We start from the raw sequence: 57,671 nt of genomic DNA on the forward strand, positions 1-57,671 counted from the left end.
CGGGCGTCGGATCGGCCAGCCGGAACGCCTCCGGCGGGGCGTACGCGGGCGTCAACGCCTCCCGGGTGACCGACAGTTCCTGGCCCGCCCGGGGCATCGCGGCCAGCCCGAAGTCGGCGAGGCCGACGTTTCCGTACCGGTCGATCATGATGTTGCCCGGCTTGATGTCGCGGTGCAGCACCCCGGCGGCGTGGGCCGCGGCCAGTGCGTCGGCGATGCGCACCCCGATGTCCCGCGCCTCGGCGGCCGGGAACGGACCCTGCCGGTGGAGCCGGTCGCCGAGCGAACCGCCGGGGCACAACTCCAGGACCATGTACGGGCGGCCGTTGTCGAGCACCCCGGCGTCGTACACCGCCACCACATGCGGATGGCCCGACAGCTGACCGGCGGCCGTGACCTCGCGCAGGAACCGCTGCCGGTCGCGGTCGGTGGCCAGAACCCGGCTGTCCATCTTGAGGGCGACCTCGCGGCCCACGGCCAGTTGGTGCGCCCGGTAGACAGTGGCGAACCCGCCCTGGCCGAGAACCTCGACGACCTCGTAACCGGGCACGCCCGTACGTTCGAACTGCATGCTGCCGTGTCCCCCAGCGAAACCGTCTGCCCCCGGTGTTGAGAGCGCCGACAGTAGTCCACGCCACCGACAGCGGCCGGAGAGCCCGCCCCCGTCGGCGTCCGTGGCCGGAAACTGCCGGGCGGGGCCGACCCGGTCGGTGACATGCTGGCAAGGTGAGCAGACCGGAGATCGTGATCAGTTTCGCCCCTGACCTGCGCCTTTTCGTCGCCGCCGAGCGACGCGCGGGGCGCACGACCGTGGTCACCGACGGTTCGTCCTCGCTCGGGCACGTGGTGGAGTCGCTGGGCGTACCGCTCACCGAGGCCGGACGGCTGCTGGTCGACGGCCAGGAGGTACCGGTGTCCCATGTGCCGCGCGCCGGCGAGACGGTGGAGGTCGCCGCCGTCGTCAGACCCCAACCGGTGCCTGGGGCACCCCTGCGGTTCCTCCTCGACGTCCACCTGGGCACGCTCGCCCGCCGACTCCGGCTGCTGGGCATCGACGCCGCGTACGAGAACGAGGACATCGGCGACCCGGCCCTCGCCGCGTTGTCGGCGGCGGAACAGCGGGTCCTGCTCTCCCGGGACCGTGGCCTGCTACGACGCCGGGAACTGTGGGCCGGCGCGTACATCTACAGCGACCGCCCGGACGACCAACTCCGCGACGTCCTGGACCGGTTCGCGCCCGCCCTCGCCCCCTGGACACGGTGCACCGCCTGCAACGGCCGGCTGGCGGAGGCCGACAAGGAGACAGTCGGGGCGAAACTGGAGGACGGCACCCGGCGTACGTACGACGTCTTCGCCCAGTGCGCCGTCTGCGAACGCCTGTACTGGCGGGGCGCCCACCACGCACGCCTGGAGGCGATCGTCGAGGGCGCGGTGCGCGAGTTCGGCGGGGCGGCGGGTCTGTCGGTGTGATCACGCCCCCGTGCCGCCGCTCCTGGACGCCACCAGTGTGATCCGGCTCACGATTGAGGCATCGACCGGTGGTGGCGGGGGGAGACTCCGTAAATAAAGATGCAGGCATCATTTGTGTCACCCGTCCGCCCTCACCCCTTCTGTTCCTGGACACCACCCCGTCACACGGACTGGGAACGCTCCTGCTGTCCCGCTTGCCTCGCTCTTCACATCCCCCCGTTCGCCCCGTTCCGCGTGGGCGCCACGCGGAAGGACGACGCGCGCTGTGTCCTCGTTGCCCGTAGTTCCCATAGCCCCACCCGCTCCGATGGTCCCGGTCCCTCTCCAGGGCGCCGCGGACTGCTCCTCTCAGGTTTCCCGCTTCCGGCGGTTCCCCGGTGCCCGGCACGCTCGCCGGGTGCTCTGTCTGCTGCCGCTCCTGCTCATCGGGGTGTGGGCGGCGGACAACTGGCGGGTGCTGCACGACGGGGCCCGGCGGCTCACCACCGCCGATCCCGGGTGGCTGGCGATCGGGGCCGCGTTCACGCTCCTGTGCTGGGTGTCCGCCGCCTTCGCCCGGCAGGGGGCGATCCCCGAGCGGCTGCCGCCCGGGCTGCTGCTTGCCTCGCAGTTCGCCGCCGGCGCCGCCAACAACGTCCTTCCGGCCGGACTCGGCGCCCACGCCGTCACCCTGCGCTTCCTGACCGGCCGGGGTATCCCGCTGGCCCGGGCGACCGCGTCCCTCGCCCTGTACTCGCTGGTCAAACCGGTCGCGAAGCTCCTGGTGATCCTCGTGCTCCTGGCCACCTTCCCGACCTCCCTGGGTACCGCCGACCTCCTCCCGGACGAGGGAACACTGCTGCCCGTCGCCGGGGCCGTGGCCGGCGTCGGGGTCGCCGTGACCCTGGTGCTGGCCCTCGTACGCCCGTTGCGGCGCCCGCTGATCGACGGTCTGCGCACCGCCCTGACCGACGCACGGCTGCTGCACACCCGGCCCGCCCGGGTCGTCGCGCTCTGGGGCGGTGCCGCGGGCTTCTCGCTCTGCCAGGCGGCGGTGCTGGCCTGCGTCGGGGCCTCGCTCGGCCTGCCGGTGCCGTGGCCGGACGTGCTCTTCGCGTATCTCGCGGCGAGCGCCGCGGTCGGCGCCGTACCCGCGCCGGCCGGGATCGGCCCGGTGGACGCGGCCCTGGTGTTCACGCTGGCCGCGATGGGCGCCCCGCTGCCCCTGGCCGCCGCGACCGTCGTCGGCTTCCGCGTCCTGACGGTCTGGCTGCCGCTGCTGCCGGGCGCCCTCGTCCTGTCGGCGCTGGTGCGCGCCAAGGTGTTGTAGCGCGCTTCGGGCTCAGTCCCGCCGCGCCACCAGGCGGTACGCGTTGGAGACGCCCAGGCGGTGCGAGACCGGCCGGACGGCGAAGCGGTCCAGCAGTGTGCCCAGGATGAGGGCCGGGACGCCGGCCAGCAGCAGGGCTCCGCGCAAGGTGCGGCGCAGGGCGTTCGGTGGGTGCGGGAGCCACGGGAGGTTGTCGCGCGGGGCGGTGTTGTCGAGGGCCAGCCAGGTGGCGGCGAGCAGGTCGACGGGGTCGTGCGGCTCGGCGTGCTGCTCCAGGACGACGGTGAAACCGAGGTCGGTGAGCCGTTGCCGCAGGTTGGCGACGGGGACGAAGTGCAGGTGCTGGGGCTGGAGCCAGGGCAGCCACCAGCGGCCGAGCAGCCGGGCGTAGCGGCTGTCCGGGTCGGGGACCTCGATGACGAGGTGTCCGCCGGGGCGGATGGCCTGCCGCGCGGCCTCCAGTTCGAGCGGGGGCTCGGTGCTGTGCTCCAGGTAGTGGAACATGCTGACGACGTCGTAACGGGCGGCTAGTTCGGGGGCCAGCTCGGTGAAGCTGCCCCGGTAGCCGCGCTCGACCCGCCCGGCCCGCTCGGCGAGTTCGGCGCCGTCGGTGAAGTCCAGCCCGTCGAAGGTCGTACCGGAGTGGACACCCCGGGCGGCCTCGCAGAAGTGACCGTGCCCGGTGCCGACGTCGAGCCAGGTCTTCGGCGCGTCGTCGAAGGGGAGCAGGGCACGGGCGCGCTGCTCGTACATTTTCGTCCGGCTCGCGAAGGTGTTGCCGAGCTGCTTCTCGCCGAGTCCGTCGTAGAAGTCACGGTAGTAGAACTCCAGGCCCGCGCCGTTGAGCCGGGGGTTCTGGAAGGTGTGCCGGCAGTCCTGGCAGCGGTCGAGCACGAACCGTCCCGGCTTGTGCTGGAGCAGGTCGGTGGTCCGCAGCCGCGTCTCCAACCGGACCGAGCCGCACCAGGGACAACTGGTGCGCGGGGGTTCGAAGAACCGGTCGAGTCCGTCGGCGAGATCGTCCTGGTAGGCGGGGCGGAGGGCGGCGACCTGCTCGGTACGGCTCGGAGCCTGTTCGGCTTCGACCTCGACCTCAGGCTTCACTTGCGGTTGCACTTGTGGCTGCGGCTGTGGCTCGTGCTCGTCGTCACTCATGCGGTCTCCTCGGCAGGCGTAGCGATGGCCAGTTGCTCAAGATGGGTTGCCGCCGCTGAGGCACCCCCCGCGGCCCGGAACGCGGTACGGATGCGGCCCGCCGCGACCCGGTAGCCCGGCTCGTGCAGTACGGCGTCGATCGCGGCGCCCAGTTTCGGCGCGGTGACCCGCCCGAACCGCACCCGGATGCCCGCCCCCGCCTCGGCCACCTGCCCGGCGACCACGGGCTGATCGTCCCGGATCGGCGCGACGACCAGCGGAACCCCGTGCCAGAGCGCCTCACACACGGTGTTGTGCCCGGCATGGCAGACGACGGCGTCGACCCGTTCCAGGAGCGGGAGTTGGGGGACGAAGGGCACGATCAGTACGTCCTTGTCCTCACCCTCTGCAGCACCCTCTGCAGCGCTTCCGAGTACGCCCGCCGGATCGACGATCACCGTCTGCATCCGGTCCGCTCGCTCCACCGCGGCAACCTGACACCCCGTCAGAAATCGTGCGCCGACGTCGGTGTTGGCGGTGCCGAGGGTGACCAGGACGGTGGCGCGGGCGGGGTCGAGCCAGGCCCAGGGGAAGCCGGGCGGGGCGGGGCGGTCGGCGATCGACGGGCCGACGTAGCGGATCTGGTCGCCCGTCCGGGCGTCCGCGCCGACGAACTCCGGTGTGCTGAAAGCGAGTACGAGGTGCGGGGAGAACCGCGGATCGGCGCGACGGGCGGGATCCCCGATTTTCCCCCGCAGCCCGCCGAGCAGCTCGTCCAGCCACTCCGCCACCTTGGGCATGCCGGACAGTACGTCGGTGAACTCGGCCGAGGTGGTGGCCGAGGTGGCCCAGGGCACGCCCAGCCGCTCGGCGACGAGGCCTCCGGCGAGGGCCTGTTGGTCGGCGACGACGACGTCCGGCGCGAACTCCCCCACAGCGGCGGCGACTCCGGGTGCCATCTCCTCGGCGAGCGGGGCCAGGAACCCTTCCCAGAGGAACTTCAGCGCCTCGGGTCCCCGCATGTCCGGCGGCCGTACGCCGTCACCGGAGCCGGGGACGGGCCCCGCGCACGGGAAGACGGTGGCGTCCTCTCCCGCGAGCCGCCGAACGAGCCCCGGGTCGGCGCACGCCCAGGCCGACTCGTGTCCGCGCACGGCGAGTTCGGCGGCGACACCGACGGCCGGGTTGATGTGCCCGACGAGCGGCGGCACGACGAACAGGAACCGGCTCACCGCGCTTCCGCCGCCCCCGCCAGCTGAACCGGGACACCGGCACCGGCACTGTGAATGAGCGACAGGATGTGCCCGCCCACCGTCCCCGACGCCTCAACCAGCACGGAGTGTTCGTGACCCGGCACGACGACGGTCCGGCAGTCGGGCAGCACCGACTCCAGCCAGGGCACCAGTTCGGCGAGGTCCGAGTCACCGCCGTACACGCCAAGGACCGGGCAGCGTACGGAACTTATGTCGTCCTCGGTCAGTACACGGCTGGCGGGGATGTCCTGGGCGAGGGTGGTCTCGCGGGCCAGCCGGGCGGCTCCCTTGGCGAGGCGGGCGGTGTTCTGGCTGCGGTTGGCGGTGATCCAGGCGATGGCGTCGGCCTCGTTGTGGGCGAGTTCGTGCATGACGCGGCCGAGGATGCCGTCAAGCTTGCCCGCCCAGGCGGCAGTTGCCGGTTCCGACTCGATGAGGGAGACGCTCGCCGCCCGCTCGGGGTGGCGGGCGGCGTATCCGAACGCGACTGTCCCGCCGTACGAGTTGCCGACGAGATGGACCGGGCCGGTCACCTCAAGGCGGTCGAGGAGGGCCTCCAGGTCGTCGATGTTGTCGTCGAGGGTGTAGCCGGTGGCGGGGCGGGTGGAGCGGCCGTGGCCGCGCAGGTCGTACATGACGACGTCGATGCCTGAGGCGGCGAACGCCGGTGCCACGGTGAAGTAGTAGCTGGCCAGGCTGTCGGTGAGCAGACCGTGGACCAGTACGGCGGTGGCGGTGACGGGCCGGTCGCCGCGCGGGCCGATGCGCTGGGCGTGCAGTCTGAGGCCGCCACCGATGTCGACGATCGCCATGGTCAGCCCGCCTCCGCCGCTTTGAGACTGGCGACGACGTGCTCGACGAGCCGCCCGACGGTGAGTTCGATGATCTCGTCGAACTCCATCCCGGCCAGGAACTCGGCGAAGTTGACCCGGTTGCCGTACTTCTCCTCCAGCAGCCCGGCCAGCGTCACCAGGTCGATGCTCTCCAGCTCCAGGTCGCGGTTGAAGGTGGTGTCCATACGGATCTCGACGTCGTCGAGGCCGTACTCGTCGAGGAGGGCCGCGAGCATGCCCGCGATGTCGGCGAGCACCGCCTCCTCGCCGACCGTTCCGGTCCTTTGCCCGTTGAGGCTCATCGCTCCAACTCCCTTTTACTTGTTGCTGCGACTTCTACGGCTTCCACGGCCGATCCGGTCGTCCAGGCCACGACGTACTCCCTGTCCGGCAGTCCGGGGGGATTGCCGGTCCGTTCGCAGTGCACGGTGTAGGCCGGTGCGAGTCGGCCGGCGACCAGCAACCTGTCGGGCGCCAGTACCTCCCGCACCGCGAAGTCCCTTGGCCTGCCCGCGAATCCGGTGCCCTCCGCCTTCGCGACGGCTTCCTTGGCGGCCCAGAAGCGGGTGAACCAGAGCGCCTCCTCGGACTCGCCATCAGCGGTGGACTGGGCACGCAGCAGGGCGAGTTCGGCCAGGCCGAGGGCGGTGGCCAGGGTCGAGGCGGGCCGCTCGACGACTTCCTCGATGTCGATGCCGGGACCTGTGCCGGGGGCGGAACCGGGCCGGTGCGGCCGGACGATCGCCACCCCCGCCTCGGCCGAATGGGCGAGCGAGATGTCCAGCGGGGGGAGGATCCGACCGTGCACTCCGGTGACGTACGGCCGCCCAAAGTCGTCGTTGTGCACCTGGAGCTCCGCCGGGAACACGTCCCCCTCGCCCTCCTGCTCCCAGAGCCACCGCCGTACGGCGTCCTTGGCGGCGATCCGGCCGAGCAGCCACTGCCGACGACCGCGCGGCGCGTGCCGCTCGTACTGCGAACGCTCGTTCCCGCCAAGGGAGTTGCGCATGATGAGGTCGCGCGAGGCGAGGTCGGGCCAGCGTTCGTGGAGGAGCGCCCAGCCGCCCGGGCGGGCCTCGGAGAGGGTGTTGCGCTCGGGGAAGCGTTCGACAGGCTTGGTCTGCGGGTCGTTGTCGAAGCGCCGGTCCTGCCAGCCGCTCAGCACGGCCCAGACCTGGCCGTCGACGGTGAGTTGGACGTCGGCTTCGAGGACAGTGTCGGTGAGTGAGGTGATCCGGACGAAGCAGTCGACGTCGGTTCCGGGGGCGGGATGCGGCCCGTAGAACCTCATCTCCCGCATTCCCACCGGAAACACGACCGTCCGCTCGGTGCGCGTCGCCATGATCCAGTAGCCGAGGATCTGTCCGACGTTGTCGAGGAGCGAGCCGGGCGCGGGCGGGGTCGTGATGACTCCCCGTACGTGCGCCTCGCCGATCGCGGTGAGTTCGGTGACCCCCTGGAACGCCGGGCCGTGGAACATCCAGCGCTCGGCATAGAGCTGGGCGGCGGTGTGGTCGGGGGTGCGTTCGGTGGTGGGGTCGGTGGGCCAGGGGGTGGGGCGGGCCGCCGACTCCGGGTAGGCGGGGGCGAGTTCGACCGTGGCTCGGGCTCGGGGGCCGAAGGAGACGGCGCGGTGGGTGGGGGTCGCGGGGACGGGGGTGACGGTCACGTCCACGTCGACCGGTGGGGTGGCGGTGAGCCACTGGTCGAAGCGGGCCGCGTGGACGGCTACGGGCAGTTGCTCGGACTCAGGTCGGGCCGACTGCTGGGCCGCTTCCATGATGAGCTGCACGATCGTCGTCGCCGGGACCACCGGCCACCGGTCGGCCACGTCCGGCCAGCCGGGGCGCTGCGGGAAGAAGCAGTGGTCGAGGAGGTACGGCATGGTGTCCGGGGATACGTGGACCGTGGTGCGCCAGGGGGGTGGGGCGTCCTGGGCCGCCGGGGGCGATGGCGGTGCCGGGGGGATCGGTCGACCGCCGTGGGTGGGGAAGCCCGGGGCGTGGTGAGGTACGGCGGTCGGTGGGGTGGGGGGCGCCGCGGCTACTCCGGTGGGCGTGACAAGGGCCTGCGGAGAAGCCCCGGCCGGCGTCACGGAGGCCCGCCGGGAAACCCCGGTGAGTGCGGTGCCGACCGGGCCGGCCAGACCGGTACCCCCGGCGGGCCCGCCCGAGCCCGGAACGGAGCCGTCGGCGTGGGCCGCGGCGGAACCCGGACGGCGACGGCTCGCGCCGATCAGCTCAGCGGCGGTGTCCGCCGTCTCCCGCAGCAGCGCGCCGAGTTCGGCGGCGGCGGGGAACCGGCCCGCGAGCGCGTCCAGCGACGATATCGGCCCGGCGGTGCCGATCGGCGACCTCGCGGTAGCCGATGACTCCGAGGCACCCAAAACCCCAGCAGTACGGGCCCGTTGGGCCACCTCCGACCCCGGCACCCGAGGGTTCGCCGGAGCGGGACCGACGCCCGGCAGCGCGCCGGCGGCCGAAGCCGAGACCGCGCTCTGAGGCCGCCCAGCGGACAGCTCCGCGCGCAGTCGCGTGAGCGTCTCTTCGTCGAAGGAGACCAGGGCGCCGCCCAGGTCGAGCCGAACGGGCGGACGGGTGGACGGCCGGTTCCCCCGCACGGAGGCCGTTGCGTGGGCCGGATCCGTGGAGCGGTCGGGGGAACCGGCAGTGTGGGGTGCGGAGTTGCTCAGGGCGCCGCCGAGGACGGGACGAGGCAGTGCCGGTACCGTCTCCCGCCCCGCGACCCACAACGCCGTAGCCACACGCCGGAGTTGGGCCAGGCCGTCGCGGTGCGGGGAGTTGGCGGGGACGACCAGATGATCGCGGCCCGCCAGCGTGTCGCCGATGAGGGAGCCGAGCTGCCCCGTGCCGACCTGGAGGAAGGTGCGGTGTCCGGCCGCGTACAGGGCCTCGACGAGCTGCCGGAAACGCACCGGTTCCAGCAGGTGCCGTACGAACAGCTCACGTACCGCCACCTCGCCCGCCGGGAAGGGCGCCGCCGTCGTCCCCGACCAGACCGGAACCGTCGGCGGGTGGATCCGGAAGCGGTGCGCGGCCTCCTGGATGGGGGCGAGGTAGGGCGCCAACATGGGGGTGTGGAAGCCGGATTGGAAGGGCAGCACCTGGCTGAGCACACCCCGGGCACGGAACGCCCGTACGAACTCGTCGACGGCTGTGTCGGGGCCGCACACCATTGACTGGCCCGGCGCGTTGTCGTGCGAGAGCACGATGCCGGCGTCCGCCCAGCCCTCCTCGGCGAGCGCCGTGAGTACCCGTTCGGCGGGCGCGCCGATCACCCCGAACGCCAGCCCCGGGACGGTGACCGAGTCGGGGTCGAAGGTCGCCATGAAGGCGCCGACCTCGTCGCCGTCGTACAGCCCGGCGGCCGTCATGGCGGTCCATTCGCCGACGCTGTGCCCGGCCACGGCGTCCGGGACGACGCCCATGCGGCGCAGCGCCCGGTCGAGCAGCAGCCCGACCCCGACGACCCCGAAGCCGTGCCGGCCCACGTCGCCGACCTCGGCCCGTTCACCGGTCGGGAGTACGTCGGACAGGCCGAAGTGGGCGGCGATGTCGTCGACGCGGGGCTCGAAGTCCCCTTCGAGGCCGGGGAAGACGAAGGCCAGCCTGCCCAACTCGCCGTTTTCGCCAGCGAGTAGCGACTCGGGCCGGAACCAGACGTCGCTACGGCCGTGCCACGCCCGTCCCTTGGCGACCGCCCGGCGTGCGAGCGTGAGCCGCTTCGCGGTCGGGTCGACGATGCCGAGCCGGGCGCGTCCGGCCTGCGGATGTGTACGGGTGGGGTCGAGACCGGCGGCGAGTACGGTCGTGTCGTCCGCGTCCAGGAGGGCGGCGAGGCCCTCGGGGTCGTCGGCGGCGAGCCGCAGTACACGCTCGGGCTCGACGACGGTCACGGTCGCGATCACGGCCGCCGGTGACCCGGGGGCAGCCACCCGCCTGGCCCGTGCCCCCGGCGCCTCCTCCAACACCACATGTGCGTTGATCCCGCCGAACCCGAACGCGTTGACCGCCGCCCGCCGTACCGGCTGTTCGGCCGTCGTCTCCCAGGGTGCCGCCTTGTCCAGCGGGCGGAAGCGGGTGGCCGCGAGGGCGGGGTTCGGGTCGTCGCAGTGGAGGGTGGGGAGGAGCATGCCGTGGTGGACGGCGAGGGCCGCCTTGACGAGACCCGCGACCCCGGCGGCGGGCATGGTGTGCCCGATCATCGACTTCACGGAGCCGATCACCGCCGTGCCCTCGCCGCTCTCGCTTTCCGGCGACCCGAACACCTCGGCCAGCGTGGCCAGTTCGGCCGCGTCGCCGGCGGGGGTCGCCGTGCCGTGGGCCTCCAGGAGGCCGAGGGAGCCGGGCCGGGCGGGGTCGAGTCCGGCGGCCTGCCAGGCCTGGCGTACGGCGTGGGTCTGGCCGCCGGGGTCGGGGTTGACGAGCCCGGCGGCGCGGCCGTCGCTGGCCACGCCGGTGCCCCGGATGACGGCGTAGATCCTGTCTCCGTCGCGCTCGGCGTCCGCGAGGCGCTTGAGGACGACGACGCCGGTGCCCTCACCGATCAGGATGCCGTCGGCGCCCCGGTGGAAGGGGCGGATGCGCTGGCTGGGCGAGAGCGCGCGGAGTTGCGAGAAGACGCTCCACAGGGTGATGTCGTGGCAGTGGTGGACCCCGCCGGCCAGCATCAAGTCGCAGCGTCCGGACGCCAGTTCGCTCACCGCCTGGTCCACGGCCACCAGCGAGGAGGCACAGGCCGCGTCCACGGTGTACGCCGGTCCGCGCAGGTCGAGCCGGTTGGCGACCCGGGACGCGGCGAGGTTGGGCACCAGTCCGATCGCCGACTCGGGGCTGTCGGGACCGAGCCGGTCCGTGAACGCGGCGTGGATGCTGTCGAGTTGGGCGGGGTCCAGGTCGGGCAGCAACTCCCCGAGTGTGCGGACGAGTTGACCTGCCGTACGGACCCGCTGGTCGAGCCGGACAAGGCCAGGGGTGAGGTAGCCGCCCCGGCCGAGGACGACGCCGATGCGGTGCCGGTCGGGCAGCCAGCCGTCCAAGTCGCCATGCCCGCCCCTGCCCCTGCCCCCGCCTTCCGCGTCGGCGAGGGCGGCGGCGGCCACGTTCAGCGCGATGAGCTGGTCGGGCTCGGTACCGGCAACGGAGTTCGGCATGATCCCGAACCGGGTGACCTCCACCTCCGCCAGCCCGTCCACGAACCCACCGCGCCGGCAGTACACCTGATCGGCGACGGCACGGCCACCGGCGGAGTCCGGCCGGTAGTAGGCGTCGGAGTCCCAACGTCCCTCGGGTACCTCGGTGATGGCGTCCGTACCAGCGAGCAGGTTCCGCCAGTAGGCGTCGAGGTCGGCGGCGCCGGGAAGCAGCACCGACATGCCCACGATGGCCACCGATACTTGTGCATGACGGTCCGTCATGTCCGCTACCAGCCCGACGAGGTGTAGACGACGGCGTCGGCCGACTCCTCGCCCCAGGCCAGTTCGCGGAGGAGCGCGGCTGTGCCCTCCTCAGGATCGATGAGCTTGACCCCGCGCCGTGCGTACTCGCGCCCGAGTTCGGGGGTCACCATGCCGGTGTGGCCGCCGGTCGGCGCCCATGGCCCCCAGTGCACGGTCAGGGCCCGCTGTCCGCTCCGGGCGGCCCAGGCGGCACCGAGGCTCTGGAGGGCGTCGTTGGCGGCGGCGTAGTCGACCTGGCCCCGGTTGCCGAGGACGGCCGAGATACTGCCGAACAGGACGGCGAAGGAAGGGCTGTTGGGGAGTTGGTCCAGCGCCGCGAGCAGGGTCTCGGCGCCGCTGGTCTTGGTGCCGTACACGCGCCGGAACGACTCGGCGGTCTTCTCGGCGATGAGCCGGTCCTCGATCACCCCGGCCGCGTAGACGACCCCGTCGAGGCGGCCGTGTTCGGCGTGGATCTCCTTGACCGCCTGGAGCGCGGCGTCCTGTTCCCGGAAGTCGACGGAGTGATAGCGGGCCGGGCTGCCGAGGGCCTGGAGTTCGTCGAGGGTGGCCCTGATCTCCCGCTGGGCGAGAAGGAGTTCAGCCTCGCGGTTGATCTCGGCGGGCTTCAGTCCGCCCCGGGCGGCGAGGGCGGCGCGCAGTTCGGCCTGTGTACGGGCGCCTGCCGTGGCCGCGTCCTCCGTCCCCTCCGGTGCGGGTGTCCGGCCGAGGAGTTCGATCCGGCACCGGGAGGCGGAGGCCAGCGCGGCAGCGAACTTCGCGGTGATGCCCCGCGCCCCACCGACCAGCAGCACGACGCTGTCGCGGTCCAGTCCGACGGCGGCGGCCTCTGCGGCGCCGTCCCCGGCGGGCCCGGCGCCGGTGGTGCCGAGGGCGCCCAGCGGGGTTTCGACCAGCTCAAGTCCGTGCCGCCCGGCGGCCGTTCGCAGGACGACCGGGGTCCCGTCGGAGGCGAGCAGTTCGGCCAGCAGGGCGTCGGCGACGGCACCGGCGCCCGTCTCACCGGACCCGAGGTCGATGATCCGCGCGTCCGTCTCCGGGTACTCGCGGGCGATCGTCCGGAAGAGCCCGTGGAGCCCGGCCGACCTCAACTCGCCCTCGTCCAGGGCGCCTTCCTTGGCCACCCGGACGGCGAACAGCCGGCGCGGGCCGAGCCCCAGAGCCGCCTTCAACACGGGGAACGCCTCGGGCAGTACCGGCGGCCGGGACGCGGCCAGCGCGTCGAGATACAGCACCCCGTCGAGCGGTCCGTCGGCCCCGGTCAGCAGATACTCGGCCCCGAGGACCACCGCCTCGGCGCCGTGCCCGGCGAGCCGCGCCGCGACCTCGCGGGCCACCGCGCCGCCGTCGTCGTCACCGAGCAGCGCGAACCGTTTTCCGGCCAGCACGGAGGCGGGGTCGGCGGTCCCGTTCCCGTCCTGCTGCTCCAGGAGCACGGGCCGCAACTGGAACCGCTTCGGCGCCTCACCGGTGACGTCCGGGGATGCGTCGGCTGCCTGGGGCCGCAGGGGCTGCGACTCGGCCGGCTGTTCCTCGGCCTCGGCCGGCCCGGTGAGCCGCGCCGCGAGCCATCCGGTGACCGAGGCGGCCGTACGGGCCTTGGCGAGATCCTCCAACTCGGCGTCGTCGAGCGCGGTGATATCCGCCCCGGCACCCCCGACCCCGAGCCGCTGTGCCAACTCACCGGCGATCTCGGCCCGCTTGATCGAGTCGATACTCAGGTCGGCCTCCAGATCGAGGTCGGGCTCGATCATGTCCACCGGATAGCCGGTACGTTCGCTGATGATCTCCAGCACCACGGCGAGCACATCCGCCTCGCTGAACCCCTCGGCGACCGGCGCGGGAACGGCGGCAAGTGCGGGCGGGGACACAGACGTCGTCAGCCGCGCCGCCAGCCACCCCGTCACCGCAGCTGCTGTACGAGCCTTGGCGAGATCCTCCAACTCGGCATCCCCGAACGCGGTGATATCCGCCCCGGCACCCCCGACCCCGAGCCGCTGCGCCAACTCACCGGCAATCTCAGCCCGCTTGATCGAGTCGATACTCAGATCCGCCTCCAGATCGAGATCCGGCTCGATCATGTCCACCGGATAACCCGTCCGCTCGCTGATGATCTCCAGCACCACCGCCAGCACATCCGCCTCGCTGAACCCCTCGGCGACCGGCCCGGGAACGGCATAGAGCGCGGGCGGCGAAGCGGCCACCGGCACGTGTGCCGCCGCCTGCTGGATCTGGGCCACCTGCGTCAGCTCAGGAGCGGCCGGTCCGGGAATCCACTGGCCCGGCGTCGCGCCGAAGTACGTGAGGAGTACGTCCCGTTGGGCGGCGACCATCTCCCGGCTGGTGCGCAGGAACTCGGAGATCAGCGCGTCCCGGCCACCGGCCCCGGGGGCACCGTCCTGGTGATTCGCGGTCACTGCCGTCGTCTCCACTATGCGTCGGGCCGGTGCGAGGGCACCGGGGAGGAGTTCGCCGGCGGCGGTGCGGACGAGGTGGCCGTCGACCGTCCAGCCGGGCCGCCTGGGCGCCTCGGTCCGGGTCGCGTCGACGGCGTCGCGCCCGTGGAACAGCCAGTCGGTGCGCACCGGCAGCCCCGCGACGGCCAGTTGGGCCAGGGCGTCCAGCCAGCCGTGCAGTCCGCTGTCGGGACGCGGTTCGCAGGCGACTATGCGATGCGGGCGGTCGCCGAGGATCTGTCCGACCAACCGGGTCAGTACGGATCCGGGGCCTGCCTCGACGAAGATCCGGGCGCCCGCCTCGTACATGGCCTCGATCTGGGCGACGAAACCGACCGGGGCGCCGATCTGGGCGGCGAGTTCGGCACGCACCGCGTCGGCGCCGGCGCCGTACGGGGCGGCCGTGCGGTTGGACCACACCGGGAACTCAGGTGTGCGTACCGGCTGTTGGGCCAGCGCCGCCGCGAACCGCTTCCCCGCCCCGGCGACCAGCGGACTGTGGAAGCCACAGGCGACGGGGATGCGCTTCGCGCCGAGCCCGGCGGCGCGCAGCAGCCGTACGGCCTCGTCGACCGCCGCCGCGGGGCCTGAAATGACCGTCTGCTGGGGCGAGTTGTGGTTGGCGACGACGACCGAGGCGGGCGCGTCGGCGGTGCGCAGGGCCGCCGTGACGTCCTCGGCGCCGGCCGACACCGCTGCCATGGTGCCGGGGTCGTCGCCGTTGGCTTCGTCGGCGGCCGAGAGGATCGCGTCGGCGCGTGCGGCGCTGAGGGTGAGGAGGGCCTCCGGGTCGAGGGCGCCGGCCGCGCTGAGGGCGACGAGTTCGCCGTAGCTGTGCCCGGCGGCCATGTCCGGGTGTACGCCTGCCGTGGTGAGCAGGGCGTGGGCGGCGAGGCCGGCGATGCCCAGGGCCGGCTGGGCGACGCGGGTGTCGGTGAGCGCGGCCTTCTGGCGGTCGCGGGTGGCGTCGTCGAACGCGGTGGGCGGGTAGAGGAGGTCGGCGTGGTCGCGGCCGAGTTCCAGGTAGTACTGGAGTTCGGGCAGCGCGACGAACACCTCGGCGAGCATCCCGGTCCGCTGGCTGCCCTGCCCGGGGAAGAGGAAGGCGACCTGACCCGTTTCCTCCCCGGCGCCCTGCGCGAGGTGGATACCGGCGCGCGGATCGTGCTCCCCCGCCAGCGCCCGCCGCAACTGCCCGACCAGCCCGGCGGGTCCGGCGGCAGCCGTCGCCACGACGGCCACCTGTACGGGCTCGTGCCGGGCGTCGGAACGGCGCGAGGCGCCGAGCGCGAGATCCCGCAGCCGCCAGGAAGCCCCCTCGGCACCGGCGCCCGCCCCGCCCGCCACCCCCGTCTCTGCCGCCTTCAACAGATCCTCGATGGCCCGCCGGGCCCCCGCGAGGTCCGCCCCCCGGAACGTGAACAGCTCGGCCGGCCAGGCGTCCAGACCCTGCACGGGCTCAGCCGCGTCGGCGTAGGCCTCCAGCACCACATGGAAGTTGGTGCCGCCGAACCCGAACGCGCTGAGCCCTGCGACGCGTTCGGCCGCCGGAGCCGCCCAGGGCCGCGCCCGGTCGTGGAAGACGAACGGGTTGCTGCCCTCCTCCCAGGCGGAGTTGGGCTTGCTGACGTGCAGCGTGGGCGGCTTGACCCCGGTGTGCAGGGCGAGCACGGTCTTGATGAGGCCGGCCAGTCCGGCGGCGCATTTGGTGTGTCCGATCTGCGACTTGATCGAACCGAGGGCGACGGCGCCCGACTTGGCTCCGGCCTCGCTGAACACCTCGCTCAGGATGGTGAGTTCGGTACGGTCGCCGACCACGGTCCCGGTGCCGTGCGCCTCGACGAGCCCGACCTCGGCGGGCGAGACCCCGGCGTTGCGGTACGCCCGTTGCAGCGCCGCCCGCTGCCCCTCGGGCCGGGGAGCGGTCAGGCCGAGCGACCGCCCGTCGCTCGAACTGCCGACCCCCTTGATGACCCCGTAGATGCGGTCGCCGTCGCGCTCCGCGTCCGCCAGTCGCTTCAGCACGACACACGCGACGCCCTCCCCCAAGGCGATGCCGTCCGCCGAGCTGTCGAAGGCGCGCGAACGTCCGGTCGGGGACAGGGCGTGCACGGAGGAGAAGAGCACGTAGTCGTTGATGCCGTTGTGCAGGTCGGCGCCGCCGCACAGCACGACGTCGCTGGTCCCACCCACCAGTTCCTTGCAGGCCACGTCGACGGCGGCCAAAGACGAGGCGCACGCGGCGTCGACCGTGTAATTGGCGCCGCCGAGGTCGAGGCGGTTGGCGATCCGCCCGGAGATGACGTTGGAGAGCATCCCGGGGAAGGAGTCCTCAGTCAGCTTGGGCAGCTGATCCGCGAGCCCGTCCGGCACCTTGCCGTAGTAGGAAGGCAGTACGGCTCTCAGCGTGCCCGCGTTGGACAGGTCGCTGCCCGCCTCCGCGCCGAAGACGACCGAGGTGCGCGAGCGGTCGAACTCCCGCCCCCGCTCGCCGTATCCGGCGTGCGCCAGGGCCCGCCGGGCGGCTTCCAGCGCCAGCAACTGCACGGGCTCGATGCTGCCGAGCGAGGTGGGCGGAATGCCGTAGGACAGCGGGTCGAAGGGAATCCGGGGCAGGAAGCCGCCCCACTTGGACGTGGTGACGCCACCGTCCCCGTCCGCCTCCGCATAGTGCACGGCGGGGTCCCAGCGGTCGGCCGGCACCTCCCCCACCGCGTCGTGACCGCCGAGGATGTTCGCCCAGAAGGCGGCGAGGTCGGGGGCGTCCGGGAACATGCAGGCCATGCCGACGACGGCGACGTCGAGGGGCGCGGGAGCCGGGGCTTCCTCGGTCTCCTCCCCCGCCCACACACCGAGCCGTTCCCGCAGCTGTGCCGCCCGGCCGGTGAGGAAGTCGGCGGCGCCGCCCGCCACGGAGTGGTGCAGCGCGCCGATGGTCGTGGTCGCCGAGCGCAGTACGGCCACTTCCCCGGCCATGAACATGCCCTCGGTAAGCTGCCGTTGCTCGTCCACGGTCGCCAACTCGCCGTCGGTGTCCCGCTCGATGCCCTTGCTGGCGATGCGCAGCCGGCCGACGTTGAGCCGCTCCAGTTCCTCCCAGATCCGCCGGTCGGGTACCCCGCTCGCCCTCAACTCGGCTTCGATCTCACGGTAGTTGTCGCTGAACGGGCTGGGGACGCACCGGGTGGCGTGACCGGGTGCCGTCTCCAGCAACGCGGTGCCGGTGGCGTCGATGACCTGTTGCTGGAAGAGCGGCTGGACCGCTCCGCAGGCCACGGCCTCCTCGGTGAACAGGTAGGCGGTGCCCATCAGTACACCGACGGCGGCGCCGCGTGCGGTCAGCGGAGCGGCGAGGGCGGCGACCATCGCGGCGGACCGCTCGTCGTGGACGCCGCCCGCGAAGAACACCTCGATCCGCTCGGCGGCCCCCTCTCCGTTCGAGTCCGACCAGTCCTCGATGACGGCGAGTTGGGCCTCCCAGAGCGGAAAGCTGCCGCGCGGTCCGACATGCCCGCCGCACTCGGACCCCTCGAACACGAACCGGCGGGCCCCGGCCTCCAGGAACTGCTTCAGCAGCCCCGGCGAGGGCACGTGCAGGAAGGTGGCGATCCCGGCCCGCTCCAGCGCCTCGGCCTGGGCGGGCCGGCCGCCCGCGATGATCGCGTGCGTGGGCCGCAGTTCCCGTACGGCTTCGAGCTGGGCGTTGCGCAACTCCTCGGGCGCGAACCCGAGGACGCCGACGCCCCAGGGACGGTCGTCGCCGACGGCTTCCCGGGTCTCCGCGAGCATGGTCCGGGTCTGTTCGCCACTGGCGAGGGCGAGCGCGACGAAGGGCAGGCCGCCGCCCCCGGCGACGGCGGCGGCGAACCGCGCCTGGTCGCTCACGCGGGTCATCGGCCCCTGGGCGACGGGGAGTTGGGTGCCGAGGGCCCGGCTCATCGGGGAACCGGCGCGCAACGCACGTACGGGGTCGTCACCTCGTACGGCATCGTGCACCGCATCCGTGAGGGCGCGGACCGTGCGGCCGGTGTCGCCCCAGCGGGCGGCGAAGCGGGCGGCGAGGAAGCCGTCCTGGCCGACCGGGAGGAGCTGGGTGCGGAGGTCCTGGGCGCCGAGCATCGCCGCGACCGCCGCCGGATCGCCGGCCGGTACGGGCGGGGCGTCGGGACCGCGCCGGTGCAGTACCCGGTGGCCGGCCACGACGACCGTCTCCGAGCCGTCCATCGAGCGCAGCGCGGCGGCCGTGGCCTCCGGCAGCGAGGACTCGGCGAGCAGGGCGAGTTGGCTGTCGAGGACGACACCCGCCGCTCCCCCGGCGACGGCGGCGGCAGCCGTACGGGGGCCGATGCCGCCGCGGGCCCAGACGGGGAGGTCGATGCCGGGGTCGGCGAGGAACCGTTGCAGCAGGACGAAGGTGCTCAGCTCGCCGATCCGGCCGCCGCCGTCGCTGCCCCGGGCGATCAGCCCGTGCGCACCGGCGCGGACGGCGGCGAGGGCCTCGTCCGGGTCGGTGACCTCGACGAGGACGCGGTGGTGGGCGGCGACATCACGGACCGGCCAGAGCCCGGCGGGTGCGTCGGAGGCGAGGATCACGGTGTCGGGGCCGCCGTCACCCGCGAGTTCGGCCGGGGTGAGCCGGCAGTGGGGGCCGACCCGGACGCCGTAGCGGGAGCCGGGGGTGGTGAGGCGTCGTATCCGCGCCAGGGCGTCTCTGGCTCTCCGGTCGCCGAGGCCCAGGTCGAGTACGCCCAGGCCACCGGCCCGGCTGACCGCGGCGGCGAGCCGGGCGTCGGACTCTCCGAAGGGGGTGACTCCGATGATCAGTTCAACGGCGCGCACGGCAGACGTCATGATTCTCCGAAATAATCGGTGAAACTGCACGGTGGGGGGTTTTGAGCGGCGCGGAAGCACTTCACTTCAGGGGGGAATCCAACGGGAAGCTAGCGCCGCCATTACTCGCGAGTCAACATGGCGTGGAACTTTCCGTATGCGGCCGATTCCATTCGGCCAGCCCCGCCCGGGCATCGCAAGAGCCGAAAACCCGCCCAATTCCAATCAGTTACGACGTCACCGCAGACCGGGCGATACACCCCTTGGCGTCAGGGAAGTGTCAGACGCCCGGTCGAATTCACTTCTGCCTCACGCCCAGGAAACACGGTCATCAGACGAAGGAAACTTTGTAAATTCTGCATGCACGCACCACAGCGGCCGAATCGGACCGCGGAAGGACACCCTCCGGGCGGACAAAGACCCGCGCTCCGGCGGGGACTGACAGACCATCTAATTCCAGACCCCCTTCCGGTACAAGAGGCATGACACGACGAAACGAGCCGACCTCCCCGGCGGAAACCTGGGGAGGTCGGCTCGTTGCGCGGATGCGTCCTGAGGATCAGGCCTTGGCCTCGGACACCTCGGGGGCGACCTCCGGAACGACCTCGTCGGCCGCTGCCACCGCCGCCGGGCGGACCGGGATGAGGAAGGCGACGACCGCGGCCGCGAGGCCGACACCGCAGCCGATCATCATGGCGGACCGGAAGCCGGCCTCGGAGGGCAGCGCGAAGCCACCGAAGTCGGTGGTCATCTGGGCCATGACGACGCCGATGAGGGCGGCCGAGAACGAGCTGCCGATCGAGCGCATCAGGGTGTTGAAGCTGTTGGCCGAGGCGGTCTCGGACTTCGGGACCGCGCCCATGATGAGGGCCGGCATGGCGCCGTAGGCGAAGCCGACACCGGTGTTGATGACGATGGTCACCGCGAGCAGGCCCCAGGGGGAGCCGGAGCCGACGAGCGGCAGGGAGATGCCGTACCCGATGGCGATGATCAGGCTGCCGACGGAGAGCGTGACCTTGGGCCCGCGGGCGGCGGAGAGCATGGCACCGATCGGCGACATCACCATCATCATGAGCCCGGCCGGAGCCATCCACAGGCCCATGGCCAGCATGGACTCGCCGAGGCCGTATCCGGTCTCCTCGGGCAGCTGCAGCAGCTGGGGGATGACCAGGGACTGGGCGTACATCGCGAACCCGACGAGGATCGAGGCCGCGTTCGTCATCAGCACCTGCGGACGGGCGGTCACCCGGAGGTCGACCAGCGGCTCGGTGTTGCGCAGTTCCCACCAGCCCCAGGCCAGCAGCACGGCCACGGCGACGGCGAACAGCCCGAGGGTGGTGCCGCTGCCCCAGCCCCAGTCGGCGCCCTTCGACACGGCAAGGAGGAGGCAGATCAGCGCGGTGCCGAGACCGATCGCACCGAGCAGGTCGAAGCGTCCGGCGGCGCTGTTCTCGCGCCCCGCGGGCACGAAGACCGCGATCAGCGCGGCGACGGCGAGGGAAAGCGCGGCCACGACCCAGAACAGCACCCGCCAGCTGGCGTTCTCGGCGATCGCCGCGGAGAACGGCAGTCCGAGCGCACCGCCGACCCCCATGGACGCGCTCATGATCGCGATGGACGAACCGAGCTTCTCCGCCGGTACGACGTCACGCAGCAGGCTGATGCCCAGAGGTACGACGCCCATGCCCATGCCCTGGAGCCCGCGCCCGGCGATCATCGGGATCACGGAGGAGGACAGCGCGCAGACGACGGAGCCCAGGATGAGCGGCAGCAGCGAGACGAGCAGCATGCGCTTCTTGCCGTACATGTCACCGAGTCGACCGGCGACCGGGGTCACGACCGCCGCGGCCAGCAGGGTGGCGGTGATCACCCAGGAGGCGTTCGAGGCGGAGGTGTCGAGGATGGTCGGCAGCTCCCCGATCAGCGGGACCACGAGGGTCTGCGTGATCGCGGCCACGATGCCGGCGAAGGCGAGGATGCCGACAACCCTGCCGGAGCCGGCGTCGGGCTTGGGACTGTCCACGGTGATTACTCCTTGGGCAAGACGTCCGGACAAGGTGTCCTGGAGAGGATATGCATGATGCACGAGAAGTGCATCATACATATCATTCGTGAACCCTCTAACTTGGGAGGGGGCCTGCCGGAGGGGAGGCCCGTTCAGGAGCCGAAGGAAACCCGTATGGACAAGCCGGTCGATCTGGTCGAGTTCGAGCTGATGCTGCTGGGCCGGTACATGCATCTGCTCACCCCGAAGGCGCGGGGCGCCGTCGGACGCCTCGACCGCAGCGCCTACCTGCTGCTCAGCCGCATCCAGGTGCAGGGCCCGATGTCGATCGGCGAGCTGAGCGCGGCCTTCGGCCTGGACACCTCCACCCTGAACCGGCAGACCGCGGCGATGCTGCGGGCCGGAATCGTCGAACGCATCCCCGACCCGGCGGGCGGGATCGCGCGCAAGTTCGCGATGACGGAGGAGGGCGAGCAGCGCCTGGCCGCCGACCGCACGGAGAAGCGGGACGGCCTTGCGACGATCATGGACGACTGGACGGAGGAGCAGGTGACGGACTTCGCCGCGCATCTGGCCCGGCTGAACGGCGGCGTGGAGAAGCTGGACGGACGGCCGTGGCCGCGTGACTGACTCCTGAACGGCCGGAACCACGAGCCCCTGAACCGTCGAACCGTCCGATCGCCGAGGACCCGCCACCCCCGAACGCCCGCTCGCCACCCACACGTTCGCACGTTGAAGCATGAACTACCGCTGATCCGGGGAGATGTGAGGTGCGTCGCCGAAGGTCCCGCACCGCACCCGGGAAAGCAGGCCCGCCATGTGCTCGAAGCCGGACGCCCCCCGCACCCCTCACCCCTCCACCAGGCACCCCCGGCGAGTCGTCGTCACCGGCCTGGGCGCCGTCACCCCGCTCGGCGTCGGCGTGCCCGACCTCTGGCGCGGCCTTCTCGAAGGCCGCTGCGGAATAAGGGAGTTGACCGGCACGGAGTTCGCCGGCCTGCCGGTGCGGGTGGCCGGCACGGTCCCCGTGGACCCGGCGGACCTGTTCCCCCGCCCCCAGGCCCGCCGGATGAACCGGGCCGCGCAGTTCGGCTTACTCGCGGCGCGGGAGGCCTGGCGGGACGCGGGCCTCGCCGAAGCCGGTACGACGGCGAGCGGCCTGGACTCGAACCGCGTCGGGGTGTCGGTCGGCGCGATCCTCGGCGACGCGTCGGTCCTGGTGGGCGGCGACCGACGCCTCCGGGACGGGGGCCCGCGCGCGGTCTCCCCCCTCACCACCCCCATGACGGTGCCGTCGCAGACGGCGTCCCAGATCTCCCTGGCCCTGCGCATCACGGGCGAGGCCCGCACGGTGACCAGCGCCTGCGCCTCGGGCACGGAGGCGATCGGACAGGCCATCGACCGCATTCGGTACGGCCATGTCGACCTCGCTCTCGCGGGAGGCGCCGAGGCTGTCGTCACCCCGGCGATCATGGCGTCGTTCGCCGCGATGCGCGCCCTGTCGACGCGCCCCCTCACCGAGGGCTTCGCGTCCCGCCCCTTCGCCAAGGACCGCGACGGCTTCGTGAACGGCGAGGGCGCGGGTTTCCTGGTCCTGGAGTCCGAGGACCACGCACGAGCGCGGGGCGCCCGCGTCTACTGCGAGGCCGCCGGCTGGGGCCTGTCGGCCGACGCCCACCACATGGCGGCCCCCGACCCGACGGGCACCGGCGTGGCCCTGGCCCTCCGCCGCGCCCTGCGGGACGCGGATGCCGACCCCGGGGACATCGTCCACATCAACGCCCACGCCACGTCCACGATCGACGGCGACCTGGCGGAGGCGAACGCCCTACGGGCCGTGCTGGGCACGCTGGGCACCGCCCGCGTCCCCGTCACGGCCCTCAAGGGTCACCTCGGCCATCTCCAGGGCGCCGCGGGCGGAGTGGAGGCGGTGGCCACGGCTCTGACCCTGCACCACGGCACGATCCCCCCGACGATCGGCGGCGCGGCGCAGCAGCAGGACGACGCGATCGGCCTGGACGTGGTGACGGGCGACCCGCGCCCGTTGCCCGTCCACGGCGACCTGGCGCTCAGCAACTCGTTCGGCTTCGGCGGCCACAACGCGGTACTGGCGCTGCGGCGCACGGCGTGACGCCGCTTTGCTCCGGGCGGCACCACGGCTGAACGTACGTTCGCCACTCCCGCGTTCGGTCAGCGCGCCTTTCGGATGCTGTCGATGATGCGGGTCCAGTTGTCGCCGCCGTGTCCGTCCTCGATCGCACGCCGGTAGTGGGCCTGCACGGCCAGGGGGAGCGCGAGGTCGAGGCCGAGTGACGTGCTGGTCTCGACGATGTGGTCGGTCGTCGCACCCATCATGGTGACCGTGCTCAGTTCACCGGGATGCTCTCCGGCGTCCAGCGCGGCGCCGGGCTTCTCTTCGCCGGCCCGCAGAATGTCGCCGATCGAACCGGCGAAGGAGAGCAACTCCGGCAGCGCTTCCTGCGCCTTCACTCCTGCGCTACCCAGCATCGCGGTGGCGTGCATCAGGCCGGACAGGGTGGTGAGGAACATCGCGAGTTGGGCTTGGTACATCATCTGGGCGAGGCCCGGGTCCTCGCCCAGGTACTTGGGTGTGCCGAGCAGTGTCAACGTCGCCAGGTGGCTCTTCATCACCTGGTCGGGGCCGCTGTAGTAGACGGAGGACGCCTCCGTGCCGACCATCGGCGAGGGGACCATGACACCTCCGGTGAGGAAGGTGGCGTCGTGGCCCGCTGCCCAGGTCGCTGCCTCGCGTGTGCGGTCGGGAGTGTCAGAGCTCAGGTTGACCAGCGTCCGGCCGGCAAGCGATGTGGTGGAGCTGCCGAGGACGTCGTACATCGCCTGGTAGTCGGTGAGGCTGAGGATCACGAGGTCGCTCGCTACGACCGCCTCGCCGGGTGTCGCCGCGAGCGTCGCCCCGTCGCTGACGACGCCGTCGGCCCGGCCGGCGGTGCGGTTCCAGACGGTGACCGGGTGGCCGGCCGCGAGGAGGGTGCGGGTCATCGCCTGGCCCATCGGGCCGAGCCCGATCACGGTGACAGGACTGTTCTGCCTGGTGGTGTGGCTCAGTTGTTCGTTCACCTCTCCATCCTCGGAGGGCGCCACTATTCTCGGAAGTACCCACTATTTTCTGCGGTACTTACCTTTTAGTAAGGGGACCAGTGATGGCCAAGGCGCCGAGGTGCGGGCCCTACATCTGCGGCATCGACGCCGCGCTCGACGTGGTGAGCGGCAAGTGGAAGGGGCTGATCCTCTGGGAACTCGACGCCCATCCCGTACGCCGCTTCGGCGAGCTCCGTCGGGGTCTGCCCGGAGTGAGCGAGAAGATGCTGACCCAGCACCTGCGGGAGATGGAGGAGGACGGACTCGTGCACCGGAAGGTCTATGCCGAGGTGCCGCCGCGGGTGGAGTACTCCATGACCGAGCACGGGCGCACCCTCAACCAGGCGCTCGGGCCGCTCGGTGACTGGGGGCTTGAGCGGATCCGCCGCGAAAAGTCCGAATCGGTCGAGGTACCCGAGCCCGAGCCCTCACACAGCTAGGCATCCCTTTCAGGATCACGCCGAACGCTTGCGGGCGCCGGTCTTCTTGGCCGGGGCGGCGGACTTGGCCGTAGCGCTCTTGGCCGTGCTCTTCTTGGCGGCGCCGGTCGCCTTCTTGGTGGTGGCGGGTTTCTTGGCGGCGGCCTTCTTCGCCGTGGACGTCGACTTCTTCCCCGCCTCGGCCTTGGGGGTGGACTTGGAGGCGGCTCTGGGCGCCGCCTTGGAGGCGGCCGTACGACGTCCCCGCAAGGACTGGACCTCTGCCGCGCCCTCCTGTTCCTTCCCCTCCGCGACGTCCTCGCCCCGGGACTCCTTCGCGTCCCGCACGCTCTTCTCCAGGGCCGCCATCAGGTCGAGCACCTTGCCGCCCCTCGCCGGCGCCGGTGCGTGCGGAGCCTCCTCGCCGGAGGCCTTCGCGGCGATGAGTTCCTCGACGGCTTCGCGGTAGTCGTCGTGCAGGTCGGCGAGGTCGACCTCGCCGAGGGTGTCCATGAGGGCGTCGGCGAGATCGAGTTCCTTGTCCCGCACGGTGACGCTCGCGTCGGGGGCGACACCGTCCGTGGCCCGGATCTCGTCGGGCCAGAGCAGCCCGTGCATGGCGATGACGTCGTCGACGACGCGCAGCATGCCCAGCCGTTCCCTCCCCCGGAGCGCGAACTTGGCGATGGCGACCTTCTGGCTGCGCTTCAGCGCCTCGCGCAGGAGGGTGTAGGGCTTTGCGGCCGGAACGCCGTTCGCGGAAAGGTAGTAGGCGGTGTCCATCTGCAGCGGATCAATACGGTCGCTCGGCACGAAGGCCACGATCTCGATGGTCTTGGCGGTGGGAAGGGGAAGGGACCCCAGGTCCTCGTCGGTGATGGGGATCATCGCCCCGTCGGCGGCCTCGTACGCCTTGCCGATCTCGTCCCCTCTGACCTCACGGTCCTCCAGCTCGCAGACCTTGCGATAGCGAATACGGCCACCGTCCTCGACGTGGATCTGCCGGAAGGAGATCGAGTGGCTCTCGGTGGCGTTCACCAGCTTGATCGGGATGCTGACCAGCCCGAAGGAGATGGCGCCGTTCCAGATGGATCGCACAGGAGCACCTTCCGGGTCGTTTTATACGCATTTCATGGGATTCTCATGGTATGACGCCGATCACGGAGGTGGAGGGGCGAAGGGTGGTCCTCTCCAACCTGGAGAAGGTGATCCACCCGGCGACGGGCTTCACCAAGGGCGAGCTGCTCCACTACTACGCCACCACGGCGGACGCCCTCCTCCCCCACCTCCACGACCGCCCACTGTCCTTCCTCCGCTATCCGGACGGCCCCGACGGCCAGGTCTTCTTCGCCAAGAACGTGCCACCGGGTACGCCCGACTGGGTCACGACGGCGGAGGTCCCGAGGTCGGAGGGCCCGGCCCGCATGGTCCTGATCCAGGACCTGCCCTCGCTGATGTGGGCGGCGAACCTCGTCACGGAGTTCCACACCCCCCAGTGGCTCATCAGCGCCCCCGGCGAGGCCGACCGCCTCGTCCTGGACCTCGACCCCGGGCACCCCGCCACGATCGTCGAGTGCTGCGAGGTCGCCCTCTGGCTACGGGACCGGCTGGAGTCGGACGGCATCGAGGCCCACGCGAAGACGTCAGGCTCGAAGGGCCTCCACCTCCTGGCAGCCCCGGCCGCCCGGACCCCGTCCGGGGAGATCACCGCGTACGCGAAGGAACTGGCGGTGGAGGCGGAACGCACCCTCCCCCACCTGGTCGTCCACCGCATGAAGCGCAGCCTGCGCCCCGGAAAGGTCTTCGTCGACTACAGCCAGAACGCGGCCCGGAAGACGACGGCAACGCCGTACACCTTGCGGGCGCGAGCAGAACCGACGGTGTCGACACCGGTGACGTGGGCGGAGGTGGCGGACTGCACGGACGCGGCCCAACTCACGTTCCGGGCAAGGGATATCGCGCCCAGACTCCAGACGCACGGGGACCTGCTGTCGCCGCTGCTGAGAGCCTGACCGACACGGCCTGGTAGTCGTCGTCCCGGCGGGCCTGCGATGTCGATCCAGCGACGCGCTGCCCGCGCAGAACACCGCAGCACTCCACGCCGCCGCCCGATCGTGCACCGGACTCTGCCCTCACGCACCTCGTACGGCGGGACTCTCGTCGCGTATCCAGAGAGGGAACGTCAGCTGTTGACTAGCGGAAGGTCCCTCCATGCGCGCGCACGGCCCTGCCAAGAACCCGGCGGCGGACCGGAACCGTCCGTTGGTGCGGACCCCGTCCGAAGGGGCCGGTCGCGCGGGGGTGGCGGCCGGGGGGCTTGCCGCGTTGCAGCGGGCCGCCGGGAACTCCGCGGTCGTTCATGTGCTCCAACGGGCCGGGCACCCCCAGACGGTCGTCCAGCGCGCGCCCTCTGCGGGCCACGCGCAGGGGGAGCACATCTTCAACGGGCTCGACTCCCTGCTGCTGGGCTGCGGCGACACGTTCACCGAGCGCATCGGCCGACGTGTCGTGATGCTGGACGCGAACGAGAAGAGGCCCGAGTTCACGTCGAAGGAGTGGAACTTCACGCAGCACCACCAGCAGCTGACCGACGCGGCCCGATCCGCCGGAAGACTGCGTGACAACCGACGGTTCCGGTCTGCTTCCAGCGGGGCCCCGATGAACGCGGACGGCTCGGATCCCAACTCGATCGCCTTCGGCGGTTTCTCCGCCCAGGTCAGAGAGATCCTGGCGGACTGCGGCACACCGGAATGGGGAGACGGCACACGGTTGGAAGCCCTCAGGGACCACCTCGTCACCACCATCACCGACCAGGTCGCGCGGGGCGTGAAACGCAACACCGACCTGCAGAACCCCGCAGACCGCAACGCCTTCGACACCTGGTACCAGGAAACGCAGACCGCCATGGAGGAGGCGTTCGAACGGCTCGTCCAGACCTCCAAGGCGGTGCACTGGGCGCTCTTCACCTCGGTCCGCGCGGCCTACGGATACAGCAAGGGCGACACCGTGCCCCCCGAGCACTACCGCGACTGAGCCGGTCACGTACCGAAGAGTTCCTTCCTCAGCCGCTGCCGGAAATCCTCCCTGCTCGTCGTCTTGCTCAGTGCCGTCACCATCGCGTTGCGGAGGACGGGCACCGTGTTCAGGAAGGTGAGCGCGCGGGTGGGGGTCTCCCGTCCGAGTTGCACGAGGGTGGGCTCCCACGTGGAACCCGTCGTCATCGGCAGTGCCCCCGCTCCCTGGCCGGTGAGCGGCTGAGGCGACTGGTCGTGCTCGGCGAAGATGTTGAACACCTGCTCCCCCCGCCAGCGTGAGGGCTCCGCCAGACACGCGCAGACGAATTCGTCGATCTGCTGCGCCGTCACACCCTGCGGCCGGTACTCCGAGTCCACGGCGAGGGCGTCGACCATGGCACGAAGACTGCCGCTGGTGAGCCGCCCCTGGTAGAGGACGGGTTCCTCGCTGCCCACCTTCGTCGCGTAGTAGTGGCCCTCGCCGAGCTTCTCCAGGTCGTAGCCCTGGCCGAACAGGGTGTAGCGGCCGCCGCCCGGACTCTCGCCGGCCTGCCGGTACAGGCTCTGCTGGTCCGTCAGGACCTTCTTCGCCGTCTCCCATCGGTCGGAGTTGGCGCTGCCGCCCGAGAGCTCGTCGGTCTCGCCCGCCTCCAGGCCGATCAGATGGTCGACGGCGTCCTTGAGCGCCGCCCAGGTGGCCACGTTACGGGCGCTGGCGAACCGGTAGCCCACCGCACTCTCGGCCAGCTGCCTGATGGGTTCCTCCAACCAGGGATGCCGGGTGAGGATCGTCAAGTACTGCTGGTCCTGCTGGAGTTGGTCCAGGCTCTGCACCTCGTCCAGCCCCGGCTGCCCGATACGCACCGCCCGCTGCACGACCTCCGGCCCCGTGCCCGCGGCCCGCACCGGCGTGCCCGCCGGGTCGACGGACGCGCCGGCGGACGGAACGGCCACGGCACGCATCACCCGGACAGCGTTGGCCTCCGCTTCCCTCTCGAAACGGTCGGACGGGTCGGAGACGCTCAGGCCCGCGCCGTTGTCGGTGCCCGTGACGGGGCCCTGGCGTTGCTGGACGACATGGGTGAGCTCATGGGCGAGGGTGTGCTGGTCGTTGCCGCCCTCGCCGATCACGACATGGCTGCCGGAGGTGTAGGCGCGGGCCCCGACCTCGGCGGCGGAGGCCTTCGCGGCGCCGTCGTCGTGGATGCGTACGTCCGAGAAGTCGGTGCCGAACCGGGTCTCCATGTCGGAGCGGGTGGCGTCGTCGAGCGGCCGGCCGCTGCTCCCCAGGACGGCGTGGACGGCGGAGCGCTGCACCGGGGGCTGCCCGGCCGGCTGCTCGGGCCCGTGTCCGCAGCCCGGGCCGTGCTCGTGCCGGGCCCATGGATGGCCCGCCTGACGCAGCATCTGAACGACGGCCGCGTTCCCGGCCGCCGTGGCCGTGTGCAGGTCGAGCGGGCCCCGGGGCAGCGGCACCTCGTGGGGAGTGGGTGCGCGGACCGGCGTACGCGCGTGCTCGCTGTCGGCGGACCGGCCCTGCTTCGGGTCGCGCAAGAGATCCTCTTTCCGTGCGAGTTTCCGTGCGAGCAGCGCGGGTGGTGCTTTCGTTCGGCTCCTCCTGCATACAGGTCCCGGGCCGGCCACGCCCAGGTTCGCCCGGGCAGCACCGGTGGGCCGAAAGGGCAACGGCCCCTCCCCTGCTACACCCTCCCCCGCTACACCCGCCCCCACGTATGCCGGTCCCGGGCCACCGCGTGCAGCGCCTCCACGTCCGCCGGTTTCAGTACGCCCCCCAGTCGCGCGAGCTCCGACAGGTCCGTGTCCTGGAGAACCCTGACCTCCCGCGGCGCGACCGTCACCGTCAGGTCGGCCGGGCCCGCCAGGGCCAGGACGGGGTGGACCTCGGCCGTCAGCGCGTACGAGGCCCGGTCGGCGTCCGAGCGCACCCGGCGCAGCATCGGGCGGGATTCCCGGCGGCCCAGGGACACCATCGGGTCGGCGACCACCACCCGCTGCTTACGGGCGTACAGGGTGTGGACCGCGAACAGGCCGCCCGGACCGATCACCAGGTGATGGACCCGGTCGCCGCCGGGTAACGGGATCGAGTGCAGGGTGTGCCAGCCCGCGCCCTCCAACGCGTCCAGGGCCCCGCCCACCGCCTGTTCCGCTGTCAGGGCCCGTCGGCGGGGGTCGGGGCGGAGGCGGGACGGTGCGGTCGGGTCGCGGTCCAGGGCGACCTGGAGGGCCTCGCCGGGACGGTTCGGGGCCAGGTCGTCGTCGGGATGGAGGGCGAGGCGGGCCAGTTCCGCGGGGGTCGGGACCGGGGGCGGGCCCACCGTCACCCGGCCCGTGAGAAACGGGCCCAGGGCCTCCAGTACGTCCCCCCTGAGATCCTCGCTCAGCAGGTTGACCCGGGACGACTCACGGTCGTACCAGGCGATGTTCCGTCCGTCGGTCAGGCAGACGTACAGCCGTTCGTGTCCCTGGCGCCAGGCCGGTATGACGCGCAGTCCGCTCATGCACCATCACCCCATTCACCGCATGCCCATGGGAACAGGCGGGGTGCTCCAACGGCAAGAACCCGGCTACCTTTATGAGGAGTCGGGTGGCCGAGTTGGGTGGCCGGGCAGGAGAGGCGGCGCAGTTGCGGACCCGCAGGAAGCAGCCCGACGTACCGGCTCCGGGCGAGCCGTGGAGCGAGATCGTGCCCGGACTGTGGATGGGCGGGCACGAGTTCACGAGCCGCTCGGGCGGGCTCGAACTCGCCGTCGTGCACGATGAGTTCGACCTGGTGATGACCTTGCTGCGGCTGCCCGGGTACGGGCCTGATCCCGGCGTCGAGCACCATGTGTGGCCCGTGCCGGACGGGCCGCTCGACGGGACGCAGCTGGCCGGGGTGATCCGGCTCGCCGAGGCCGCGTGCGCCGCGCTGGAGGACGGGCGCAGGGTTCTCGTCCGCTGCTACAGCGGTTACAACAGGTCGGGGCTCGTCGTCGCCCACGCCCTCGTCCACGACGGGCACGGCACCGACGAGGCGATCCGCCTCATCAGGTCCCGCCGCTCCCCCTGGGCCCTGCACAACGAACTGTTCGTGGACTACCTCCGGACGGGCCTGCCCACGGCCCGGCTGCTGGAGGAGCTGGCGGAGTAGCCCGCCCGGGCCACACGGCACATGCGTTTCCCCGGTGCATTTCCCGGTGAATTTCCCGGTGAATAGGGTGAAGGTGTACGAGACGACCGGTCGTCGGTCGAGCGGCCGTCGGTCGAACACCACGCCTTCCCGGCCCTGACGCAGGAGTGCAGTGATCCCCAGCCGCACCACCCGCGTCACCCGCGCCGCCCTCGCCCTCCTGGCGCTCGCCGCCCTCACCGCCGGCTGCGGTGACGCCGGTGGGCTGCGCGGCGCCGGACCGACGGCCGTCGCCGTCAGCCCCGCGAGGCTCTGGCCGGAGTTGCCCCCGGCCTCCAGCCCCGCCTGGGACTACGGCGAGGCCGAGACCGAGACCGTGAAGGGCGTCACCGCCCCCGGCGACGACATCCACCGGGTCGACCCGGTGGCGGTCGTACGGGCGGAGATCGCCGCGCACGCCGACGCGTACACCGGCGCCGACGCGCTCTACCCCGGGACGGCCGGCCGGATGGCTGCCTGCGCCCGCTCCGGAGCCGGAACCGCTGCCGCCTGTCCCGTCCTCAAGGCCTACTACCGCGACCTCACCGGCGACGGCCGCGACGACCTGGCCCTCGGTTTCCGCCTGCTGCCGGGCAACGAGACTGCCGTACGGGCGTACACCTTCCAGCGGCACAGGCTCACATATTTCCTTAGGGCCCGTAAAGAATCAACACGTTGCTTCCCGGTCTGCCTGTCGTTGGTGTGGTATGCCCATACCGAACGAGGTTCGTGACCAACTTGCCCTGAAGCTTGGGGTGTTGTTACCTCATCTGAATGAGCGGCAGCAGCGGCTGGCGCTGGCCGCCGAGGCCCGGTTGCTGGGCCACGGCGGGGTCCGGGCCGTCGCCCAATCCGCAGGGGTGAGCGAGACGACGGTGCGCAAGGGGGTCTTCGAGCTGGAGGGCGGTGAGGACCCATTGCCCGATGGCCGGGTGCGCCGGGCCGGCGGCGGTCGCAAGAGCGCCGAGGAGCTTGACCCGCTGCTCGTTCCAGCTCTGCTGGCGCTGGTCGAGCCGGATGAGCGGGGCGATCCGATGTCGCCGCTGCGGTGGACGACCAGGTCGCTGCGGTCTCTGGCCGGGGAGCTGACAAGGCAGGGCCATGCCGCCTCGGCGCCGACCGTGGGCAGGCTGCTGTGGGAGAACGGTTTCAGTCTGCAGGCCAATGCCAAGACCCTTGAGGGCGCTCAACACCCCGACCGGGATGCGCAGTTCCGGTACATCAACGGCCAGGTCAAGGACCATCAGGCGGACGGCGAGCCGGTGGTCAGTGTGGACACGAAAAAGAAGGAAGTCGTCGGGGAGTTCAAGAACGCGGGACGTCAATGGCGGCCGGCCGGTGAGCCCGTGCGGGTTGACGTCCATGACTTCCCCGGTGATGCAGTGGGCAAGGCCCTGCCCTACGGCATCTACGACCTGGCGGCGAACACCGGATGGGTGAACGTCGGTACGGATCACGACACCGCGGCCTTCGCGGTCGAATCGATCAACCGTTGGTGGAACGGGCAAGGACGCCTCGATTATCCGCAGGCCAGACGTCTGCTGATCACTGCCGATGCCGGCGGCTCCAACGGCTATCGCACCCGGGCCTTCAAGACCGAGCTGGCTGCGTTCGCCGCCCGGACCGGCCTGGCCGTCACGGTCTGCCACATGCCGCCAGGCACATCGAAGTGGAACAAGGTGGAGCATCGGCTGTTCTCCGCGATCACCATGAACTGGCGCGGCAGACCGCTGAACAGCCACGAGGTCGTCGTGCAGTCCATCGCCGCGACCACCACCCGCACCGGTCTCACCGTCCACGCGGAACTCGACACCGGCGCCTATCCCATCGGTGTGAAGGTCAGCGATGCGGAGCTGAACGCAGTGCCGGTCACCGGACATGCCTTTCAGGGCAGCTGGAACTACACCGTGCACCCTCACCCCGCCAGCCCGGCAGGCCCCACCGGACCAACACTCGGGCCGACGGCGGTCTTCGACCGCGGAGCTCTGTCACATCCCGCGCTGACCGGCATGACCTGCACCGCACTGACCGAGCTGACTGAGACCCTGACCGTCGACTGGCAGACGCTGCAGAAACAGGACCCCGCCGCCCGACGCGACGGCGGCGAGCGACGCCGGGCCCCGGGCGGCGGCCGCAAAGCCAAACTCGACCTGGCCGACCGGGTCCTGGTCACCGTGCTGCACCAAAACCTCGCCCTGCCGCCTACCGTGCTGGCCCACCTCTTCGCCGTCAGCAAGGACACCATCCGCCACACCACCAGCGAGATCCGGCGGCTGATGGACCAGCACGCACACACACTTCGGCCCCCAGCAGCACACCTCAACACCGTGGCCGGACTCCTCGTCCACGCGGCCGCACACGGCGTGACCCTCACTGCAGAGACCGCAGCAACGTGTTGATTCTTTACGGGCCCTTAGGCATCCGTAGCGATTCGTCATCCGTCGGCGTCATGTCGTGTGCTCGGTGTCGGTGGCGTATGTGAGTGCGTGGATCGAATGCGTGACCTTCCGCAGGGGGTGTCGTTGATCGGATGACAGCATCACGGACGGGAAGGGGGCACGGGTGAGCCGGAAACTGCCGCTCGCCGGGGGCGAGGCCGCCCGTACCACGTGCGCCAGTGGTCTCCTGCGTATCGGTGTGGAGGAGAAGACGGGGGAGTTCCTGTCCGCTGCGGTGCTGGCGGGGAGGGTGGGCTGGGCTGCTGATCTGGTGTCGGGCATGGTCGCCGCGCTGCTGACCGGGCACTGGAACGCCGCCGATGTGGACGTGCTGGCCGCCGGTGAGGACGCCACAGGCCGCCCACTGCCGTCGAACGCCTGGATGGCCCTGCGCCGCCTGGGCTGGACGGCCGGCCCGGCCGATGGCATCCGGGTCAATGACCGCATCGTGCGCATCGCCCAGGAGGCGGCCGGGCGAACGCTGCGTGCGGCGAAGTGGCGCGCTGACCTCACCACCGCGGTCATCGAGACCTGGCCCGCCGACCCGGCGAAGCGCACCCCGCAGGAGTGGGACCGGGTGCGGGAGGCGGTACCCGGCGGGGAGTACCTGCCGTCCAGCGTCATCAAGGGCCGTACCCGGCAGATCGCCGCGTTCGTCGCGCGGCACGGCCGGATGCCGATGGACGTGTTCGAGGTTGAGGCCGCGCCCCGCGTCGCACGCATGCTGTTGCTGTCCGCCTGCGACGGGCAGCAGGCCACCATCGAACGCGCCGACGATGCGGGCCGGGCGCTGCTGCGGCTGCAACTGCCCACCCGTCCGGATCCGCGGTCCTACAAGGACTGGACGTGGGTGGCCTGCCCCATCAAGCTGCCGCCGACGGTCCCCGCCGGTGCGGTGCTGCACCTGCCCACCCTGCGCATCCACCGGGGCCGGGTGCGGGCCGACCTCGCCTACACCCACGCCGTCCCCAAGACACGGCGCAGCGGACACACGGTCGCGCTCGGCGTGGACTGGGGGCTGAACACCCTGCTGTCCGCCGGGGCCGCCCGCCTCCACGCCGACGGAACCATCACCGCCCTCGGCAGCGGCGGCATGTTCCGGGCGGGGGGGTGTTCTTACCAAGCAGCACCGGCTGCGCCGCCAGGGCGAGCACCTGCACGCCAGGGCCGACCGGTACCGGCGGCTCATCGGCGAAGACGAACAGCACGCCCTGACGGCCAGGCACCAGGTTCTCGCCGAGGAGATCCGGCACGTGTCCGGGCGCCGGTCGAACCTCAACGACGCCCTGGCGTGGGCTGCCGCCCGCTGGGCTGTCGATCAGGCTCTCGCCGCCGGGGCCACGGTCATCTATGTGGAGGACCTGCGCTCGATGGAGGCCCGGGGCATGGGCCGCACGATGAACACCCGGCTCTCCCAGGCCGTGCGCGGGCAGATCGTGGACCGGATGCGGCACCTGGCCGCCGAGACCGGTATCGCCGTGGTCACCGTCCCGGCGCGGAACACCTCCAAGCACTGCCCGCAATGCCTCGTCCCGCTGCGGCACCGCAAGGCCCCCGACCGGCCCACCATCACGGGCTGGAAGTGGGCGCTGTGCGGCTCCTGCGGCTGGCAGGGCGACCGCGACCAGGGCGCCTGGAAGCGCATCGCCGCCCGCGGCCTCACCCACCAGACCAAGACCGCCGTGGACCGCACCACCGGTGCCATGGCCATCCGCACCGTGATCGACACACTCGAAGCGGGCGCGGTCATCACCCCCGCGCCCAGGACCAGCCGGACGGACCGGTCCAAGACCGGAACCACCCGGCACCGCACCACACGTCCGACGCCCAGGCGACGCCGGACACCCTCCCCCACCAGACCCACGGGTCCGGCGGGCCAGCGTCCGGAGGGACACGCTCACACGGACCGGACCCGGCTGCCCCGCGCAGCTGACCGGCACCAGGGCGTGACGACGATCAGCACACCCACCACCAGCCGACACCGGCCACGAGGGACAGCACTGGGCGCGGGCTTCCACCTGCACGCCCACGCCACCCCTCCACGGTGGACAGACCCCATACCGGACACCACATCTGGCATGGGATCACCAAGCTGATCAGAGACGCTGGTGCAGATCATGGCGAACGACGACGCCGTGACCGCCGTGGAACTCGCCGGCCGGGCCGTGATCATCCGCTCGCCGTCGCAGATCCCGGGGTACGAGTACCGCACCCAGTGGAGCTGGGACGCGGACCAGAAGGCGATGCTGCTGACGCGGGACGAGTTCCTCCGTACCGGCAGACCCCAGCGCACCCCCGCCCCCGTGACCGCCTCCGCGAGCGCCCGATGAGGGTCGCGCTGCCCGGGTGGGCGGGCACCCTCGCCGCCAAGGCCGCGCTGTTCATCACCGGCATGTGCTGCGCCCTCGCCGCCCTGCTCGGCGTCCTCGTGCATGTCTCGGTGACCCACCAGACAGTCGACCAGGCCCGCGACCGCGCCCTGTCGCGGCTCGTGGAGGCCACGGCGGCGTACGAGGCCGGGGACGCGCTCCGGCCGCACACCGGTATCGATCCCGAGGGGTTGCCCGCGTCGCTGCGGGCGCTCGCGGCGGCCGGGGAGCGCGGCACGATGGTCACCGACCACGACGGGGTACCGACGATGTGGGCGGCCGGGCCCGCTGAGGACGGACACGCCCTCGCCGTGGCGCTCGACTACTCGCAGAGCGCCCGCACGATCGAGGGCCTCGACCGGGCCATCCTGTGGTCGTCGGGCCTCGCCATCGGCGCGACGCTGCTGGTCGGCGCGTTCGCGGTGACCCGGGTGACCCGTCGGCTGCACGCGACCGCCCAGGTGGCCCGCCGGATCAGCGCCGGCGACCTGGACGCCCGCGTCGACGACCCCCGTACGCGGGACCCCGGCCACCCTCCCGACGAGGTCGCCGCCGTCGCCGCCGCCCTCGACACCATGGCGGCCTCGCTCCAGCGCAAGCTGCTCAGCGAGCAGCGCTTCACCGCCGACGTGGCCCACGAGCTGCGCACCCCGCTCACCGGACTGCACGCGGCGGCCGAACTGCTGCCGTCCGGGCGCCCGACCGAGCTGGTCCGCGACCGGGTCACCGCGCTGCGCACCCTCACCGAGGACCTGCTCGAAATCTCCCGGCTGGACACGGGCAAGGAGCGGCTGGAGCTGGACACCGAGCCGCTCGGCGCCCTCGCCGAACGGGTCGTGCGGGTCATCCGGGCCTCGGGGGCCTCGGGAACGCCGGGCACCGACACGGAGATCGTCGTCGCACGCGATGCCCTCGTCGACACCGACCGGCGACGGCTCGAACGGGTGCTCGGGAATCTCGTCGCCAACGCCCATCGGCACGGCCGTCCGCCCGTGACGCTGACCGTGGACGGTCCGGTCGTGACCGTGCGGGACCACGGGGACGGCTATCCGGATTACCTGGTGGAGCACGGGCCGCAGCGGTTCCGTACGGAGGCCGGCGCGAGGGGACACGGGCTCGGGCTGACGATCGCGTTGGGCCAGGCGGAGGTACTGGGCGCCCGGCTGACCTTCGCCAACGTTCCACAGAGCGAGGGCGGCGGCGCCCTGGCGACGCTCACCCTGGCCGAATCACGAGGGCTCACCACCAACGGCCCAGCGTGACAGGCGCCTTGCACGAGCCGCTCCTAGCGTGGCGGGTAGTCAGCTCTGTCCCGCCAAAGGAGCCCACATGTCACCGCGGACCACCCTCACCCGCCTCGGCATAGCCGCCGCGACCACCGCACTCTCCGTCGGCACCATCACTCCGGCACTCGCGAGCCCCGCCGACGACGACCCCGGCCAGCAGAACAGCAGCGGCAACAGCTGGAACCAGCAGCAGCAACAGAGCAGCCAGACCGGCCAGACCGGCCAGAACAACCACGACAACGACGACGACGGAGACCAGCAGAGCAGCAGCAGCTGGAACCAGCAGCAGAACAGCAGCGGCAACAACGACTGGAGCCAGCACAACGGCCACAGCAGCACCAGCAACGCCGGGCTCTACCAGGGGATCGTCACCGCCAACGGCGGACTGCGGCTGCGCAGCGCGCCGAACCGTGGCAGCGCGATCATCCGGGTCGTCCCGAAGGGCGAGATCGTCAACATCTTCTGCAAGGTCGGCGGCGAGAACGTCGACGGCAACTCGCTCTGGTACCTCCTGACGGACGGCACCTGGGCCTGGGGCGCGGCCCGCTACATCGACAACATCGGCGCCGCACCGCGCTTCTGCTGAGGCGCACACCGGGGACATCACACAACATTCCGTGAACTTTGGATAGGTTCCGGACATGACGAAGCCCGGAACCACCGTGGCGGCGGAGTACGGGGAACCCCCGGAGGTCCGGCCCCCGGGGCCCGCCGATCCCTCCGCTCCCGCCCCGCGCCTCCCCCGGCGCCGCGGCATCGAGCTGTCCCTCATCGTCGTCGCCGTCCTCCTCTCCGTGTACGGCTACTGCGCCGTCGGCCTCGCGAAGAACGGCACCCTCCCGCCCGGCGCCGCCGGTTACGGCGCCGGGCTCGGCGTCCTCGCGCTCCTCGCCCATCTCGCGGTGCGCTGGCGCGCCCCGTACGCCGACCCGCTGCTGCTCCCCATCGGCGTGCTGCTCAACGGCCTCGGCCTGGTGCTCATCTACCGGCTCGACCTGGAGACGCCGGGGCACCGGGCGGCCCCCGCCCAACTCGTCTGGTCCACGGTCGGCGTGGCGCTGTTCATCGTGGTCGTCCTCCTGCTGCGCGACCACCGCGTCCTCCAGCGGTACGCGTACGTGTGTGTCGCCGCCGCGCTCGTCCTGCTCACGCTCCCGATCTTCTTCCCGTCGGTGAACGGGGCCCGCATCTGGATCCGGATCGCCGGATTCTCCTTCCAGCCGGGCGAGTTCGCGAAGGTGCTGCTGGCGGTCTTCTTCGCCGCCTACCTCGCCGCCAACCGCAACGCGCTCGCCTGCACCGGCCGCCAGATCTGGCGGTTCAGCCGACTCCAGCTCCCCACCGGTCGCGTCCTCGGCCCGGTCGTCGCGATCTGGCTGATCAGCGTCGGCGTACTCGTCCTGGAGCGCGACCTCGGCACCTCCCTCCTCTTCTTCGGCCTGTTCGTGGTCATGCTGTACGTCGCCACGGGCCGCACCGGCTGGATCGCGGTCGGCCTGCTGCTGGCCGCGCTGGGCGCCTTCGCCGTCGGCACCCTCGAACCGCACGTCCACAGCCGCGTCGAGGACTGGCTGCACCCGTTCGCAACGATCGAGGCCGGCCAGGGCCCCAACCAGCTGTCCCAGTCGCTGTTCGCGTTCGCGGCGGGCGGCATGCTCGGCACCGGCCTGGGCCTCGGCCACTCGATCCTGATCGGCTTCGCGGCCAAGTCGGACTTCATCCTGGCGACGGCGGGCGAGGAACTGGGCCTGGCCGGCCTCTCCGCGATCGTCATCCTGTACGCCCTCCTGGTGGAGCGCGGCTACCGGGCCGGCCTCTCGCTGCGCGACCCCTTCGGCCGGCTGCTCGCCGTGGGCCTCGCCTCGATCGTCGCGCTCCAGGTGTTCGTCATCGCGGGCGGGGTGTCGGGCCTCATCCCGCTCACGGGCATGGCGATGCCGTTCCTCGCGCAGGGCGGCTCGTCGGTCGTCACCAACTGGATCATCGTGGCGCTGCTGATCCGGATCAGCGACTCGGCCCGGCGGCAGTACGACGGTCCCGGCGACGGGCGCCCCACGCCATGAAGCGAACCCCACGCCCGATGACGCGCTGCATCAAGCACGCCGCAGCCTTCTGCGCCCTGCTGCTGCTCGCGCTCCTCGTCAACATCACCCGCGTCCAGGTCGTCCAGGCCCAGCGCTACGACGACAACCCGGCCAACCGCCGCCAGGTGATCGCCCGTTACGGCCAGCCGCGCGGCGCCATCCTGGTCGGTGACCGGCCGGTCACCGGGTCCACGGACACCGGGGAGCAGCTCCGCTACGAACGGACGTACAGGGACGGCCCGTTGTACGCCCCCATCACCGGCTTCGCCTCACAGGTGTACGGCACGACGTTCCTGGAGCACGCCGAGGACGGCATCCTGTCGGGCACCGATCCGCTGCTCTCGCCCATCCCTCTGTGGAACGACGTCACCCGTGCGCAGAACCCCGGCGGCGAGGTGGTGACCACCATCGACCCGGCTGCCCAGCAGGCCGCCTACGACGGTCTCGGCGGACGCAAGGGCGCGGTGGCAGCCGTGGAGCCGTCGACCGGGCGCATCCTCGCCCTGGTCTCCGCCCCGTCGTACGACCCGGCGGCACTGTCGGGCAACGGGCGTGCCGTGGAACGGAGTTGGCGGCGACTGAACGGCGACCCGGACAAGCCGATGCTCAACCGGGCGGTACGGCAGACGTATCCGCCGGGTTCGACCTTCAAGGTGGTCACGGCGGCGGCGGCCCTGGACGCGGGGGTGGTCACCGATCTGGACGAGCCGACCCGCTCCCCCGACCCGTACACCCTCCCCGGTACGTCCACGGCGCTGACGAACGAGGGCGACGGCTGTGCGGACGTCTCGCTGCGGGCCGCGTTCACCTGGTCGTGCAACACGGTCTTCGCCAAACTGGGCGTCGACGTCGGCGTCGCCGACCTGGCGGCCACGGCGGACGGCTTCGGTTTCAACGACGGGGGGCTGCGCATCCCCTTCGCGGTCGCGCGCAGCACCTTCGACACCCACGTCGACAAGGCGCAGTTGGCGCTGTCCGCGATCGGTCAGTACAACACGCGGGCCACACCGTTGCAGATGGCGATGGTCGCGGCGGCCGTCGCCAACGGCGGTCAGGTGCCGTCCCCCTATCTGGTGGAGCGGACAACCACCGTGCACGGTACGACAGTTGCCACCTCCGGCGTACGGCGACAGCACCGGGCGATGCATCCGGCGACCGCCGTACGGATGCGCGAGCTGATGCGGGACGTGGTGGAGCGGGGCACCGGCACGAACGCGGCGATCCCCGGCGCCACGGTGGGCGGCAAGACCGGCACCGCCCAGCACGGCATCGGCAACTCCGGTACGCCGTACGCCTGGTTCGTCTCCTGGGCGCAGGGCGAACGGGACGCCGAGCCGTCGGTCGCCGTCGCGGTGGTGGTCGAGGACGCCTCCGCCGACCGTACGGACATCAGCGGGGGCGGGGTGGCGGCGCCGATCGCGCGGGCGGTCATGGAGACGGTGCTCCGCCGGTAGGAAAAGGGGGTGCGCGGGCCGGGTACCCGACCTACCGTGCGGCCATGACGTCATTATCATCCGCAGCCGCGTACGAACTCGCCCAGGTCAACATCGGTCGCCTCAAAGCCCCTCTGGATTCCCTGCAGTTGAAGCCGTTCGCCGACGGCCTCGACCCGGTCAACGCCGTCGCCGACGCCTCGGACGGATTCGTCTGGAGGTTGCAGGGCGAGTCGGGCGACGCGACGGACATTCGCATGTTCGACGACGAGTGGATCCTGGTCAACATGTCGGTGTGGCGGGACACGAACGCCCTGACGGCGTTCATGTACCAGGGGCAGCACCGGGAGTTGCTGGCCCGCCGCCGGGAGTTCTTCGAGCACCTGAAGGAGGCGGTCACGGCACTGTGGTGGGTGCCGGCCGGGCACCGTCCGACCGTGGAGGAGGCGGAGACCCGCCTCCTCCATCTGCGCGCGCACGGACCGACGGAGTACGCCTTCAACCTGCGTACGTCGTTCCCGCCCGGGCCCGCGCAAGCGCAGGGAGCGCCGGAAACGGACCTGGAACCGGAGCCGGTCAGCCGATCGGTTTCCTGATCTCGTCGCGGATCTTGAGGGCGGTCTCCGCGGCCGCCCCGAGGTCCACGTCGGCGGGCTTCCGCGTGATCGCGTCGGCGGTGATCCCGGCGATCGAGGCACCGGTGTTGCCGTCCACCCAGCCGCAGACGGGGAGGGTGACCTCCGTACCGGCCTGGGTCTGGACGAGCACCTCGCAGGTGACAGTGGTGTCGGAGCCCGCCGGCCTGAAGTCCCTGGGCTCGACGGCGAGCTCGGCGCCGTCGCCGCCGGCCGCGCCCTTCATCATGCTGTCGCGGGCGAGGCCGGTGTTCCTGAACCGTCCGTACATGCCGGAGATCACCAGCGTGCCCCGCGCCTGGTCGCCACCGGGGCTGTACCGGCCGACCACGGGCTTCGTGTCCCGGGCGTCCCAGTCCCCGTCGGCCTCCTCCTCGATGGCCTGCCCATCGGTGCCGGAGAGGTCGCCGAGGAGCTCGTACTTCCCGTCGAGCACCTTCTGCGGCAGCGTCAGCCGGTACTCGGCCTCGGGAAACCCGGCGTCGGACTTCACCCCGATCCACACGAGCACACCCGCACCCACCACACCCAGCGCGACGACCCCGCCGACGATGCCGAGGATCAGCCCGAGCCGGCTCTTCCTGGGCGGTGGCCCCAGCGGCGCACCCCAGGGGGTGCCGTCAGGCCCCGGCGGAGACCCCGGGTAGGGCGAAGAGCCGGGCGGCTGGGGCGGCGGAGTCGTGGACACCCCAGCACGCTACGGCACTTGGGCGACTCCAAAAGTCGCGCGCAAGTACGGCCCAGGGGATTGACCGACTTGCTGACAAGCAGTCTCATAAGCATGTGACGACAGTGACGGAAGCCCAGATACTCCGCGACGCACTCGGCGTGCTCAAGGACCGGGAACAGGTGGCCGAACGGCTGCTCGCGGCCTCGGCCAGGCACTCCTTCGACCCGGACAAGGAACTGGACTGGGACGCCCCCTTCGAGGACGGCAAGTGGTTCTGGCCGCCCGAACTGGTCTCCCTGTACGGCACCCCGCTGTGGAAGCGGATGGGCGAGGAGCAGCGCATCCTGCTCTCGCAGCACGAGGCGGCGGCGCTCGCCTCGCTCGGCATCTGGTTCGAGATCATCCTGATGCAGCTCCTCGTACGGCACATCTACGACAAGGCGGCGACGAGCGCGCACGTCCGCTACGCGTTGACCGAGATCGAGGACGAGTGCCGTCACTCGAAGATGTTCGCCCGGCTGATCACCCGCGGCGGCACCCCGTACTACCCGGTCAGCCGACTGCACCAGAACCTGGGCCGCTTCTTCAAGACGGTGTCCACCACCCCCGGTTCCTTCACGGCGACCCTGCTCGGCGAGGAGGTCCTCGACTGGATGCAGCGCCTGACGTTCCCGGACGAGCGCGTCCAGCCGCTGATCAGGGGCGTCACCCGGATCCATGTGGTGGAGGAGGCCCGGCACGTCCGCTACGCCCGCGAGGAGCTCCGCCGCCAGATGGTGACGGCCCCCCGGTGGTCCCAGGAGTTCACCCGCGTCACGTCCGGCGAGTTCGCCCGCGTCTTCTCGGTCGCCTTCGTCAACCCCGACGTCTACGCGAACGTCGGCCTGGACAAGGCCGAGGCGGTGGCGCAGGTCCGGGCGAGCGGGCACCGGCGGGAGGTCATGCAGACCGGCGCGAAGAAACTGACGGACTTCCTGGACGACATCGGGGTGCTACGAGGTGCTGGCCGGCGGCTGTGGAGGTCTTCGGGGCTGCTGGCGTGATTTCGGAGTGCGGCCCCGGTGGGGGCTGGTCGCGCAGTTCCCCGCGCCCCTAAAGACAAAGACCCGGCCCTGCGGGCCGAAAAGCACGGGGCGCAGCCCCTGCTTTTCAGGGGCGCGGGGAACTGCGCGACCAGCCACAACGCACCCGCAGCCGCCCGACTACCCTGCACACATGCCCCCTCCCGCCCCTGCCTACCGCCGGTTGAATGTCGAGGAGCGCCGAAACCAACTCCTCGAAGCCGCCCTCTCCCTCTTCGCCCATCGCGCCCCCGAAGAGGTCTCCCTCGACGACGTCGCCGAGGCAGCCGGGGTCTCCCGCCCCCTCGTGTACCGCTACTTCCCCGGCGGCAAGCAGCAGCTGTACGAGGCCGCGCTCCGTTCCGCCGCCGAGGAACTGGAACTCTGCTTCGACGAACCCCCGAAGGGCCCCCTCCCCGACCGTCTCTCCCGCGCCCTCGACCGCTACCTCACCTTCGTCGACGAGCACGACGCCGGCTTCAGCGCCCTCCTCCAGGGCGGCAGCGTCGTCGAGACGTCCCGTACGACGGCCATAGTGGACCGGGTCCGCCGCAGGGCCGCCGCGCACATCCTGAGCCATCTCGGCGTCACGGAACCGAGCCCCCGGCTGCGGATGACCGTACGGATGTGGATCACCGCGGTCGAGGCGGCCTCGCTCATCTGGCTGGACGAGGAGAAGCAGCCGCCGGTGGACGAGTTGCGGGACTGGCTGGTGGAACAGTTCACGGCGGTGCTCACGGTGACAGCCGGACGCGACCCGCAGACCGCGGCGGTCGTACGCGACGCGCTGGGCGCGGATACCGGACACTGATCCTGTGAAGAGCCAAGACACCGCCTTCGAGGGCGGCCCCCTGGACGGCCGCGTGCTGCCCATCCTGCTCGGGCCGACCGGGCACCCGCCGAAGACCTACAAGGTCCCGGTGCCGGACGCCGCCGGCGGCCCGCCGACCGTCCTCGTCTACCGGCGCGTGCCCAGCGGGCGGCCGGGAAAGCTGGGCCTGCACCCCGGCTGGAAGTACGCGTATGCCCCGGAGGGCGGCGCGGGCGACCAGGGCGGCGAGGGCAAGCTGCGCTGGCCGTGGTCGAAACCGGCGGCCGGACCGGTTCCAGGCGCCACGCCGCAGGGCAAGCCGGACGACACCGACGGGTGACGAGGTTGGGCCGAACCGCGCACGCTCGCCGCGCGGACCCCGCGCCCACGTCACAAGCTCGCGGTGCGGAGCGGAAGGGCTGCCCCGCACCGGAGGTGATGACGTGTCAGGAAGGCTTCTGCGTCTGGTCTGTACGGCGGCGATGGCAGCCGGCACACTCCTCGCACCCGTCCCCGCACTGGCCGTACCGGACCCGGGACCGAGCCCCACCCCGACGGTGACCGGCTCCCCCACGCCCGGCATCACCGACGAGCCGACCGCCTCCGAACCCTCACCCTCCGTCGCCGACCTCCTGACGGACCTTCAGCAGCTGTACCGCGAGGCCGAGCAGGCCACCCGGACCTACGGCGCCACCGCCGAGCGGCTGAAACGGCAGCGCGCCGAGGTACGACGGCTGGACCGGCAGCTCGTACGCGCCCGGCTCTCCCTGCACGAGCGGCGAGGCGCCCTCGGCCGGCTCGCCCGGCAGCAGTACCAGAGCAGCACCGACATCTCACCGTACGTACAGCTGCTGCTGGCCCGCGATCCGCAGCACGCGCTCGAACAGGGCCATGTGATCCGGCAGTTGGCGCTGGAGCGGGCCGAGACGGTGGGCCGGCTGGTCGGCGGCGAGCGGCGCACCGACGGTCTCGCGCGCGAGGCGCGCGCCGCACTGGACGGGCAGCTCACCCTCGCCGAACAGCAGAAGAGGGACCGGGACGCCGTACAGGAACGACTCAAGGACGTCGAGGAGCTGCTGGCCGGCCTGAGCACCGAGCAGCTCGCAGAACTGGCCGATCTGGAACAGGACTTGGCGGGCGACGAAGTGACGGAGGACCAGCGGGAGTTCGTCGCCTCCGGTGCTCTCAGCGCCCGGCGGACGCCGTCCGAGGACGGGGAGAGGGCGGTGCGTCATGCGGTGGCGCAGCTCGGGAAGCCCTACGAGTGGGGTGCGGAGGGACCGGCGACGTTCGACTGCTCGGGGCTGACCTCGCAGGCCTGGGAGCGGGCCGGACTGCCCATCCCCCGGACCAGCCAGGAGCAGTGGGCGCGGCTGGCGCACATCCCGCTGGCCGAGCTGCGCCCCGGTGACCTGGTGGTCTACTTCCCCGAGGCCACGCATGTGGCCCTCTACCTCGGGGACGGGATGGTCGTCCAGGCGCCGCGTCCGGGCGCCAAGGTGAAGGTGTCGCCGGTCGCGGCCAACCCGGTGCTGGGTGCCGTACGGCCGGACCCGGACGGGAAGCCCCTGCGGCGGTACACACCGCCGAAGCTCCCCGCCGACGCAACGGCGGGCTCGGACGAGGGCTACTCGGCCGCCGAGGAACCTCTCTACGCCCCTGCCACCGAACCCAGATAGGCGGCCGTCTTCTCGGGCTCGTAGAAGAAGTTCTCGAAATCCGACGGGTCGTCGAAGGCGTTGGCGAAGCGGTCGGCGACCGGGGGCAACTGGCCTGCCGCGCCGAGGAGGTTGATGATGTGCTCCGGCGGCGGGCCGAGCATCGCGTTGGTCCACTTGGTGACGTGCTGGGCGGTGTCCCAGTAGCGGTCGAAGGTGGCCCGCATCCAGGTCTCGTCGAACTCCTTCTCGCCCTGTTCGATGATCGAGGCGAGGTACGAAGCCGCGCATTTCGAGGCCGAGTTGGAGCCCTGGCCGGTGATCGGGTCGTTCGCGACGACCACGTCGGCCACGCCGAGGACCAGTCCGCCGCCGGGGAGCCGGCCCACCGGGTTACGGACGGTGGGGGCGTAGCGGCCCGCCAACGTGGCGCCCGCGTCGGTGAGTTCGACCTTGGTGGCCCGCGCGTACTCCCAGGGCGTGAACCGCTCCATGAGTTCCAGGGTCAGGGAGAGGTGCTCGGCGGGGTCGCGGACGCCGGTGAAGACGTCGAGCGGGCCGCCGGGTATGCCCTCCCAGAACAGGATGTCGGCGCGGCCCGAGGTGGTGAGCGCCGGCATGACGAACAGTTCACCGACGCCCGGGACCAGGTTGCAGCGGACCCCTTCCAGGTCCGGGTGCTCGGGGCGCGGGCCCAGTCCGTGGACGTAGGCGACGGCCAGCGCGCGCTGCGGCTCGCCGTACGGGGAACGCTCCGGGTCGCGGCCGAACATCGACACCAGCTCGCCCTTGCCCGCCGAGACGAGGACCAGGTCGTACGTACGGGAGAAGTAGTCGAGGTCGCCGACGGCCGCGCCGTGGATGACCAGTTGGCCGCCACGCTGGGCGAACGTCTCCATCCAGCCGGCCATCTTCACCCGCTGGTCGACCGACTGGGCGTGGCCGTCGAGGTTGCCGAGCCAGTCGATCGCGCGCTGTGTGGGGCCCGGGTCGTGCGAGCCGGGGGCGGCGACCGAGACGCCGAGTCCTTCGATCTTCGGGGCCTGGGACTCCCAGAAGTTCAGCTGGAGATCGCGCTCGTGCTGGAGGGCGGTGTGGAACATGCACTGCGTGGACATGACCCGGCCGGACCGGATCTCGTCCGGGGTCCGGTTGGACATCAGGGTGACCTCGTACCCCTGCGACTGGAGTCCGAGGGCTATCTGCAGTCCGGCCTGACCGGCTCCGACGACGAGTATCTTCCGCATACGGTCTGCTCTCTCCCCTTGTCGCAGTGCTGTGCCGCAGTGCTGTGTCTCAGTACTCGGGACTACTCGGGACTGACGTCCAGCGCGTGCCCCACCAGGGCGAGCAGGGTCTCGATCACTGGGAGGCGGCGCCGCGCATCCATGATCATGACAGGTATGTGCGCGGGCACGGTGAGTGCCTCCCGCACGTCCGCCGCGTCGAACTCCGCGCTGCCGTCGAAGTGGTTGACGGCCACGACGTACGGCAGCCCACAGCTCTCGAAGTAGTCGAGCGCCGGGAAGCACTCCTTCAGCCGCCGGGTGTCGGCCAGCACGACCGCGCCGATCGCGCCGCGCACCAGGTCGTCCCACATGAACCAGAACCGCTGCTGGCCCGGCGTACCGAAGAGGTAGAGCACCAGGTCGTCGTCGAGCGTGACGCGGCCGTAGTCCATGGCCACGGTGGTCGTCTGCTTGTCCGGGGTCGCGGTGAGGTCGTCGGTGCCTTCGCTCGCCTCGGTCATCAGCGCCTCCGTCTGGAGGGGCTCGATCTCCGAGATCGTGCCGACCATCGTGGTCTTGCCGACGCCGAAGCCGCCCGCGATCACGATCTTCGTGGCGATCGGCGCACGGGTACGGTCCTCCTGCCACGGCCGCAACTCCTCGTCCTGCAAAGGCTGTTGGCCTTCCGGCGGAAGGTGGAGAAGCGGGGAGACACCACGGGCGACGTCAGAGACGACGGAGTCCACTCAGCACCCTTTCCAGCAGCGCGCGGTCCGGCTGGCCCGGCCCGTGACCGGTTCCGTACACACGGATCTTTCCCTGGTCCGCGAGGTCGCTGAGGAGCACGCGGACCACGCCCAGCGGCATCTTCAGCAGCGCGGCGATCTCGGCCACCGTACGCATACGGCGGCACAGTTCGACGATGGCCCGCAGCTCCGGCATGACCCGGGTGTTGAGGGAACCATTCTGCAACTCCCTGCGCTCCTCGGGCGCCTCGATCGCGGCGACGAACGTCTCGACAAGGAGGACGTGCCCGAAGCGGGTCCGGCCACCGGTGAGCGAGTACGGGCGTACCCGGGCCGGTTTGCGGTCGCCGCCCCGGACGGGAAGCCTGGGTGCGCCCTCGGTGCCGCTCACTTGGCGACCTCCGTGGACCGGCCCGGCACGGACCGGATCGCCATCGGGCCTGTCGGCGTGGGCCCGTTGTCCGTGTCCGTCGCCCCGCGTTCGATCGACTCCAGCAGCTCGCTGCGGAGTTCGGGCGTCAGGACATGTCCGGCGCGGCCCACGAAGAGCGCCATGTGGTACGCCACCACGTTCATGTCGCAGTCCGGGGAGCCGTGCGCACCGAGCAGCGAGCCGTCGCTGATCGACATCACGAAGAGACTGCCGTCCTCCATGGCGACCATCGTCTGCTTGACTCCGCCGTAGTCCATCAGCTTGGCGGCGCCGATGGTGAGGCTGCCGATGCCGGAGACGATGGTGGCGAGGTCGGCGGCGGAGCCTCTGGGGCCGGTCGGCTGGTCAGGCCGACGTTCCGCGTTCCTGCCTGGGTCGGACGAGAGCAGGAGCAGCCCGTCCGAGGAGACCACCGCGACCGACGTGAGTCCCGGCACCTCCTCGACGAGATTGCTCAGCAGCCAGTGCAGGTTGCGGGCTTCACTACTCAGGCCGAAGGTACTGGGCGCGGTCAACTGCTTGCCTCCTCGACAGTTCCCCCCGTGGCTTCTTCGGCATGCGGCGGCTGTGCCGTACGTGCCGGTTGTTCCGTGTGCGCCGACTGGTCCGTCTGCTCCGCGATCTCGGCCTCCACGTCACGGCGGCCGTCGCGTGCACCCCGGTGGAACCCGCCGAGCCGGCGGCGCAGTGCCTCGGCGTCCACGGATCCGATACGGGGTCTCGGCGGGGCCACGGGCGCGGTGATCCTCGGGGTGCGCTTGGGCAGCCCCTTGTCGGTGACCGGGTCCTCCTGGTCGAGGACCGGGTCGGTGACGCGCTCGTGCGTGTCGGGCCCGATGGCGTACGGGTCCGAGGCGGTGGTCCCGGTCGCGGATACGGGGTCGGGGTCGGTGTCGGGAGCCGTGGGGACGGTCGGCTCGGCTGAGTCCTCGGCCGGGGGTTCCGGCACGAGCAGTTCCATGGTGATCTCGGACGCGGGGAGGGGCGCGGGGTCGGACTCCGGCACCGACGGCTCGTCCGCCACGTCCGTTTCGGTCCCGGCATCGGCCTCGGCGTCGCGTACGGCCTGCTCCGCCAGGGTGATCATCAGGTCCGGTGCGTCGAGCGCGAGCGGCGAGTCGTCCGGGGCGCCGTCCGCGTCATCGGGGTCATCGGGGTCACTGGGGCCGTCGAGGCCGTCGGGCACCTCGGCCTCTTCGACCTCTTCTGCCTCCGAACGCCCTTGCAGCACATTGGAGTTGACCTCGGCGTCGGCGCCCGGGAAGGACAGCCCCGAGCCACCGAGCGTCGATCCGGCCGACGGCGGTACGGCGACGGGGTCCGGGGCCAGCAGCGCCTTCGGCAGCACGACGACCGCCGCGACACCGCCCTGCTTCTGCTCCCGCAACTGCACGCGCACACCGTGCCGGTGGGCGAGCCGCGCCACGACGTACAGCCCGAGGCCGATCCCGTCGCCGTCCTCCTCCGTACCGTCAGCCGTCTCGTACGGGGCGTCCGGATCGAAGTCGGCGAGGCGGGAGTTGAGGCGGACCAGGCGGTCGGCGGTCATGCCGATGCCCTCGTCCTGGACGGAGAGCATGACGTCGCCGCTCTCCAGCAGCCAGCCGGAGATCTCCACGGGCAGCTCGGGCGGGGTGAACGAGGTGGCGTTCTCCAGGAGTTCGGCCAGCAGATGGCTGACGTCGTCGGCGGCGAACCCGGCGAGATGCGCGTGCGGCGGCAGCGCGGCGATGCGCACCCGCTCGTACCGCTCGATCTCGCTCACGGCGGCGCGGACGACATCGACGAGCGGGACGGGACCCGCGTGCTGCTGGCCGTGTTCGGCGCCGGCGAGGACGAGGAGGTTCTCGTTGTGCCGGCGCATCACCGTGGCGAAGTGGTCGAGCTTGAAGAGGGTGGCGAGCCGGTCCGGGTCCTGCTCGCGCTCCTCCAGGCCCTCGATGACGGCGAGTTGGCGCTCGACGAGGCCGAGGGTGCGCAGCGCGAGGTTCACGAAGGTGCCGTGGATGCTGTCGCGGGTACGCGTCAATTGGGTGGCGGCGTCGGCGAGTTGGCCGCGCAGTTCCTCGCGGGCGTCGGCCATCTTCTGGCGCTGGCCGACCAGGTGCTTGCGGTCGGACTCCAGGGTGGCGATGCGCTCGTGGACGGCGAGGGCGCGGGCGTGCAGGGCGTTGACGGAGCGGACGACCTGGGCGAACTCGTCGTTGCGGCCGGTGAACTTGACCGGGGCCTCGGCCAACGGGTCGGCGGCCTCGGCCAGTCGGGCGGTGCCGCGGCGCAGTACGGAGAGCGGGCGGGTGAGGCTGCGCGCCATGGCGGTGGCGATACCGGTGGCGACCAGCAGGAGCGCGCCGAGGGCGGCGATCCGGATCTCCAGCTCGGTGACGTCGTCGTCGCGGAGCTTGATGAGGGCCTTGGTGCGGCGGTCGTAGAGGGAGGACTCGACGCCGCGCATCAGCTCGACGCGGGCGGAGAGGGCCGCGTCCACACCGCTGAGGCTGGTGGAGAGCTCGCTCGTGGACAGCGCGGGCTGGTCGGTGAGCGCGGCGAGGTACTTGTCGGCGGCGTCGGCCTCGGGTCCGGTGACCGTCGAGTCGTAGCTGCCGACGGCGGTCTCGGGCGCCGTCTCGCGGAAGTCGGTGATCGCCGCGTCCGAGCGCAGGCGGGCCTGCTGGGCGGCGGCGGTGAGCGCGCTGCGCGTCCTGGTGTCGGCCGGCGAGGAGACGGTCTGCTCGGACGACAGACCGGTGACCTGGTCGTACACGGTCTCGGTGGAGGTCGGCACGCTCAGCGCGGCGAGGAGGAGGCCCCGGGCGGCGGCGGCCTGCTGGACGGCGGAGTCGAGTTCGGCGAGGGCGTACGCGCCGGAGCCCGCGCGGGGCGGCTGCTTCTCGGCCAGTTGGTCGGCGAGGCGGTGCAGCCCGGTGATCGCGGCGGAGTACGTCTCGTGCGCCTGGAGAGCGGTGCTCTGCCCGGTGAGCGCCGCTCTGCGCAGCACCGCGATGTCGTCGAGGTCGCCGCGCAGCGAGGCCGTGGTGTCGGGGTTCGCGCGCAACTCGTCGACCTGCCGGTCGACGCGGGCGCCGCGCTGTTCGGAGGGTGCCTTCGACTTGGGGCGGCCGGCGGCGATGAAGACGGTGACCTCGTCGCGTTCGTCGGCGAGCGAGTGGGCGAGGGTCAGGGCGTCCTGGGTCTGCGCGGCGAGCGTCACCAGGTCCTGGGAGTCGTGGAGTTGGCCGGAGGCGGCGATGACCGACGGAGCGCCGGCCCCGACGATCGCGGCGGCCACGACAGCGACGGCCACGATGAGCCGGTTGCGGACGTGGGCGGGGCGTCCCCGGCCCGCGGGGTCGGTCGTCGCGTCGCCGGTAGCGCTCCCTGCGGGAGCTGTCTGCCTGCCTGTGCGCCGAGGCCGCGTCTTCTGCACCGGTGCTCGCATTCCTGACTCGTGTGCCCATGGGCCCGGGTGACGTTCCGTCCGGACCCTGATGACGTTCCGTCAACTGGCTGGCCGCCCGGATGGTTCTGGCCTGTCGCTCACCCGGTACGGTTCCGGTTCCCCGGCACGGTCCGGCTCCCGACCCTCCCATGCCGGTCGGCGGGGAGCGCTTGTCACCTGACCCGCCACTCAAAGGAGTGAACATCAAGGAGTCAACATCGGAGGGGAGTTGGCGGGCAAGTTCCTGTGGCCTGTGCCCCCACCGTCTCCGGTGGGCCGGTTGGACGTGGGCGGCGGGCTTTGACATTATCCGCTGCCACGTCTTCACGGAGTAGATCATTCCGCCCCAAACCAGGCGTCTGACCAGCGGCTACACGCTGTTTCAGCAACCGTTGCCAGCCTTTTGAGAACCTTGTGAAGGGCTCGTGCAGACTGGCCGGATGCGCACTGAACTCGCCACGGAATCCGGTGACCGGGCCCGCCCCAACGAGGACTTCGCAGCGGTCGGACTTCCGGCCTCCGGACAGGGCGGTTCGCTCGTCCTCCTGGACGGGGTCACTCCCCCCAGGGCCGGAACGGGCTGTCTGCATTCCGTCCCCTGGTACACGGCCAGACTCGGCGGCGCACTGACCGAACTGTCGGTTTCGCAACGGGATATGCCTCTCCCTGACGTGCTGGCGGCGGCCATCTCACGTACCGCTGGGGCCCACGCACAAACCTGTGACCTTTCTCACCCCCGTACACCCCAGGCAACGGTGGTCCTCGCCCGCTGGTCCGAGGCCACCGTCGAGCACCTGGTCCTGTCCGACTCGGCCCTGCTGACCGAGTCCCCGGAGGGCACGATCACGGCCCACCTGGACGACCGCCTGGCCCTTCTCCCCCGCGCCTCCCTGGCCACGGACGCGATCGCCGACGCGACGGTCCGTAACAGGGAGGGCGGCTTCTTCACGGCGGCGGCCGATCCGTCGGTGGCGTCCCGTGCGGTGACGGGCACGCTCCCGCGCGCCGAGGTCCGCGCCCTGGCCGCCCTGACGGACGGCGCGACGCGCTGGGTGGAGAAGTTCGCCGAGGGCGACTGGAAGGCCTGCTTCACCACCGTACGCAAGGAGGGCCCGCAGGCACTCGTGGACCGCGTACGGGAGCTGGAACGGGCGGACGCGGAGAACGGAAGGGCGCTCCTGGGCCGCAGCAAGACCCATGACGACGCGACGGTGGTGTACGTGGAGCTGTAGAGCCCGCCGTCGATGAGCTGTTGCCGGATTGGCGGCGGCGAGGCCCTACTTCTCCATGCCGAGGTTCAGCTGATGCAGCAGCCGGGCCAGTTCGGCCACCTCGACGCGGTCCCACGCGGCCAGCTCACGCACGTATCGCTCCCGTCGCGCCTCCCGGACGGTACGGAAGCGGACGCGGCCCTCGTCCGTGAGGTGGACCAGCCAGGCACGGCCGTCCGCCGGGTCGGGCTCGCGGGCGATGAGGCCCAGCTGCTCCAGGGCGCGCAGCTGGCGGGACATGGTGGCCTTGCCGACGCCGATGTAGGCCGCGAGCTCGGTGGCCCGCTGGCGCCCGCACTCGTCCAACCGCACCAGCAGTCCGTACGCCGATGACTCCAGGTCGGGATGGACCTCGCGGGCCATCTCCCCGGAGTTGGCCCGGGCGCGCCGCAGGAACACCGTCAACTCGCGCTCCAGGGCCAGGAACTCCCGCTCCACGCCACGCCCGGCCACCGCGGACCCCCCGGCCTGCCCGTCGCCGTCGCCGTTCCCGTCCTCGTGCACTCAGCACCCCTGATCCGGTTTCGCCGTTCCTGAAATCTCCGCCGGGCACCGCCATCGCCGCAGCTCGGACAGTATTTCGCAGGCATGGCGCAACGGCGTCATCCAGGTCCACCTCCCGCCCGCGGGGTGGGCAGCGGAAGGCCCGGGCCCCTTTCGGGACCCGGGCCCTCACGGACCGGTCACGTCCGTCACGCCGCGACCGGAACCTCCGTCGCCGCACCGTTCGTCGCCGGGGTGAGCGCCAGTTCCAGGACCTGGCGGACGTCCGTGACCGCGTGGACGTCGAGCTTCTCCAGGACCTCGGCCGGGACGTCGTCCAGGTCGGCCTCGTTGCGCTTCGGGATGATCACCGTGGTGACACCGGCCCGGTGCGCGGCGAGCAGCTTCTGCTTGACGCCGCCGATGGGCAGCACCCGCCCGGTCAGCGAGACCTCGCCGGTCATGGCGACGTCCGTACGCACGAGCCGTCCGCTGAGCAGCGAGGCGAGGGCGGTCGTCATGGTGACGCCCGCACTCGGACCGTCCTTGGGCACGGCCCCCGCCGGGAAGTGGATGTGCACGCCCCGGTCCTTCAGGTCGCCCACGGGCAGCTCCAGTTCGGCGCCGTGCGAGCGCAGGAAGGAGAGCGCGATCTGCGCGGACTCCTTCATGACGTCGCCGAGTTGCCCGGTGAGGGTCAGTCCGGCGGCCCCGGTCTCCGGGTCGGCGAGCGACGCCTCGACGTAGAGGACGTCACCTCCGGCCCCGGTGACGGCGAGCCCGGTGGCGACACCGGGTACGGCCGTACGCCGCTCGGCCGGGTCCTGCGCGGCCTCGGGCACGTGATGGGGCCGCCCGATGAGGTCCCGCAGATCCGCCTCGGTGACGGTGAACGGCAGCTTCCGCTCCCCGAGTTCGTTCTGTGCGGCGACCTTGCGCAGCAGCCGCGCGATGGACCGCTCCAGGTTCCGGACCCCGGCCTCCCGCGTGTACTCCCCGGCGAGCTTGCGCAACGCGCTCTCGTCGAGGGCGACTTCGGCATCGTCCAGCCCGGCCCGCTCCAACTGCCGGGGCAGCAGGTGATCCCGCGCGATGACGACCTTCTCGTCCTCGGTGTACCCGTCCAGCCGGACGAGCTCCATCCGGTCGAGCAGCGCCTCCGGAATGGCGTCGAGCACGTTGGCGGTGGCGAGGAACACCACGTCGCTGAGGTCGAGTTCGACTTCGAGGTAGTGGTCGCGGAAGGTGTGGTTCTGCGCCGGGTCGAGGACTTCGAGCAGCGCGGCGGCGGGGTCACCGCGGAAGTCGGACCCGACCTTGTCGATCTCGTCGAGGAGAACGACGGGGTTCATGGACCCGGCTTCCTTGATGGCCCGCACGATCCGGCCGGGCAGCGCGCCGACATACGTACGCCGGTGGCCACGGATCTCGGCCTCGTCCCTGACCCCGCCGAGCGCGACCCGGACGAACTTCCGCCCCATGGCGTGCGCGACGGACTCCCCGAGGCTGGTCTTGCCGACCCCGGGCGGCCCGACGAGCGCGAGCACAGCACCGCCACGACGCCCGCCGACAACCCCCAGCCCGCGCTGGGCCCGCCGCTTGCGCACGGCGAGGTACTCGGTGATGCGCTCCTTCACGTCCTCCAGCCCGGCGTGCTCGGCGTCGAGCACTGCCTGGGCGCCCTGGATGTCGTACGAGTCCTCGGTCCGCTCGTTCCAGGGCAGTTCGAGCACGGTGTCGAGCCAGGTCCGGATCCACCCGCCCTCGGGCGACTGGTCGGAGGACCGCTCCAGCTTGTCGACCTCCTTGAGAGCGGCCTCGCGCACGTTCTCGGGCAGATCGGCGGCTTCGACACGGGCCCGGTAGTCGTCGGACTCCTCCCCGTCCTGCCCGCCGTCGAGTTCGCGCAGTTCCTTGCGTACGGCTTCCAGCTGGCGCTTCAGCAGGAACTCCCGCTGCTGCTTGTCGACGCCTTCCTGGACGTCCTTCGCGATGGTCTCGGCGACATCCTGCTCGGCGAGGTGGTCGCGCAGCTGCTGGGTGGCGAGCTTCAGCCGGGCCACCGGGTCGGCGGTCTCCAGCAGCTCCACCTTCTGGTCGGTGCTGAGGAAGGGCGAGTAACCGGAATTGTCGGCAAGGGCGGAGACATCGTCGATGGCCTGGACACGGTCGACGACCTGCCAGGCGGCGCGCTTGCGCAGCCAGGAGGTGGCAAGTGCCTTGTACTCCTTGACAAGTTCGGTGACGTGACCGGGCAGCGGGTCCGGGACGACCTCGTCGATCCGGGTCCCCTCGACCCACAGCGCGGCCCCCGGCCCGGTGGTCCCGGCGCCGATCCGCACGCGCCCCCGGGCCCGGATGAGAGCCCCCGGATCCCCGTCGGCCAGCCGGCCGACCTGCTCCACGGTGCCGACGACACCGGTACTCGGATATGCCCCGTCGATACGTGGCACCAGCAGAACCCTGGGCTTGCCGGTCTCGGTGCGGGCGGCGGCCTGAGCGGCCTCCACGGCAGCACGTACGTCGGCGTCGTTCAGGTCGAGCGGAACCACCATCCCGGGCAGCACGACCTCGTCGTCGAGCGGCAGCACGGGCAGTGTGAGCGGTGTGGACGTCGAAGCCATGATCTCCCCTTCGGCATTCAAGTTGAGCTATGCCGACTCAATGCTTGGGGGTGGTTGATTGTTCCCCGGGACGTGTTCGCCGTGAGCGATCACCTCTGTCACGACGACGAACGCCCGGCATACAGTCAGCAACGTAATACCCACTAGCCGCAAGCACTCATTACACAGGAGGTAGGTCATGGACGGACCCGTGCGGGCCTGGGTGGACGGCTGGGTCGTCTCGCGCGGGGCATCGCCGCCCCTGGTCGAGCCCTGGGGCTACACGATCGACGTGGGCACGGCGGAGCACGTCACCCGGCACGTCCTCGACGCGCTGAACGACGCCGTGGAGGAGCGGACCGTCCGGAAGGTCGCGGACGCGGTGACCGGCCCGGGCGTGTGGCTCAAGGTGTTCGCCGATCCGGCGACGGTCGGCAACTGGCTCGGCGAGGGCTGGTGGATCGACCCCGAGCCGGGCTACCTGATGACGCTCCCGTTGACGGCATCGGAGGCACCCTCACCCCCCGACGACTACCGCCTGCGCGTCTGGACCCGCGCCGGCGTCACCCGCGTGATGCTCGCGGCACCCGACGGCTCCTGGGCGGCCCGCGGCCAGATCGCCCCGACGGGCAGAACAGCGGTCGTCGACCAGGTGGAAACGTCCCCCGCACACCGCCGCCGAGGACTCGGCTCCTTCGTGATGCGCACGCTCACCCGAGAGGCCGCCGCCGAGGGCGCGGAGACCGGCGTACTGGCGGGCACTCCGGACGGCCGGGGGCTGTACGAGGCGCTGGGGTGGCGGGTGGAGGGGCTTCTGACGAGCGCGAAGTTCGTGGGGGCGGGCGTAGAGCGGTAATCAGTCCGGCTGTGTGTCCGGGCCGTCAAGTTCGGGCGCGTGCGGGCCTCCGAAGTCCGGGCTGCTGAAGTCCGGGCTGGAGTAGCTGGGGCGGTGGCCCGTTGAGGCGTTGTCGTCGGAGCTGCTGAAACCGGGCCGGTTGTAGCCGAGGTGAGGCATACGGCCGGTGGTGGGTTCCGGGGTCGGTTTGCGGCTGGCGGCCGACGAATCGGAGTGGGCGAGGGCCTCGCGGAGGAACGGCAGGATGCCGCGCTCCAGCAGGGCCTCGCGCCAGACTTCCCTGGCCTGAGCCACTTCCCCGGTCAGTTCGCCGTACGCCCCGGCCTCCTCCGCGTCCGGGCTGTTGCGCAGGGCGGTGAGCAGCAGGCCGACCGCGGCGACGAATATCGCTGCCGCGGTCACCGCACCGAACACCCATCCGGTGGTGAGCATGGTCTGGGCGAACGCCGGCTCAGGGTCGAGCATCCTGAGGATGTAGCCCACGAGCAGGAAGATCGCCGTGACTCCTCCGGCGAGAACCGGTGCCAGAACCGCGGCGACAGCCAAAGCGCCCGCCCCTGCCGTCCCGGTGTCCTCTCCCACAGTGGCGGCGAGAGCCGACGCGGCCCCGTCCCCCTCCTCCACGCCGTCTGATGACTCCGACCGCCGCGATTCGTCGCGTACGAAGACGTAGTGCCGGTACTCGGTCACCGCCGCAGCCGTGATGAGCCCGGTGGCGTTGAGCGCCATGGTCCGCAGTTGTTCGGGGTTCAGCCGCTGACCGACGGCGGCCAGTTCCGGGCGGTGCGGTGCGGAGCGCAGCGCCTCATCGAGAAGGCGCTCGTACTCGGAACGGTCCTCGCGCAGCAGGAACGAGGGTTTGGGGCCTCCGCGCGCATCGGCCAACTGTGCGATGTTCCGGCTCCGCCGGTGTTCCGGCTCAGAGCCGGGACTGTCTGTGCGTGGCACCCGCGCGACACGGAAACCGTCGGTCGCCCCGGACGCATTCTCAGTCTCGGCAGGCACAGGCGGATGCTCAACGCCGGTTCGCACCGATGCCCACTTGGCCTCTACGGCCGCGTCGGTCACCCGCTGCTCGATGTCGGCGGCGGACACAACCGTCTGCTGCGCGCCCGACGCGGACTCCGCCGCAACCGTCTCCGGCAGCCGCGACGCGACCCGCCGCGTGCTCACGCCCAGCACGGCGGCCAGCACCCGACGCCCAAAGGAAGGTTGGCGCTCCCCGACCGAGACCGCCGGTCGGCTCGTTCGGTGTTCGGAACCCAGTACCGCCGCAGCGATACGCCGGCTCACGGAGGGTCGTGTGCTCACGGCGTCCCCTCCTCACCAACGGCCGGACCGTGCGACAACCGTGGCGCACTCTGCCCACCACGTCCACGGCCCGGAGGCAACCCGTTCGACTGGGGCTCCAAGTCATCGGCACCCGGCGGAGATCCGGTTTCCCGTACGCCCGCGACCGCCTCGGTTGCCGCCGGAACAGCCCGGGACAGCCCATGCCCGGCGGCCTCCGACTGTCGGGCGACCGGCACTGCCTGCGCGCCCCTACCGTCCTCACCAGTGCGCGGACCGACCCCGGCGACGTACGAACCCGTGTCGACAGCAGGCGGTCCCGGTTCGCCGCTCGACGCGGGCACCCGCGCCGCACCGGTCTCCTCGCCGCTCCCGCTTCCATCGC

At 71.6% G+C, this 57,671-nt stretch carries 45 protein-coding genes and 1 pseudogene (2 of these 46 only partly in view); 23 read left to right on the top strand and 23 right to left on the bottom strand.

What is annotated here, in order from left to right; all coding sequences use genetic code 11:
* Positions 1-571: the 5' end (the start) of a serine/threonine-protein kinase gene (locus tag ACH4TV_RS08690; RefSeq protein ID WP_398395689.1), read on the bottom strand. Its footprint begins 1,004 nt before the window's first position; only the first 571 of its 1,575 coding nucleotides appear in the window; its start codon is at positions 569-571; its stop codon lies beyond the left edge, outside the window.
* A 155-nt stretch (positions 572-726) separates the two neighbouring features.
* Between ACH4TV_RS08690 and ACH4TV_RS08695 the strand changes: the two genes are divergently transcribed.
* Both ACH4TV_RS08695 and ACH4TV_RS08700 read left to right on the top strand, forming a co-directional pair.
* On the top strand, positions 727-1,470 hold the full coding sequence (locus ACH4TV_RS08695; RefSeq protein ID WP_398395691.1) for a Mut7-C RNAse domain-containing protein: 744 nt from the start codon (positions 727-729) through the stop codon (positions 1,468-1,470).
* Positions 1,471-1,735: 265 nt separating this feature from the next.
* The gene (locus ACH4TV_RS08700; protein WP_398395693.1) at positions 1,736-2,779 is read left to right on the top strand and encodes a YbhN family protein; all 1,044 of its coding nucleotides are present in this window, start codon (positions 1,736-1,738) and stop codon (positions 2,777-2,779) included.
* Positions 2,780-2,791: 12 nt separating this feature from the next.
* Here ACH4TV_RS08700 and ACH4TV_RS08705 read toward each other — a convergent pair whose 3' ends face one another.
* The 7 genes from ACH4TV_RS08705 to ACH4TV_RS08735 form a co-directional block, all read right to left on the bottom strand.
* Positions 2,792-3,934 carry a class I SAM-dependent methyltransferase gene (locus ACH4TV_RS08705; protein WP_398395695.1) on the bottom strand — a complete coding sequence of 381 codons (1,143 nt, stop codon included), beginning with the start codon at positions 3,932-3,934 and terminating at the stop codon, positions 2,792-2,794.
* Positions 3,931-5,145, bottom strand: coding sequence for a glycosyltransferase (locus ACH4TV_RS08710; protein WP_398395697.1), 1,215 nt, complete (start codon positions 5,143-5,145; stop codon positions 3,931-3,933). Before ACH4TV_RS08710 ends, ACH4TV_RS08705 begins: the two co-directional genes overlap by 4 nt.
* A complete protein-coding gene (locus tag ACH4TV_RS08715) occupies positions 5,142-5,978 on the bottom strand; it encodes an alpha/beta fold hydrolase (protein WP_398395699.1) in 837 nt (278 codons plus the stop codon). The genes ACH4TV_RS08710 and ACH4TV_RS08715 overlap by 4 nt, the downstream gene beginning before the upstream one ends.
* 2 nt (positions 5,979-5,980) lie before the next feature.
* A complete protein-coding gene (locus tag ACH4TV_RS08720) occupies positions 5,981-6,301 on the bottom strand; it encodes an acyl carrier protein (RefSeq protein WP_398395701.1) in 321 nt (106 codons plus the stop codon).
* Positions 6,298-11,436 carry a beta-ketoacyl synthase N-terminal-like domain-containing protein gene (locus ACH4TV_RS08725; protein WP_398395703.1) on the bottom strand — a complete coding sequence of 1,713 codons (5,139 nt, stop codon included), beginning with the start codon at positions 11,434-11,436 and terminating at the stop codon, positions 6,298-6,300. Before ACH4TV_RS08725 ends, ACH4TV_RS08720 begins: the two co-directional genes overlap by 4 nt.
* Before the next feature lie 5 nt (positions 11,437-11,441).
* Positions 11,442-18,785 (bottom strand): SDR family NAD(P)-dependent oxidoreductase, encoded by a 7,344-nt coding sequence (locus tag ACH4TV_RS08730; protein WP_398395705.1) that lies wholly within the window; start codon positions 18,783-18,785, stop codon positions 11,442-11,444.
* Between the two features lie 538 nt (positions 18,786-19,323).
* Positions 19,324-20,787: an MFS transporter gene (locus tag ACH4TV_RS08735; RefSeq protein ID WP_398395707.1), complete on the bottom strand. Its 1,464-nt coding sequence runs from the start codon at positions 20,785-20,787 to the stop codon at positions 19,324-19,326.
* Between the two features lie 156 nt (positions 20,788-20,943).
* On the opposite strand from ACH4TV_RS08735, the gene ACH4TV_RS08740 reads away from it, so the two are divergent.
* Both ACH4TV_RS08740 and ACH4TV_RS08745 read left to right on the top strand, forming a co-directional pair.
* The gene (locus tag ACH4TV_RS08740; RefSeq protein ID WP_398395709.1) at positions 20,944-21,399 is read left to right on the top strand and encodes a MarR family winged helix-turn-helix transcriptional regulator; all 456 of its coding nucleotides are present in this window, start codon (positions 20,944-20,946) and stop codon (positions 21,397-21,399) included.
* Positions 21,400-21,586: 187 nt separating this feature from the next.
* Positions 21,587-22,900 carry a beta-ketoacyl-[acyl-carrier-protein] synthase family protein gene (locus ACH4TV_RS08745; RefSeq protein ID WP_398395712.1) on the top strand — a complete coding sequence of 438 codons (1,314 nt, stop codon included), beginning with the start codon at positions 21,587-21,589 and terminating at the stop codon, positions 22,898-22,900.
* 59 nt (positions 22,901-22,959) lie between these two features.
* On the opposite strand, the gene ACH4TV_RS08750 is transcribed toward ACH4TV_RS08745, so the two are convergent.
* Positions 22,960-23,868 carry an NAD(P)-dependent oxidoreductase gene (locus ACH4TV_RS08750; RefSeq protein ID WP_398395713.1) on the bottom strand — a complete coding sequence of 303 codons (909 nt, stop codon included), beginning with the start codon at positions 23,866-23,868 and terminating at the stop codon, positions 22,960-22,962.
* A gap of 83 nt (positions 23,869-23,951) precedes the next feature.
* Here ACH4TV_RS08750 and ACH4TV_RS08755 point away from each other — a divergent pair, with 83 nt between their 5' ends.
* Complete coding sequence (locus tag ACH4TV_RS08755) at positions 23,952-24,329, top strand: winged helix-turn-helix transcriptional regulator (protein ID WP_398395715.1); 378 nt, start codon at positions 23,952-23,954, stop codon at positions 24,327-24,329.
* A gap of 15 nt (positions 24,330-24,344) precedes the next feature.
* Here ACH4TV_RS08755 and ACH4TV_RS08760 read toward each other — a convergent pair whose 3' ends face one another.
* Complete coding sequence (locus ACH4TV_RS08760; protein ID WP_398395717.1) at positions 24,345-25,406, bottom strand: Ku protein; 1,062 nt, start codon at positions 25,404-25,406, stop codon at positions 24,345-24,347.
* 50 nt (positions 25,407-25,456) lie between these two features.
* Here ACH4TV_RS08760 and ligD point away from each other — a divergent pair, with 50 nt between their 5' ends.
* Together ligD and ACH4TV_RS08770 are read left to right on the top strand one after the other, a co-directional pair.
* Positions 25,457-26,320, top strand: coding sequence for a non-homologous end-joining DNA ligase (gene ligD, locus ACH4TV_RS08765; protein WP_398395719.1), 864 nt, complete (start codon positions 25,457-25,459; stop codon positions 26,318-26,320).
* 199 nt (positions 26,321-26,519) lie between these two features.
* Positions 26,520-27,341, top strand: coding sequence for a hypothetical protein (locus ACH4TV_RS08770; RefSeq protein ID WP_398395721.1), 822 nt, complete (start codon positions 26,520-26,522; stop codon positions 27,339-27,341).
* 5 nt (positions 27,342-27,346) lie between these two features.
* On the opposite strand, the gene ACH4TV_RS08775 is transcribed toward ACH4TV_RS08770, so the two are convergent.
* Entirely contained in the window at positions 27,347-28,876 is a 1,530-nt protein-coding gene (locus ACH4TV_RS08775; protein ID WP_398395723.1) for a DUF4157 domain-containing protein, read from the bottom strand.
* 161 nt (positions 28,877-29,037) lie between these two features.
* On the bottom strand, positions 29,038-29,841 hold the full coding sequence (locus ACH4TV_RS08780; RefSeq protein ID WP_398395725.1) for a nuclease-related domain-containing protein: 804 nt from the start codon (positions 29,839-29,841) through the stop codon (positions 29,038-29,040).
* Positions 29,842-29,966: 125 nt separating this feature from the next.
* Between ACH4TV_RS08780 and ACH4TV_RS08785 the strand changes: the two genes are divergently transcribed.
* From ACH4TV_RS08785 to ACH4TV_RS08795, 3 genes are all read left to right on the top strand, one after another.
* Positions 29,967-30,473 carry a protein phosphatase gene (locus ACH4TV_RS08785; protein ID WP_398396553.1) on the top strand — a complete coding sequence of 169 codons (507 nt, stop codon included), beginning with the start codon at positions 29,967-29,969 and terminating at the stop codon, positions 30,471-30,473.
* Positions 30,474-30,624: 151 nt separating this feature from the next.
* The gene (locus ACH4TV_RS08790; protein ID WP_398395727.1) at positions 30,625-31,224 is read left to right on the top strand and encodes a hypothetical protein; all 600 of its coding nucleotides are present in this window, start codon (positions 30,625-30,627) and stop codon (positions 31,222-31,224) included.
* Positions 31,199-32,890 (top strand): ISAzo13-like element ISStu2 family transposase, encoded by a 1,692-nt coding sequence (locus ACH4TV_RS08795; RefSeq protein ID WP_398395729.1) that lies wholly within the window; start codon positions 31,199-31,201, stop codon positions 32,888-32,890. The genes ACH4TV_RS08790 and ACH4TV_RS08795 overlap by 26 nt, the downstream gene beginning before the upstream one ends.
* Before the next feature lie 48 nt (positions 32,891-32,938).
* Here the strand turns inward: ACH4TV_RS08795 and ACH4TV_RS08800 are convergent, their stop codons facing one another.
* Positions 32,939-33,652: a hypothetical protein gene (locus ACH4TV_RS08800; protein WP_398395731.1), complete on the bottom strand. Its 714-nt coding sequence runs from the start codon at positions 33,650-33,652 to the stop codon at positions 32,939-32,941.
* 530 nt (positions 33,653-34,182) lie between these two features.
* On the opposite strand from ACH4TV_RS08800, the gene ACH4TV_RS08805 reads away from it, so the two are divergent.
* The 7 genes and pseudogenes from ACH4TV_RS08805 to ACH4TV_RS08835 all read left to right on the top strand — a co-directional run bounded on the left by ACH4TV_RS08805 (position 34,183) and on the right by ACH4TV_RS08835 (position 40,697).
* Complete coding sequence (locus ACH4TV_RS08805) at positions 34,183-35,025, top strand: zinc ribbon domain-containing protein (RefSeq protein WP_398395733.1); 843 nt, start codon at positions 34,183-34,185, stop codon at positions 35,023-35,025.
* Positions 35,026-35,034: 9 nt separating this feature from the next.
* Positions 35,035-35,259: pseudogene (locus ACH4TV_RS08810) on the top strand (hypothetical protein); the annotation flags it as partial.
* Positions 35,256-36,560, top strand: a complete 1,305-nt coding sequence (locus tag ACH4TV_RS08815; protein ID WP_398395735.1) for an ATP-binding protein — start codon at positions 35,256-35,258, stop codon at positions 36,558-36,560. The pseudogene ACH4TV_RS08810 and the gene ACH4TV_RS08815, both read left to right, overlap by 4 nt.
* A gap of 67 nt (positions 36,561-36,627) precedes the next feature.
* Complete coding sequence (locus ACH4TV_RS08820) at positions 36,628-37,170, top strand: SH3 domain-containing protein (protein ID WP_398395737.1); 543 nt, start codon at positions 36,628-36,630, stop codon at positions 37,168-37,170.
* A gap of 55 nt (positions 37,171-37,225) precedes the next feature.
* Positions 37,226-38,647, top strand: coding sequence for an FtsW/RodA/SpoVE family cell cycle protein (locus tag ACH4TV_RS08825; RefSeq protein ID WP_398395739.1), 1,422 nt, complete (start codon positions 37,226-37,228; stop codon positions 38,645-38,647).
* A gap of 17 nt (positions 38,648-38,664) precedes the next feature.
* Positions 38,665-40,122, top strand: coding sequence for a penicillin-binding transpeptidase domain-containing protein (locus ACH4TV_RS08830; RefSeq protein ID WP_398395741.1), 1,458 nt, complete (start codon positions 38,665-38,667; stop codon positions 40,120-40,122).
* A 44-nt stretch (positions 40,123-40,166) separates the two neighbouring features.
* Positions 40,167-40,697, top strand: a complete 531-nt coding sequence (locus tag ACH4TV_RS08835; protein WP_398395743.1) for a DUF3291 domain-containing protein — start codon at positions 40,167-40,169, stop codon at positions 40,695-40,697.
* Here the strand turns inward: ACH4TV_RS08835 and ACH4TV_RS08840 are convergent.
* Positions 40,678-41,424, bottom strand: a complete 747-nt coding sequence (locus ACH4TV_RS08840; RefSeq protein WP_398395745.1) for a hypothetical protein — start codon at positions 41,422-41,424, stop codon at positions 40,678-40,680. The two genes, ACH4TV_RS08835 and ACH4TV_RS08840, sit on opposite strands and share 20 nt — an antisense overlap.
* A 95-nt stretch (positions 41,425-41,519) precedes the next feature.
* Between ACH4TV_RS08840 and ACH4TV_RS08845 the strand changes: the two genes are divergently transcribed.
* The 4 genes from ACH4TV_RS08845 (at position 41,520) to ACH4TV_RS08860 (ending at position 44,957) form a co-directional block, all read left to right on the top strand.
* The gene (locus ACH4TV_RS08845) at positions 41,520-42,449 is read left to right on the top strand and encodes a diiron oxygenase (protein WP_398395747.1); all 930 of its coding nucleotides are present in this window, start codon (positions 41,520-41,522) and stop codon (positions 42,447-42,449) included.
* Between the two features lie 172 nt (positions 42,450-42,621).
* Positions 42,622-43,278, top strand: a complete 657-nt coding sequence (locus ACH4TV_RS08850) for a TetR/AcrR family transcriptional regulator (RefSeq protein ID WP_398395749.1) — start codon at positions 42,622-42,624, stop codon at positions 43,276-43,278.
* A 4-nt stretch (positions 43,279-43,282) separates the two neighbouring features.
* Positions 43,283-43,618 carry a hypothetical protein gene (locus ACH4TV_RS08855; protein WP_398395751.1) on the top strand — a complete coding sequence of 112 codons (336 nt, stop codon included), beginning with the start codon at positions 43,283-43,285 and terminating at the stop codon, positions 43,616-43,618.
* A gap of 103 nt (positions 43,619-43,721) precedes the next feature.
* Positions 43,722-44,957 carry an NlpC/P60 family protein gene (locus ACH4TV_RS08860; protein WP_398395753.1) on the top strand — a complete coding sequence of 412 codons (1,236 nt, stop codon included), beginning with the start codon at positions 43,722-43,724 and terminating at the stop codon, positions 44,955-44,957.
* Here ACH4TV_RS08860 and ACH4TV_RS08865 read toward each other — a convergent pair.
* The 5 genes from ACH4TV_RS08865 to ACH4TV_RS08885 all read right to left on the bottom strand — a co-directional run bounded on the left by ACH4TV_RS08865 (position 44,930) and on the right by ACH4TV_RS08885 (position 50,783).
* Entirely contained in the window at positions 44,930-46,183 is a 1,254-nt protein-coding gene (locus ACH4TV_RS08865; RefSeq protein ID WP_398395755.1) for a styrene monooxygenase/indole monooxygenase family protein, read from the bottom strand. The two genes, ACH4TV_RS08860 and ACH4TV_RS08865, sit on opposite strands and share 28 nt — an antisense overlap.
* A gap of 62 nt (positions 46,184-46,245) precedes the next feature.
* Entirely contained in the window at positions 46,246-46,911 is a 666-nt protein-coding gene (locus ACH4TV_RS08870; protein WP_398395757.1) for a GTP-binding protein, read from the bottom strand.
* Entirely contained in the window at positions 46,892-47,302 is a 411-nt protein-coding gene (locus ACH4TV_RS08875) for a DUF742 domain-containing protein (protein ID WP_398395759.1), read from the bottom strand. The genes ACH4TV_RS08870 and ACH4TV_RS08875 overlap by 20 nt, the downstream gene beginning before the upstream one ends.
* Positions 47,299-47,859, bottom strand: coding sequence for a roadblock/LC7 domain-containing protein (locus tag ACH4TV_RS08880; RefSeq protein ID WP_398395761.1), 561 nt, complete (start codon positions 47,857-47,859; stop codon positions 47,299-47,301). The genes ACH4TV_RS08875 and ACH4TV_RS08880 overlap by 4 nt, the downstream gene beginning before the upstream one ends.
* Entirely contained in the window at positions 47,856-50,783 is a 2,928-nt protein-coding gene (locus tag ACH4TV_RS08885) for a nitrate- and nitrite sensing domain-containing protein (protein WP_398395763.1), read from the bottom strand. The genes ACH4TV_RS08880 and ACH4TV_RS08885 overlap by 4 nt, the downstream gene beginning before the upstream one ends.
* Before the next feature lie 440 nt (positions 50,784-51,223).
* Between ACH4TV_RS08885 and ACH4TV_RS08890 the strand changes: the two genes are divergently transcribed.
* A complete protein-coding gene (locus tag ACH4TV_RS08890) occupies positions 51,224-52,015 on the top strand; it encodes a hypothetical protein (RefSeq protein ID WP_398395765.1) in 792 nt (263 codons plus the stop codon).
* Between the two features lie 45 nt (positions 52,016-52,060).
* Here ACH4TV_RS08890 and ACH4TV_RS08895 read toward each other — a convergent pair whose 3' ends face one another.
* Together ACH4TV_RS08895 and lon are read right to left on the bottom strand one after the other, a co-directional pair.
* Positions 52,061-52,558: a MarR family winged helix-turn-helix transcriptional regulator gene (locus ACH4TV_RS08895; RefSeq protein ID WP_398395767.1), complete on the bottom strand. Its 498-nt coding sequence runs from the start codon at positions 52,556-52,558 to the stop codon at positions 52,061-52,063.
* Positions 52,559-52,746: 188 nt separating this feature from the next.
* The gene (gene lon / locus ACH4TV_RS08900; RefSeq protein ID WP_398395769.1) at positions 52,747-55,161 is read right to left on the bottom strand and encodes an endopeptidase La; all 2,415 of its coding nucleotides are present in this window, start codon (positions 55,159-55,161) and stop codon (positions 52,747-52,749) included.
* 178 nt (positions 55,162-55,339) lie between these two features.
* On the opposite strand from lon, the gene ACH4TV_RS08905 reads away from it, so the two are divergent.
* Positions 55,340-55,996, top strand: a complete 657-nt coding sequence (locus tag ACH4TV_RS08905; protein WP_398395771.1) for a GNAT family N-acetyltransferase — start codon at positions 55,340-55,342, stop codon at positions 55,994-55,996.
* Here the strand turns inward: ACH4TV_RS08905 and ACH4TV_RS08910 are convergent, their stop codons facing one another.
* Together ACH4TV_RS08910 and ACH4TV_RS08915 are read right to left on the bottom strand one after the other, a co-directional pair.
* The gene (locus ACH4TV_RS08910; protein WP_398395773.1) at positions 55,997-56,881 is read right to left on the bottom strand and encodes a hypothetical protein; all 885 of its coding nucleotides are present in this window, start codon (positions 56,879-56,881) and stop codon (positions 55,997-55,999) included.
* A 422-nt stretch (positions 56,882-57,303) separates the two neighbouring features.
* On the bottom strand, positions 57,304-57,671 hold the 3' portion of the coding sequence (locus ACH4TV_RS08915) for a hypothetical protein (RefSeq protein ID WP_398395775.1). 358 nt of this gene lie beyond the right edge of the window; only the last 368 of its 726 coding nucleotides appear in the window; its start codon lies beyond the right edge, outside the window; it ends in the stop codon at positions 57,304-57,306.

The sequence above is a fragment of the Streptomyces sp. NPDC020898 genome (assembly GCF_044333925.1).
GTDB lineage: Bacteria > Actinomycetota > Actinomycetes > Streptomycetales > Streptomycetaceae > Streptomyces.

What these genes read in the sequence shown, in the direction of transcription:
- ACH4TV_RS08705 (WP_398395695.1), bottom strand. Translation starts at nt 3,934, where the DNA reads ATGAGTGACGACGAGCACGAGCCACAGCCGCAGCCACAAGTGCAACCG.
- ACH4TV_RS08715 (WP_398395699.1), bottom strand. Translation starts at nt 5,978, where the DNA reads ATGGCGATCGTCGACATCGGTGGCGGCCTCAGACTGCACGCCCAGCGC.
- ACH4TV_RS08720 (WP_398395701.1), bottom strand. Translation starts at nt 6,301, where the DNA reads ATGAGCCTCAACGGGCAAAGGACCGGAACGGTCGGCGAGGAGGCGGTG.
- ACH4TV_RS08725 (WP_398395703.1), bottom strand. Translation starts at nt 11,436, where the DNA reads ATGACGGACCGTCATGCACAAGTATCGGTGGCCATCGTGGGCATGTCG.
- ACH4TV_RS08730 (WP_398395705.1), bottom strand. Translation starts at nt 18,785, where the DNA reads ATGACGTCTGCCGTGCGCGCCGTTGAACTGATCATCGGAGTCACCCCC.
- ACH4TV_RS08740 (WP_398395709.1), top strand. Translation starts at nt 20,944, where the DNA reads ATGGACAAGCCGGTCGATCTGGTCGAGTTCGAGCTGATGCTGCTGGGC.
- ACH4TV_RS08745 (WP_398395712.1), top strand. Translation starts at nt 21,587, where the DNA reads ATGTGCTCGAAGCCGGACGCCCCCCGCACCCCTCACCCCTCCACCAGG.
- ACH4TV_RS08755 (WP_398395715.1), top strand. Translation starts at nt 23,952, where the DNA reads ATGGCCAAGGCGCCGAGGTGCGGGCCCTACATCTGCGGCATCGACGCC.
- ligD (WP_398395719.1), top strand. Translation starts at nt 25,457, where the DNA reads ATGACGCCGATCACGGAGGTGGAGGGGCGAAGGGTGGTCCTCTCCAAC.
- ACH4TV_RS08770 (WP_398395721.1), top strand. Translation starts at nt 26,520, where the DNA reads ATGCGCGCGCACGGCCCTGCCAAGAACCCGGCGGCGGACCGGAACCGT.
- ACH4TV_RS08780 (WP_398395725.1), bottom strand. Translation starts at nt 29,841, where the DNA reads ATGAGCGGACTGCGCGTCATACCGGCCTGGCGCCAGGGACACGAACGG.
- ACH4TV_RS08795 (WP_398395729.1), top strand. Translation starts at nt 31,199, where the DNA reads ATGCCCATACCGAACGAGGTTCGTGACCAACTTGCCCTGAAGCTTGGG.
- ACH4TV_RS08800 (WP_398395731.1), bottom strand. Translation starts at nt 33,652, where the DNA reads ATGCGTGCGACGCGGGGCGCGGCCTCAACCTCGAACACGTCCATCGGC.
- ACH4TV_RS08815 (WP_398395735.1), top strand. Translation starts at nt 35,256, where the DNA reads ATGAGGGTCGCGCTGCCCGGGTGGGCGGGCACCCTCGCCGCCAAGGCC.
- ACH4TV_RS08820 (WP_398395737.1), top strand. Translation starts at nt 36,628, where the DNA reads ATGTCACCGCGGACCACCCTCACCCGCCTCGGCATAGCCGCCGCGACC.
- ACH4TV_RS08825 (WP_398395739.1), top strand. Translation starts at nt 37,226, where the DNA reads ATGACGAAGCCCGGAACCACCGTGGCGGCGGAGTACGGGGAACCCCCG.
- ACH4TV_RS08830 (WP_398395741.1), top strand. Translation starts at nt 38,665, where the DNA reads ATGACGCGCTGCATCAAGCACGCCGCAGCCTTCTGCGCCCTGCTGCTG.
- ACH4TV_RS08835 (WP_398395743.1), top strand. Translation starts at nt 40,167, where the DNA reads ATGACGTCATTATCATCCGCAGCCGCGTACGAACTCGCCCAGGTCAAC.
- ACH4TV_RS08850 (WP_398395749.1), top strand. Translation starts at nt 42,622, where the DNA reads ATGCCCCCTCCCGCCCCTGCCTACCGCCGGTTGAATGTCGAGGAGCGC.
- ACH4TV_RS08865 (WP_398395755.1), bottom strand. Translation starts at nt 46,183, where the DNA reads ATGCGGAAGATACTCGTCGTCGGAGCCGGTCAGGCCGGACTGCAGATA.
- ACH4TV_RS08885 (WP_398395763.1), bottom strand. Translation starts at nt 50,783, where the DNA reads ATGCGAGCACCGGTGCAGAAGACGCGGCCTCGGCGCACAGGCAGGCAG.
- ACH4TV_RS08890 (WP_398395765.1), top strand. Translation starts at nt 51,224, where the DNA reads ATGCGCACTGAACTCGCCACGGAATCCGGTGACCGGGCCCGCCCCAAC.
- lon (WP_398395769.1), bottom strand. Translation starts at nt 55,161, where the DNA reads ATGGCTTCGACGTCCACACCGCTCACACTGCCCGTGCTGCCGCTCGAC.
- ACH4TV_RS08905 (WP_398395771.1), top strand. Translation starts at nt 55,340, where the DNA reads ATGGACGGACCCGTGCGGGCCTGGGTGGACGGCTGGGTCGTCTCGCGC.